Raw genomic sequence first — 55118 nt, forward strand, 5'->3', positions numbered from 1 at the left:
CTCCCTTCTGTCCGCTCGACTTGCATGTATTAGGCACGCCGCCAGCGTTCGTCCTGAGCCAGGATCAAACTCTCCGAGGTATGCAGGATGCATATCACACATGCGTTGCTACTACACGATGTAGTGAACTTAGCATGTGATCATTTCCTGCCTCGTCAGCGTTTGACTGACTACCTATGAAGTATCATAGGATTTTTTTATAAAAACTCGAATTAACAGGTACGTTTTGTCTTGTTTAGTTTTCAAAGATCATCTCCGCCGTCTCTCAGAGGCGACTTTATTAATATAACATTCTATCAAGATAAAGTCAACAACTTTTTTCTTAATGTTATTTATCAACCGCGCTGTTTCAGCGGCGAATACAAATATAACACCTTTTGAAAGAAGAAACAAGTATTTTTTCTAAATAATTTATTTTTCCTTATCTCTTCCTATATATCGATACAAATGCTGCTCATCTCGGGAATTGTCTATTGTTGATCCTGCAGGTCTTTAGTATATTTATATTAGATTGAAACTAAATAACCGCAGGGGGAGCTTTGTGCTGAGAGTGAACATTCGTTGTTCTGACCCTTTGAACCTGTCAGTTAATACTGAAGTAGGAATGTGGAATCACTTGGATACATATGGTGTATTCAAATCGATATGTTTTTCTATGAATAACATACTCATCCTTACACGGTCTCTCCTTGCTCAATTCATGAAAAAGGAGATTTTTTTATGCAGCAATCAAATCAATTGGTACGACTGATGGAAATCGCGATTATGACTTCACTTGCACTTGTATTAGATTACTTATCAGGTCTCTTTTTAAGAATGCCGAATGGCGGATCTCTTGCTCTGATTATGATTCCCGTTATTCTCATGTCTATTAGATGGGGGATATCTACCGGATTTATCATCGGTGTGTTAATCGCAGGTCTTCAGCTGATGAATAGCCCGATCATCGCTACACCTGTTCAAGGATTCCTCGATTACTTCGTTGCATCTGTTGTTATTTCTTTAAGCGGCTTGTTTTCTGGATTGATCAAAAAAGCCATTCAGGATCAAAAGCGAAAGCAGCAATTTTTCTATATTACCTTAGCTGTTTTTGTTGCTAGTTTCTTCAGGCTGCTGACGTTCTTTATTTCTGGCGTCGTTTTCTTTTCTCAATATGCACCGAAAGGAACACCAGGATGGGTCTACTCTTTAATTTATAACAGCACATATATGGTTCCTTCATTTATTATTTGCAGTATTGTTCTTTGTATACTCATTCCAAGTGCATCCCGTTTGGTTTTTCCTCATCAAAAATAACCGGCTGATGACAGCTGGTTATTTTTTTATGCATAATTTGCTGCTCTATGGAATCTATTAATAATAGAAGATTTCATGCTGGAGGTACGACAATGAGCCCTTACTCCATTATGCTTTGCTGTTATATTCTCAGTCTGGCTTATTTCTTGGCAGGTTTCTATGAAGCTTTAAAAATAGCAGGTGTGAAAGGAAAAGTAGAAGCTTCACCGTTTATTTCTTACATGTTGCTTGCTGTACTTTTCACTTTTTTCTCTCATTATTACTGGAAGCTGACGATTTAATTCGTTTTACATGGTTATTCAATCTAGACAACTCCCATCCATACCCTATTTCATTATGGTTCTCGCCAGCCAGCTCGAACTGGCTGGTAACGACAAAACTAGGTTGAAGTTTTTGATAAAATTGTTTCGCCGAATTTTGTTCAAACACCCATAGCAGCATATTCTGATAACCCTTTTCTATTAAATATTCCACTCCTTTTTCCATTAGAGCAATACCCGCCCCTGATTTCTGTTTCTGTTGGAATAAATAGATGGCATATAGCTCTCCATCATATGTAGAATAGCGTTCGTCACGTTGTTTTCCGAAAGTGGCAAAACCAAATACGCCATCCTCATCTTCTGCGACAAACGTGCCTTCAAGCGATCTTTTTCTCCAGCTCTCTTCCCGATCTTCAATGGTTAAACCATCTAAATACTCCTGCGAAATAATCCCTTGATAGGTAGTCTGCCAGCTTTTCACATGAATCTCGGCGATTTTTGGAATATCTTGATGTACAGCATGTCTCACCTTCATCCGCTCCACTCCTTTTAGCTTTTTCCACCTTATCTTCATTATGATAAATTTCTATTACATAGAATTCAATGACTAGCGTTTTGTCAGCACATCTTTCAATGGTTAAACCTTCTTCTATAAAAAAGTGACACCTTCTGGTGGAAGGTGTCATTTGATTTTATTGTTCTATTTGATGATCAGCTTTTTCGATTTTTCTTGGTTGTTTGATTTCATTTGTTAGTTCTTGAATGCTTTGCTTCACATTGCCTTTGCCAGAAAAATTCTCAATAATTTCTTTCACATCAATTCCAGAGGATGCTTTCAGACTCTCTTGAAGACTAGACATGAGATTTGTGGCATAGCCTGTAACTTTATTGGCACCGCTGCCTTCACCGTTACCGCCTGTATCCACAACAGTAATTTTATCAATGTTAGAAAGTGGTGCAGATACTTGCTTCGCATATTCAGGAAGCATCTTGACAATCATATCAAGGATCGCTGCCTGACCATACTGTTCGAATGCTTCCGCAATTTTCTCTTTCGCTTCGGCTTCTGCAAGTCCTTTTAGTCTAATGACGTCTGCTTCTGTTTCCCCTTTCGCACGATCCGCTTCCGCTTTGGCAAGCCCGTCTATACGAACTTTCTCAGCTTCTGCTTTGGCCATTGCTTCAATGCTATATTTCTTCGCATCTGCTTCTGCGAGACGTTTCGCTTTTTCTGCCGCAGCCGACTGCTCAACAGCATAACGGTCCGCATCTGCTTTCTTTTTCACTTCAGAATCGTATTGACGTTCACGACGCTGAATCTCTTTTTCTTCTAATTCAATTTGTTTCTGACGCTCAATGATTTTGACTTGCATTTCTTGTTCAGTTACGTGCTGGCGGTTACGAGCGGTTTCTAAATCGTACGCTTGGTCAGCACTTGCTTTCGCTGTATCCTGTTCACGTCTGAATTCTGCTCTTTTCAGTTCATTAATCTTTTCTGCTTCAGCGATTTCAGTAGCACGCTCAAGCTCAGATTTCTTCGCATCTTTATCTGCTTCGGCACGTTTGATCCGTGTTTCTTTATCTGCTTCAGCTGTTGCAATATCTGCATCGCGTTTTACTTGGGCAATTCTTGGTTTACCTAGAGATTCTAAGTAGCCATTTTTATCACGAACATCTTTGATCGTAAACGAGACAATGACTAGACCCATTTTCGCTAAATCTTGAGAAGCAACGCGTTGTACTTCTTGTGAAAATTTTTCTCTGTTTTTATAAATCTCTTCAACTGTCATTGACCCTAAGATGGAACGGAGGTGACCTTCTAATACTTCTCTCGCTTCGTTTTCACGATCTTCTTTTGTTTTACCTAAAAATTGCTCTGCAGCAGTAGCAATTTCTTCAATCGATCCACCAATTTTTATGATGGCCGTTCCATCCGCCATGACCGGTACACCTTGTTCGGTATAGACTTCAGGGGTTGAAACATCTAGCTTGCTAGATAGTAAGCTGAGCGGCTCTGCTTGTTGAAAGACTGGAAGAACAAAGGTACCGCCGCCTCTTACAATCTTAATCTTGTTTCCACCTTCGTCCACGTGGACATTTTTACTTCCTAGATAACTTCCTGTCACGATTAATGCTTCATCTGGACCTGCTGTCCGATATTTAGAAACAAATACACCAATAAGTGCAATAAGAATGACAAGCACAATTCCAATGATCACTAAAATAGTTGTTCCTGGCATAGCATTCCCTCCTAGATTTCTTCATTTGGTATAACAGATAAGACGCCTTTGTTCACTTCGACAACTAGCACACGGGTTCCATATGGAATCTCCTCTTGGTCGAAGCTGACAGCTGGCTTTGAGATTTTCCCGCTGTTACTGATTAACAGCACTTCTCCAAACCCGTCTTTTGGAACAGATACAATGATCTCCCCAGTTCTTCCTTTTAAATCGGCCTCCGTATAAGAGAGAGATTCTTCAGCAGAGGAAAGCGGGACTAATACAAATACATTCAAACAGGTCACAAGGATCACTGCGAGGATGGCAGATAATAGTGCGCCAAGTCCACTTCCTACAATTGCTGTTTTTTCAGAGATAAACCCTCCAGCCGAGAAAAAGGTAAGAAATGCGAGGATCAATGTTGGTTGAAGGAATGGAACAGGGATCGCTTCAAACCATCCATCAAATACATCGCCGAAAAAGACGAAAACAAGTGTCAGGATTCCTGATATCATCAATATGTATAAATACAGCGTCTGAAGAGGCAGCCCAAACACATCCATCTTCCTCACCCTTTCTTCATGAAATGAACATCTGTTGTTTCATTTAGATCATACTCACCTCCAATGTATTCCTTGTAACAGGTAATACGAACCACTTTTGTAAAGGTTTCATATTTCATCACAATTCTTCAAAGGGATTTTCGGATAGCTCAAGAATGATTGTCATGTACCCTTATGTTAAAATTTGATCTTGAGGTGATGAAGAAAATGAGTTTATTACATGAAGCAAGACAAGAATTGTGGCACGAGCTGCAAGGTTTGAGCGAAGAACAATTGAACCAAAAATTATCTGATGATACTTGGAGTATTCAAGAGGTAGCAGATCATTTAAAGAAAATGGACCTAGTTGCAGCAAAACATCTAGCTGCTGAGGGGAAAAAAGCACCGATCAAAGAATATGAACCAAAGCCGGTGGAAATGGCAGAGGATCGTTCGAAAAAAGCCACTGCGCCTAGTATTGTTGCGCCTGAGCACAAGCATGTGACACCTACACATTTAAAGGATGAGCTCGATACAGCTCGTGAGCAGCTCAATCAAATTTTATCAACATTTACTGAGGAAGATTTCAAACGCGTCATTGCACACCCTGTGTTTAAAGAGCTATCCCTTAAGCAATATCTTGATTTTATCGGCGCACATGAAAAACGCCATATTCATCAAATCAAAGAAATTAAAGAACAACTATAAAACATAAAAAGGACTCCCTTTAGGGAGCCTTTTTTCATTGTTACACTGTTTTAGGTGTTAACTCAAAGCAGCGCGCATAAATCCATTTGTACGCTTTTTCGTTTAGATCTCTTGGGTTTCCAACTGTTTGCGGATCTTTCATCGCTTCTTTAGATAAACGGTCAATCATATCTTTTGATACACCTTGTTCTTCTAATGAAGGAATTTCTAAATCTTCTACTAAATCATACATCCAGTTCACGGCTGCTTTGGCTGCTTCCTCTGTTGTCATTCTGCTTGTATCAACCCCAAACGCTTGCGCAATTCGTGCGAATTTTTCCGGATACCCTTTCCAGTTATATTCCATCACTGGTCCCATCATCGCTGCAACACACTGACCGTGTGCGACAGGAATAATGCCTCCGAGTGTTTGGCTCATCGCATGTGCAGCGCCAGCTGATTCACTTCCATAAGAAAGCCCGGCAAGCATCGCAGCTTGTGCCATTCCATATCTGGCTTCCAAGTCCTCACCATCAGCAAAGGCACGGCGAATATAATGAGCTGCATATTCAATGGCCATGAGTGCTACCGCATCTGTAATCGGCTGAGCAAATTTCATCGTATAGCATTCAATCGCGTGAGCAAGCGCGTCAATTCCAGTCATTGCTGTCACATGAGGCGGCATGGATACATGAAGCTCTGGGTCAATCACTGTAAGATGAGCTGCAATAAGAGGACCACCTGTATTGAATTTGAATTCTCTTTCTTCATCAGTAATGACTGCCCATTGCGTCACTTCTGAACCTGTACCAGCTGTTGTCGGAATAGTGGTTAAAGGCGGGATTCTGTTTTCAAGCGGTTTTTTCCCCTCTGCCGCTTCGTAATTAAGAACTGAGCCTTCATGAGTCGCCTCTACTCCAATTGCCTTGGCTGTATCCATTGAGCTGCCGCCACCTACTGCGACTAATCCATTACAGCCTTCTTTTTCATATAAAGCAGATCCTTCGTTCACTAGACGGACTGGCGGATTTGGCTCTACTTTATTAAATAGAACAACATCAATTTGCGCTTCTTTTAATGAAGCAATTACGGGGTCCACCACGCCCGCTTGATAAATGCCGGGGTCTGTTACAAGCAATACCTTTGAAACGCCGTATGCTTTTACTTCTTCCCCGACATGTTTCACTGCACCAATGCCGTGTTTGATGACAGTCGGAATTTCAAATGTATGGAATTTCTGCATGCTTTCAATTTTCATATTTAGTGTCATATAGAATCTCCTCCAAATGCGTAATTTTTATTTAAACCAATGAACTGCTTCAGGTTTTGTATTTCGATATAAATGCTTCAGCTCGGTATATTCCTCAAGTCCCGTGCGTCCTAATTCACGCCCAATGCCTGATTGCTTATAGCCACCCCAAGGTGCTTGAGCAAAATAAGGATGGAAATCATTGATCCAAGCCGTGCCTAATCTTAATTGCCGAGCCACTCTTTCGGCTTTGCTGATATCAGAAGACCACACAGCTCCTGCTAATCCATAAATCGTATCATTTGCCAGCTTGATGACTTCTTCCTCTGTACGGAAGGATTCGACTGTCAGGACAGGTCCAAAGACTTCTTCCTGCACAATCCGCATATCTGACGTGCAGCCTGAGAAAATGGTCGGCAAGTAGAAGAACCCATTTTGCAGCTCCTCTGCATCAGGTCTTTTTCCACCTGTCTCTAACCTAGCGCCTTCTTCTAAACCGATGCTGACGTATTTTTCTACTTTTTCTCGATGCTCAGCTGAGATGAGCGGCCCGCTCTGGGTGTCTTCATCAAAGCCGTTGCCTAGCTTGATTTTTTTCGTACGCTTCACCAGTTCTTCTAAAAATTCATCATGAATGGATTCTTCCACCAGCAAACGTGCCCCCGCTGAACACACTTGCCCTGCATGGAAAAACACAGCATTCATTGCCTGGTCAACCGCTACGTCTAAATCAGCATCTTGAAACACAATATTTGGATTCTTTCCGCCAAGCTCAAGGGCTATTTTTTTCACATTACCGCTGGCTCCCTGCATAATTTTCTTACCTGTTTCAATACCGCCTGTAAATGAAATCAGATCTACTTGATCATTCACAGCAAGCTCATCTCCAACTGTTGCCCCAGGTCCAAGCACTAGATTTGCAACGCCTGCCGGAACGCCCGCTTCTTCCATGAGTTTAAATACTTTTATCGTGGTGAGTGGTGTGATTTCACTTGGCTTTAGAACGATTGTATTTCCCGCCGCAAGAGCCGGAGCGATTTTCCAGCTTGCTTGAAGCAATGGATAGTTCCAAGGAGTGATTTGTCCGCATACACCGACAGGCTCTCTGATTAATTCACTTTTCGAGTTTGGAATTGGCGATGCAATGATTTCCCCGCCATCTTTATCAGCCAATCCTGCGTAATATTGGAACACGTTCGCAATATCATCCATATCTGCCTTGCTTTCCTCTAAAGTTTTGCCTGTATCAAGTGATTCCAATGTGGCTAGTTCATCAAGATCACGTCTAATCAATTCAGCTATCTTAAACACAATATTTCCTCTTTCAAGTCCAGGCATGTTTGCCCATTCCCCTTGATCGAAGGCTTTTCTCGCTGCTTTAATGGCTAGCTGCGCGTCATTTCTAGATCCTTCGCTGACTGTCGCGATCACTTCTTGATTGAACGGATTGATGATATCCCGCGTGTCGGTACTTTTAGCGCCAACCCATTGTCCGTCTATAAATAGTGTTTGACTCATAGAAGGAACCTCCTCTGATTCTCTTTGGTAAGTTTGTTAAATAAAAATTTAACGTTTTGAACATAATTAACTTATCATGTTCAAATTTTTCTGTCAAAGGGGAGATATGCTTCATTTATTTTGACTTTTTGTATTCTTTCGTTAACATATAGTCCATAAAGATTTTTTTGAACGGATTGAATTCTCTTAATAGAAAGCAGGGACAAAATGAAAAAGCAGGAACAACAGCCGCAAGCAGAAGATCGTATTTTAGCTGCTAAAGATCTAGTCATTGATTCCATAGCTGAAACGATGGATCTCTATGGTATTACGCGAAGTGCAGGTATTCTATATGGGACGATGTATTTAAATGAGGAAATGACACTGGATGAAATGCGTGAAGAGCTGCAAATGAGTAAGCCGAGTATGAGTACGGGTGTGAAAAAGCTGCAAGACATGAATATTGTCAAAAAAACGTTTCACCGAGGCCGAAGAAAACACAGTTTTGTTGCGGAAAAAGACTTTTTTAAGTTTTTCACGAACTTCTTTCCTCAAAAATGGGAACGTGAGGTCGAGGTCAATTTAGCAGCAATTGAAGAAGCGCAGGAGCGGCTTCAAGAGGTGGCGCATGATGATCAGCTGGAGGAACATGTAAGAGTGGAAGCGCAGCAGCTCATTGAGCAGCTTGAAAGCTCAAAAGCCTATTATGACTGGTTGAGACGATTAGCCCATTCTGTTCATTCTGGCGAAATCTTTGACTATATTCCAATTGAGCAGAAGGAAAAATAGGCGATGTGTTTACGTTTTACAGCTTGAATTTCACAGGAGGATTGATTATAATAAATTATGTCGTCATACCTCGGGGCATTAGCTCAGCTGGGAGAGCGCTACGCTGGCAGCGTAGAGGTCAGCGGTTCGATCCCGCTATGCTCCATACGAAAAACCATTCTTGAGAAATCAAGGATGGTTTTTTTATGTACATATCTCTTATGCTTGTTCTTTGTTTTTTCGTATTCTTAATCAATTTATGATGCGGTATGTAATCACAGAAAGATAAGTTAGGATGAGAATGATTGTATAGGACACAGGAAAATCGCTCGTCATTCCGTGATAAATGAAATAGATGAGTAACGCTGACAGCATGATGATTTGGAACAGTTCTTTTTTCATTTTTCTCTCCTCTCATGATAGTGATTTGGTTGATTATATCACACATGATGTCATTTTTTGTTAGCTATCAGCAAGGAAGCATTTCCTCACTTGCTGATAGCACTTTTTATAGATCGTCACTTCTTCAGCAATTGTTCGATTTTGTTCTTCGTCTTCGGTCCGTAAATTCCGTCTGCCGCTAAGCCGTTCATGAGCTGAAACCGCTTGACTGCATTCGCTGTTTTCGGTCCATAATAACCGTCAATCCCGTTGTTTTTTGCCCCTTTGTCTGGGTAAAAATAGAGGGATGATAAGGCTTTTTGCACAGCAGTGACTTGAGGGCCTTTTGTTAAGGGCTTGGTTACTTTTAAAATGCCAGATGGCAGGTTTGACGATTTCTGTTTGGAAACGGGTGCTTTGTGGCTCAAGCTTTCTGCCTGAACTGGTTTTCTTGTGCTTTTGCTGCCGGTATGCGCTGTGGCTATGCCAGCTTTAAACTGATCCCATCGTCCGAGAAGTTTCCTTGGACACTCTTTCCCGCTCCAATGTTTATGAGGCACTACATTTGATAAAGGAATCCCCAAATCTCCTATCAGCTTGCGAATGAGCCATTGGGCATTTTCGACTGCTTGTTCAAAGTTACCGTCTGCATTTTCACAAATTTCAATTCCAATTGACTTCATATTGCCGGTGCCTCTGCCATCCCCTGCGTGCCAGCCGTTTTCGTTTAACGGTAAATGCTGATAAATCACCTGATCATCTACAGTGTAATGCCAGCTGACACCGGTACTTGAACGTGCAACAAACGCTGCATGACTGGCCGCATTAGCACCTTTTGCACTGTTTGACGTATTATGCACCGTAATATAGAGCGGCTTCATCGTGTTTCCTGGTCTGTTGCGATGTTGTTTTGGGATCAATGCTTGAATGATTTTCACCATGTCGTTTCTCCTTCAAGTATTATTTTGTTAGCCCTCTTTGTTTCAGAGCATCTTTTTGTAATTGGCCTTTGTAGGTCACATAATTGTTTTTAAACCAAGCGATAACGGCTGTGACCATAGTAAAAATCGTAGAACCTGCCACATAAAGTGCTTCACCTGCGGTTTGTACTTGCTCCTCACTAATCGGCAGCACCGTCTGTCCAAACATGACAAGCGTTTGATTGATCAGAGCAATAAAAAGAAGCACTGTGCGAATCACAGTGCCTTTGTCGAATGTTTTCATGATCTTTCCTCCTATTTTAAATTTCGTTCTATTTTGTCGAGTTTGTCGATCACGACGTCATACTTTTCACTAAACTTGGCTAACACTTCATTTTGTGCCTCGATTTGTGCATTGAGCTTATTTTCTCGTTCCTTCGTTGTGTTGAGAACATAAAACAGAATCCAGCAAAAGAGAACGGCAAATGGGCCTTGTGTCATTAAGTTTTGTACGACATCTACTTCCATTGGAATCACCTTCTTTCCGGCAAAAAAATAAAGCCATTAGGCTTCGTATTTGTCTCCTGTTATCTCTTGATAGTCTTCTGCCGAGATCCAGCCGATGCTTACATAAAATGCAATGTCCTCTGGGCCGTAACACTGCCAATCCCAAAATTGTTTGATATCTGCTACAGTTGGAAACATCATTCTGATTCAGCTCCTTTAAAAATAGCAAATAGCTGCGTTAATTGTTTTGATAATAAAGCGTTTTGTTTCTTTAAAAGTTCTATATCACTTGGCGGGAGTGGGGCTGGTTTTAGGCTATCTATATACTCCTGTGTCGCTGATTCATACCATTGTTGTTTTTCTACATCAAATGCAGCTTTATAAAAAGAAGGATTATTGGGTGGTGCAATTGTTGTACATTGATCTGGAATGATATAATTTCCTGCATCATCCCTCTCAAACACTTCTATAGGTCTGACCAATTCATATTGATGATTGTATTCATAGACTTGTATCATACTATCACTTCCTTAATTTAATGGGACGACCGTGTCTAAATAGTAGCCAGTTACCGCACTTTCATTCGCTGCGAGTAAACCAGTTAGCTTTAGCTCTCCTGTATTATATATAAGTAATTTACTATGACCGGTTGTACCTGATACGGGAACTGACACCACAAGACCTTTCTCTGGTAAACCTTCGGCTGGAATCCGTCCACAGATGATTTCTCTATTTGCTTTTAGATGACCTCTAAGCAACAACAAATTTCCCCATTTCACATATTCAACCGGTCTATCCCCTATAGATGAACTTTTGTCTAAGGTAACACTAAGCCACGTGACATTTTCAAACTCAGCATTTGTCACTAGCTGTTTCCAGCCCCTGAAGATTCCATCTGTATGAGTAGTTCCATACCAATGGCTGTTATCATAGCTTCGACTCACATGAAATGTTTTGCGGTTATTTCCCGTTTCTAAAATATCTACATTAAACCAAGAAGCATCGGTCGTTGATGGCATATTTACTGCATTCGTTCCAGAGACATAATAAAAACCAGAGGGCAGAGTGAGTATATCTGTACCAGTAGATATCAGCATTCTATTTCCATTTGCTCTCAATAATGGGTGCTCGTTCAACCTCTTCCAGCCGCTCCATTCTTGCTGAGTACCGGTAACATCTGTCGTCGATCGATTGATGTATACATCGCCTGTATTATTCGTCCCAATGATCCAGCCATAGGTATTTTCACTAAAGACTGATAAAGCCCTCATAGAACTTTTTGTAGGCAGATCGGGGTGTGCTTCATGAATATACCAAGAATGCACGCCCGGTAATTTGATAAGTTTATCTAAAATACTAGGATCGTTTGCATTAATTCTTTCATAAGCTTTTCCATCGTCAGCAGTGATTTTAGATAGTTGTCCTGCGTCCCATTTGTTTTTTTCATTTTGTGACGGCAATTGGAGCCAGTTAATTCCGACGTCATTCACATGATAGGAAAAACAAAATGCATTGCCTGATGTGTCAATCGCGATTCCTACGCCAATATTATTTTGACCTACAAGCTGAAAGCCTCTTAATGCAGCATTACCTATAGCAGGAGAATCGACTACTCCAGAACCTCCCGGAGCATAGAACGAGCAGGCACCTAACGATTTAATCCCGTTATAAATGCTGCCACCAGCAGGGATATTCACCAACTGGGCCCCATTATCATTTGTCATTTTATATAACTGAGATTGATTCCATTTCTGCTTTTCTGTTACAGATGCATGAGATGCAGCATCATTTTTGTGTTGATTGATTTCATCCAATAGTCCAACATCATTTTCAAGAATAACCTTGATCATGTCATTAAACAGATCTGCATGGGCTTTGTCACTGACTTTAAAAGAGCGAGGTGTCTTTATTTCCATGATCATTCTCCTTTTATATTTCAGCTATAAATATTGGTTTTGTTAGCTTCATCTTGTGCTGAACTTAAAACCAAATGTAATAAACTCAGTAGGATTGGCGTTATTTGAAGATGATTGCACACATACATTACCCTCTTTATCTATTAGGGTACGATGGAATTGCGGGACTCCTGGAGTCCCTATACTTGAAGCGACTCCTACAAAATGCATTGCCTGTTTCGGCCGATATTCTTCAGGCAAATTAAACACTGCATTATTTCCTAATGTCCCACCTTTTACAGCTCCTACTATCTCAACTTCACCTAGAAGATTCTTGCGATATTTTACTGGCAAATTAATAGGGTCATATTCCTTCCAATTGCTTTTAATCTCTTTAGGCGTTTCCCACGAACCTTCCAATAAATCTGATAGTGTGATTTGCTTCTCCCATGGTGTCCATGATTCTGCATTGTGTTTAAGAACTCTAAAGTATGTGTTCTTCCCATATACAGATTCATATGCTATTTGCACTAATGTAGTGCCATAACTCATGACCAACAAAAACACTCGATTAAAGGATGATGGACCGTTTATACCTTGGTTATAAATGAGGTACATTCCTGTCTGAGTGAGGGTGTTATAGTCTGTTTCGCTAGCAAATCCATGATAAATGGGCTTTCCATTATCTTGTGTGATTTTTACTAATTGACCGTTATCCCATCTGGCCCTATCGCTATCTGTAGGCAGCTTTGTCCATGTAATCGACGTATCACCGGTATGATAATAGAAAGAATATGCATTACCTGAACGATCAATCGCAAAGCCAGTTCCACTACCCTCCTCCCCTACCGTCTGCATGCCTCTTATCGAGACATTCGATAGGGAAGGAGAATCTTCCACACCCGCAGCTGCATAAAATGTACATGTTCCTTTTCCTTTAATTGCGTCAAAAATTCTAGCATTGGCTGGAATATTGATTAGCTGACTTCCATTATCGGCTGTAATCTTATAACTCTGTGATTCATTCCATTTCTCCTTTTCTATTTCAGATGCATGTATTCTCACATCATTTGTATGTTTTAAGAGTTGTTCTACTAGTCCAGTATCATTTTCAAGTAGTACGTTGACCATGTCATTAAACAGATCTGCATGCGCTTTATCATTCACTTCAAAAGGTTTTGGTTCTTTGATATCCAATCGCTCTTCACTCCCTTGCCTTAACATTTGGTTCAATCTCTTTCAGCTGCTCTAAAGTGAGCATCCTTTGCTCATATCCTTCATTTAGATCTTCCATTGAACAATCCCCCAGTTCAATTGCTTGTTTGACTAGCTCAGGTGTCGCCCATTGAAAATATAATGCCATGACCCAATAATTCATGATTCACTCTCTCCTTTAATGAAAAGGATCTCATTTTTTAGCGCTTTTAGTTCGTTTGATAGAAGATCACATTGATGTTCTATCTGTTTTCTCATCAGTTTTTCTTTTGCTACTTCTTGCGCTAGATAATCTAGTGGAAGAGGTGGTTGATACCTCGGGTTGGCTTGTGATTCTTCCCACCATTTTTTTAATTCTTCTACCATTGGCTTTGGCACGTCTAGATACCACTCACTTATATATGAACCGTCGCCGTCATTTCTCAGTTCAAAATCCTTTTGCGGATCCGCATCAGGGTATTTATACTTAATAGCTTCATATAAAATCATCAGAACCCTCCTATACTCTCGGGAAATTTCGGCCGCCTACTTCTGTAATGTCAAAATAGTTGTACCAGCCTGAGTTATCTGATATATAACGACTAACGTCTCCGTCATATCCTGCATACATATAAATTTCTAAATAATCCCCTTTATTAGCCGGTACATTGGCAGAACCATAAAGTCCCATACTAAAACTCAACGTATCAGATGGGCTTGTCGGACTTTGTCTTTGATGTGAAATATTTTTATATCTTTTTCCATTTAAATAGATCGATAATTCAAAGTTGGCATACCGTTGAAAGCTTTCAATATACACACCTGCATTCACTGAATACATTCCGTTTTCAGGACAGATAAAGCGATTATTTTTGATATCAAAATTGTTATGACTGTCTTTTATTTTTCGATTAAAAAGAACTTTTTGATACTCTCCTTTGGTTAATAACTGCTTCCCAGTTGTACCTATATTGGCATGACAGAACCCAGAGAGCTTATGCCAGTCGGTCCAACCCGATCCTGTCCACCAGTGACGACACCACGTACCTGTGCTATCAAAATAACTTCCTGCTTCGTTTCCTGTCCCATAGTAATATTGAACAAATCGAAAGTTACTATATTTTTCATTTTTCACAAAGCCGAATCTTGTAGGGTATCCCGTATCATTGGCTTGACCAATATCCATGAATGTAATCCCTATTGGATATTCCTCGCCGCTGATTGTCGCATCTTGAATGGCTTGATCCCCTGTTAGCTTGAAAAAGCTTTCATTTGTGATACCTGCAATTTGTTTACTAAGCGCATTGTCATTCTCTACAAGTGTGTCGACCATCTGATTAAACAAGTTGGCATGGGCTTTGTCAGTGGTTTCAAACGGTAAAGGTGATTTTATGTCCACTTCATTTCCCCCCCATTAATAAATATCATCAATCTCAAAAACAAATTCGATGTCGCCGTCTTTTTGTTTGTCTGTCATGGTGCGGATGGCGGTGAATTTGCCGTCTTCGTCGACAAGTGCTAGTTCGTTGATCACTTCTCCTGCCAGTTCTCCTTCGGCAATCGTGCAGGTGTAGCGGATTTTTGCTGGTTCCATGAAAGTAAATGAATCAATATTTTTTTGGACTAGTTCTTTTTTGAGTTTTTGTTCAGTGCCGTCTAGTGAGATCGGTTTTCCATCCTTCGTTCCCCCATTTCCAAATGCCATTTTGACGACTTTTGTGAGTTTTGTTCCTTCTGCTCTTGCCTTTGCCATTTGTTGACGTGCATACAGTGTTGTTACGGTTAATTGATCAGCCATTGTGATCCTCCTTATAAATCTATTTTTTTAGAAGTTGCTGCGAGCATTTTTGATCCGTCCAGCGGAACAGATCCATCAAGAATCCAGTAATGGTCCTTGATTAGTAAGCTTCCACCCTGCTCAGTTTGGACATGTACTGGCAGACGGAATGTCATCTTCTTTTTGGTTTGATGCTGAAGATGATTTTTTGTGCGTAAAGTCAATGCCGCTCCTTGCTTCGTTTCATGTACCGCTCCAGTCATGACATAGTTCATGCGCTGTGCTGTTTCTGACTGATGTTGAAGCCGCAGTCTCATGTTTAATGAATGCCGAAAACGAGCAGGCACATCCGTTGTACCTCGTGTTCCACTGAGATAAAACGTACCATTTAAGACAAATTCACCATTGAGTAAAATCGGGATATGATCGAAAAAACCCACCCTGCTTCGCAGTGTGAGCCTCACGTGATGATCATTTTTTTCATGTACGTCGGTATGATGAAAAGCCGTGAACGTATAAGCCAAGTGAGCAGGCTTTAACGTTTCAAGAATTTCTACAATATATCTCGTGTTTTGCAGATCATCAAGGTTCACACGTAAGGCGAAGTGATAACGATTGGTTGTGAGACGGATGACAGCACTTGGATTTTTAAGAAAGCGATTAACTGATTTCTCTAATGAAAGATACGTGATTGGCGGAATATTTGACATCATATTGAGTAAGCGTGCCCTGCGCAGTTCAATTGAATCATCTGATTCCCGCTGCACCTTCAGCATTCTTTCCCATCTATTCAATCCCCATGTCGCTGTTAAAGGAAAGAACTGATCCGTTAAGTCGAAAATGGATTCGTCCAATTGCTCAAATTCCGGTGCCTCTGTCTTGAGCAGGTGATCCACTTCATAAATTTCTGTAAAATATGGCGGCAAATAGTTTTTCATTTCATCCTGTTTGCTCAATAACCTTCACCTGCCTAAGACGCGGAATCTCAATGTCCTGTAATACTAAGTTTTTCGACTCGCCATTCAATAACACATCTGCATAATCTGACACACTTTCTGAATGATACAGAATATCATTTAAGGCGGACATTCGAATGGTACTCTTTTCAAATGCGATTGATTTCAACAACGTCTTGACCTTTTCTTCTATTTCTTTCTGAGCTCCTTCAAGGGTCCAGTCCATTTGAAGTTCGACAGCCACTTCTATGTCGATATCCAGCCATTTGGCGCTTTCAACGGTTGCTTTTGAACCGATAGGCGCTTGTCCTTCTCCTTCACCTGGCACTGGGTCGATATATTCCTGTACCCTTTTGACAAGAAGGTCTGATGCAACATCTAGATTGCCATCTGTGATGACGATTTTGACCGTCCCTTCTCCGTTCCAAAGCGGGAACACTTTCGCTCTGCCAACACCAGCTACTTCCTCAGCCCATTTTTTATAATGCGCCCTGTTGGCACTGACAGCCTCTCGCCTCGCACGTATTAAATATCGATCGTATAATGAAGCGTCATCTTCCTCCTCTTGACCAGGTATGACCAGTTCTTTCATCGTAATCGATTCAAGTCCTGGAATTGTATCAAGTGACAGCAGCGGCTGATCTGTTAATTGAACATTGCCTGCTTTACCAGGTGTCTCGCATTCTAGCGTGCCATCCTTCGAATATTGGAAATAAACGTCTTCAATAAAAAAACGTGAGCCAGCTGGAATATTGATATTTTCTGGCTGAATGGCCGCTGACCAAACCGCTTTAGTGGCTGGTTTTCTTTCAATTCCTACTTCAGCAGCCCGCCGATCTAGAAACTCTCCTTGTGCTGTATCTGCAAAGACCAGCTCAAACACTTGATCAAGCCAAATATAGGATTGGGCCAGTTCAGCGGCAGCAGGTGCCAAGGCATTCCAAATCACGCTGTTTTCTCTTTTATCTATATCATCTGGCAGTCTGTCCAGCATTCTTTCCATTAATGCTTCGTACGTCTGTTCCTCAAACATCGCCCTCCATCACCTCCTCTATTTCTAATGTTCCCTCATCTGTGACAATAGCTAATTTGACATGAAACGAGTCATTTTGCTTTGTGACCTCTAACTCTTCAATATGATCAATCCGCTCGTCAACGAGCAGTGCCTCCTCTAGCAGCCTTGGAATCTCCATTTCTTTGTATTCATCCGTGGCTTCTGTATCCGTCAACAGCTCCTGAATTTCAGTGCCAATGTCGTGACTGTAGATAGGATGTGCATACCGCTCTGTCCTAAGTGTCATATAAATAAATTGCCGGATTGCTTCAATACCTGAGATGGTTTCGCCTGTCAGTCTGCCAGTTTCAAAATCTATTCGATACGTCGTCGAGGTTTCAACCTCTTCGTCTTCTTCTACTTCCTCGATTTCTTCCTCTGGTGAAAGTGCCACGTTCATCACCTCCCTTACAATTTGTCGATGATGTAAAAGGACTGTCCTCCTGCCATTGCAAGCACCATAATACTGTCTCCTCTTTTCAGCTCATCATCCTCACCCTTATTTAAGCGCTTCGGCCAAATCAGTAATTCTTCTGGAATGGTCAGCTTATGATTCTCATTTAATCGGATGCTCAGCGGGGAAACCGCCGTGACTTCTCCAATGACAAGATCGATTGGAGATTCTGCGTCTACTGCATTCACTGCCAATCGTTTAATCGCTTCACTTAATCTCACGCTTGATCACCCTTTGGCATTGAATTTTTCTCAACAACATCAATTGTCATGGTGTGTTTCACCCCACTGAATTCATGTTTGTCTTGATCGATCCAGTAAGTTTTTTTTACGTTGATTTCAGGAATTTTCAAATAGATTGGGAGACCGCTTTGCAGCTCAGGAATTCCTAGCGCTTGGATGCTTTTGACTTCTTGTTTGACGCCTTTTTTCTCTGCCAGCCGTACTTTTGCTCTCTTTTGCAGCTGCGGCTGGTTAATTTGCCCCGTGACTGTCTCAACATGCTGTAAAATACCGTATTTATTCTGACCGGCTTTATCCTGTTCGACCACAACAATCTCGGATTTACTCCCTTTTTTCTTATTCTTCCCCTGTTCATCAGCAGACGTACGCATCTTAACACGAGTGGCTGTCTCTTCAATCGAGGTGCTGTATTGATAGCTGATGAGATTGACGCCTGATTCAATGACCCATACGTCCTCTGGATCAGGCCAGGCTCTCAGCCCCATCTTGCCTTTAGCAGAATAGATTTGATAGTTTCTTCCCGTCTGCCGCTTCGTTTCTTTCAATGCTTTCAATATCATGTCATACAGGCTCGTATCATTTTTAAAGACTAGTGATTTGATGACATGTCCTGTATTGGCGATTGAGGTCATTGGAATTTGAAAGTCAGCTCCAATCCGCCTTAAGATTTGATCTGCTCTTTGATTTGAAAAAACATAGACATCTTGGTTTTTCACCAAATATTGAAGCATATCGTATGCGGTAAAAGTCATCTTCCCTTCAACAGGTGTCCGGGAAAAAACGATGCCTCTAAAAAGCTCTTTTCCTTTCCATTTAAAAAGAACCGTGTCCCCTTCCGAGACACGGTAATAAGTTTGACTGCCTTGCTTTGTGATAATATTTGCCTGAATTGAGCGAGGGGCTTGATACCTTTGCCCCTGAAGTGTCACACTCTCTGTGACAAGCTCATACATGGTGCCGCTTCTGATGGCAAAAAGCTCGATCAATGCCAGCCCCCCTATTGTGGTATTTTTAACCTTTGTCCAGGGAAAATCCAATGCCCCGGCTGCTTAATATTACGTCTGCTACGTTTAATCATCGCTAACTTATTGGCATTCCAAATACGCCGCCATTTTGTACTGTCGCCATAAAACCTGCCAGAAATGGCCCATAGCGTATCCCCTTTTTTGACGGTGTACATTTTTGGTGGTGTTTTTGAAGGCCGTTTCTTTTTCGTTTGTTTTGCTTTTTTCTTCCGTTTGATTTTCCTAGGAGATGCGGTTTTATATTCTTTTAACTCGATCGTAAATTCACGATCTCCAATATCATATGACCCTTCCTTGTGGGTGAAGCTTTCAATGCTGCACGTCATATTGATTTTTGTCCCAGTTACAATCAACCGCACGGATTTCTTAGAACGCATCATTCGTTCAATTTTCGCGATTGCATTCTCTGGTGATGGAATACTTTTATATTCAGCAATCGGCGAATATTTCTTAGGAAATAATGAGGTGAATGATACTTGTTTAGCCGATGGTACGTCAATAAAAGTCAGTTCTCCAAAAGAAGCGACCTTTACCGTTTCATTTTGTACGTTATTTGTGATTTCGAGTTCGGATGGAAGGACAGGGAATCGCAACTTGTCCTTTCCTTGGGAAATCCACAATTGATACACTGATTTACCCATCAATCACGACCCCCTTCGTTCCTGTATGAAGCTCTACTTCAAGTTCATCTACAAGCATTTGTTTAATTTTTTCGACTAGCGATTGTTGATCTTGTCCATTATGGAAATGCTGATCTCCATTGAATTGAATCGTGATTTGTTTATTACCTGACGATGATGTTGTACTGCCTGTTGACTGAGCTGAGGTGACTTGCTGCATCTGTGCTTCTGGTAAAGGAGCAGATGCATTTGATGGATCATATACTTGCATCCCAAGTGCCTTAGCTGCCTGCGTCAATAAATACCTTCCGCGAATGCCTCTTTCCTCGGGAATAATCCATTCACGTTTGTTTCCTTCACCGACTCTAGCCACCTGCTCTTGAGTAATCAATCCGCCATTTGCGTAGCCTTTATAAGGGCCGCCTCTTCTCATACTTCGTAATCCCGGCGTGTTGAAGACTGTTCCATATCTGCCCTTAATGTAGTTAATGGCTGCTACGGCATTATGAATTGGGTTCCAAATGTCATTCATGCCCTTGCCTTTATTGGCGTTAAACGTCGTTCCAATGGTTTGCATTAAACCTTTAGAAGGTGTTCCCTTTTTGGCATTGGAATCCCATAAGTTGATCGCTCTCGGATTTCCACGTGACTCATGCTGCGCGATGGTCATCAGACCTGGAAGCCAGCTCATAGATGTGCCAGTTGCCATGATGGCCGCCATGAGCCATTGTTTAATATTAAGCCCTGAAGCTCCCATACCGCTGAAGGCACCGATTAATGAACCAGCTTGATTTTCAGCAAACTTTTTCACATCAACTGAGTCGAGCCCTTTGACGACACCAATTGATGCAAATTTCCCAAGACTCATCATGACGCGTGAAGGGGAATGAATGTCTAATTCCTCTCTAAACGCCTGTTCTACTTTCTTCGCCATTTCTTTGGCCGCTTGCGTGACTTCGCTTCCTTTGGAACGCATGCCGTTATTAAAGGCGTCAATCATTCCTGAACCCCAGCTTGGTGATTCTTGTTTTGCTTGCAGGAATGGTTGTTTGATGTGTTGATCTACGTATTGGCTCGTGCCAATTGATGTGGCATTTTGGCCTGCTGCAAAACCACTAACCGTTCCAGAACCCCAAGTTGGTGATGCGGTCATGACTTGTTGGTATGGTGTTTTTACACGACTTTGCAAGAAGCTGGCTGTACCTGTTGGTGTCATCTGCTGACCATTTGCAAAAGCTGAAACCGTTTGTTGACCATACTTTCCTGAGTCTGATGTCAATTGACCAAACGGCTGCTGAATATTCTTTTGTTTCCATTGATCAAGGGAGATTACTTTACGATTTAACCCCTGTTCAAAATCGTTATTAAATTGCTCGCCAATGCTGGAGGCTTGAATGTCCCCCGTCACCGAGACCGATCCGTCTATTGAACCGACAGAAGATGATGCAGCTACTGCTGTAGGAGCTGGAGAGCTTGACACTGAATTTCCTGCCGCTCCGCTTGGTACAACAGACATTCCAAGTTGAGAAGCTGCCTGTGCCAGCAGCATCTTTCCGCGTCCTCGGTTATTTTGAGTTGGAATGACAAATTCGTTACCTGCTTCACCGACCCATGATAAGGTTGGCTGAGTGATATAGCCGCCTGTGGCATTATTATCAGGTTTTTTCTTCCCAACGACCCAATTTATTACTACATCTACAATACCGCCTGCTTTGTCAAAAATCTTTTTTACCCAGCCAAATGCTGCAGAAAATCCATCACTTATGGCACCTGCCACTTTTACGATCGGTGTCTGAATATTATCTTTAAACCATTTGGATAATCCATCCCATATATCTGTCACGACTTTATACGCTTCTTCAAACTTTTCCCCGAAACTGTCTTTAATGGTTCCTACCGTATCTACAAGTGGATTCCACACATTCTCCATAAACCATGTCGATACAACTCCAAAGATTGATTGTATTTTTTTCCATGCATTTGATAATGCCGTCCAAATTCCTGTAGCGACTGTAACGACTGTGCTGCTTAGTGGCGTCCAGACGTTTTCGATAAACCACCCTGCGACTGTACTGAATGTTTCTTGAATCCATGTCCAGGCATTGACTAGGCTTGACCAGATGGTCGTTGCTACCGTAACGACTGTGCTGCTTAACGGTGTCCAGACGTTTTCAATAAACCACCCTGCGACTGTACTGAATGTTTCTTGAATCCACGTCCAGGCATTGACTAGGCTTGACCAGATGGTCGCTGCTACCGTAACGACTGTACCGCTTAACGGTGTCCAGACGTTTTCAATAAACCACCCTGCAACTGTACTGAATGTTTCTTGGATCCACGTCCAGGCATTGACTAGGCTTGACCAGATGGTCGTTGCTACTGTGACAACCGTGCTGCTTAATGGTGTCCAGACATTTTCTGAGAACCAAGTCGCAACTGTTGACCAAACTTCAACAATTTGGTCTTTGATTTCAATGGCTTTTTGGCGAATCTTTTCAAATCCGCCGCCATCAAACCATTTTCCGATCGTTTCACCGATAGATTCGCCGCCCATACTTCCAGCGATGCCGCCTACTAGACCACCGATAGCTGTACCTACTCCTGGAACTACGCTTCCAATGGCTGCACCTGCTGCTGCACCTGCCATCCCGCCGGCGATACCGCCTCCAGTCGTACCGATCTTTTCACCAGCATTCTCTTTTTTCATACCGATTAAATTTGTTGCACTAAGTAAACCACCTAGAATAGGTACTTTCTTTAATAATTTGCCGCTCCCTTTACCGATATTTTTCACCGCATCCCCTAGTCCACTTAACCCCTTGCCACCTTTCATTAGACCCGTAAGGCCACCAACTGAAGCTGCGATACCCGCACCTTTCTTTAGTCCACTAGGGATTTTTCCAAATAACTTACCTGCATTTGTTTTCAGTTTCCCTAATTTACTTGGAGACCTTCTATTCATTTCGGTTCTTGATGTGGCATTTGGATTTGTTGGTCGTCTCGGTGAACGGCCATTTCTCGCTTTAGTCGATCCTCGGCTGCTTATACCTCTTGCACAACAAGGGCAACAACTACTGCGAAACAAACCTTTTCCACCTCTCGGCTTAGGCTGCGTTTTAGGTGCCGAATTAGATGGTGTTGATGTTGGTGCAGTTGTCGGAGCTGTTGTTGGCGCTGTTGTTGGCGCTGTTGTTGGTGCCGGAGTGGTACTGCTATTTTCGCTTGATTGATCACTTGTACCAAAGAGGCGATCTAATCCAGTCTTCACCCATTGATCTAGTTTTTCTTCAGGATTAAATTTAATCTTCTCTTTAATTCTTCCGATCACATCTTGTTTGTACTCTTCTATTTTATTTTCAACCCAAGGAAGTGCTTTTTCATCCCAAAACTTTCTAGGACTCAATTTTTCCTTCACTTTGTCTGCAACGTCACCTGCATATTTTTGAATTTCATTTAATCCTTTATTGGCAAAGTTCTGTAGCAAACTCTGTTTAGGTTCATCCGTTTTAGCTGACGGACTAGCAGCCTCAGGCTCTTTTTTTATGGTTTTTTCTTTCACAACAGACTCTGCCTGATCTCGTTTTTTCAGCTTACTTTTTGCATTGTCTTGAACAGACACTCTGATTTCGTGTTTGGACATCGTCAAGCTTTTGAGTGTCTTTTTGATTCGTTGAATTGCTGCGGTGGCTTGGTCAACCATGTTTAATCTCATATAGTACGTTCTGTTGATGAGCTGAAGGATTGATTTTTTGATTGATGATATTTTACCTGATAATTGATCGTTCAATTTAAACGTCATCATCATGGGACTTGTCCCCACTTGTTTCAAACGATCTATGCTGGATTTAATGACATCCAGTCCCTTTGCTTGAATGGATATGACCATATGATTCGGTAACATATTTAACTGATTTTTTAATGATTTTAGATCACGATAGATTCCCTGATCCAGCGTCATGGAAACAGCTGAAATTTTCCGGAGCGATAAGGTGAGATTTCTCAGCTTCTTTTCATCCATTTCTAGGCTTATTTTCACCGGTTTTCTAAATGGTTTGAGCTGCTTCTCAAACGTTTGAAACCGTTTTTGAATGCGTAATAGCTTTTTCGACACCCGGTCTTCTAATTCAAATCGTGCTGTAAGTTTCGCCATTTACTTACCTCCTTTCTTTGCTTCTTTTTCTAGCATGTCTAGTTTGTAGCTGATCAGTCCGAAAAGGAATGCTTTGAATGGTCTTGGTGATTCGTATAAATCAAGGAGTTCAGATGGGGAGTAGTGAAGTTCGTGCATCGCGTAATATAAAAACACGGCTTCTTTATCCCCATCTTTTATTAGTTTTTTGCTGCTTCTTCTAAATCTTCAATTTCATCTTCGAATCCGTTGATTTCGATTGCTTTGTTTAACCAGTTCGCATATTCACCGCCAACTGACAGGACACGTTTTGCTACTTCAACTGGATCTTGTGTGCTGTAGGCTTCTCTTAATTCCTTTGAACGGAAATCTGGGTAAATCGTCGATTCAATTGCAATACGTGCGTAGAAGCGCTGGCTGTCTAAGTCTTTCACACGTCCTCTGCCTTTGACATTTTTGAAGGTTGTGTTTTCTTTTTCCAGTTCATCAATACGTTCAGTTGTAATAGCTTTAAAGACAAAAGGAATGACATTCCCTTTTTTATCAACAAAACGCTTAGAAATCGGTACTTTGACTTCTTCCGCTTCTACTGTTTGTCCTGGCATAAAAAATGAAAGATCAAATGTTTGTTTTTCACTCATGTTTAAAAACTCCCTTTGTTATGTTTTTTTGAATGCAAAAAAGCACATCCATTTTTTGAATGTGCTTTCCAATCTTTTCATGTATAATTTTAATTGTACAATTGAATGGCTTGCTCAAGGGCGTCTGGCTCATCCCCGATAGGAAGGGGGTGATGCATATGTCAACATTTGAAGCGATTTCCCTCATGTTTTTATTCGGGATGTTTATCCTTACTTTGTTGACGTATATAAACAAAAAATAGACTCCCCTTGAGCTTTGGACGGTTGAAGGGGAAGTCTATCCTAAAAACTATCTAAATTGATTAGCCAGCCCCTTTGAGGGCCTCATTGTACATTGCCGGGATGTTAGAGCATCCTGGCTTTTTTTATTGTATGCAAATAGCTTTGCATGTAAACATATTTTAATGAATCGAATACAAGACGTTGCCAGACGAAATTTAGACGGCTTCAAGACGGCTGTATTACAACTGCATTATAGCATATTCAGTTTTTAATTTGCTAATTAATTAGCTGATTTCCTCCACTTTTCTTAGAAAGTATTCTTCAGCTTCTCAGGAAGATCAAAGTCTTCAAACGTGAAAGGAACTTCTTCTTCAAGCGCCTCTGAATCAACATCCAATCCAGCGATTTTAGCTGAATCAAAGTTGACATCAAATAATGTCACACGCTCAGTGCCACGGCCTGATGATTTATCGTCAATGACAGCTTGAAGAGTGAAATATGGATCTTCTCCTTTTTTCACGTAATTGAGCATCAATTGAACGAAACGAGATGTAACTTTATAAAAGGTTGCCGTTCCTGTTCCGTTTGCTCCCGTTGTTTTATGGCCAGTCATTCGGCGGCCCATGACGTTCACTTCTGATTTGTTTTTCTCCACGTTTGCTTCGAAGGTTTTGATAAATGCAAGCTCCTCACCTTCTAAGAAAAGACGACCTTCTTTACCTGAAATTGTATTTTGCGCTTTAAAAGCCATCTTACTTCACCTCCACATTGAAATAGAATTTTTCTGCTGCATCTACTGGTTGAACCGCTAAATCGATGATAAATCCATCACGATCTTCATTGAGGCCGATCACGATATCTGTTTCTGAGTTAAAGCCTGTAATGCCGCTGCCATCTTGAAGCTGTGTGAGATACTGGGTAATCAGTGTTTTCACAAGCTGCACACCATCATCTGATGCTGGAATGTCATTGCCATTGGCTTTGCGTAATTTAATCAGATTTTTTAATTCGAAAGTTAAATCATTGTTGATCGCATCAAGCACACGAATGATTTTGTTTTTCGCCATTTGCTGGTTCTTTTCAGCTGTGAAGCTTGTCAAGGAGTTAATATCTTTTTCAACACTCACCGTGCGATCTCTCGCATCAAAGGTGAAAATGAACTCCCCTTGTGATAATCGGTATTCTACTTGATCATTGTCAAGGCGTTCTAATGTATCGACTGCTCCTTCGTATTCAACAAAGGTGAGTGACTGATTGAAGTTTGCTCCGGCACTTGCACCTGCGACCCATGCTGTTGTTTGAGCAGGTGTTAGTTCTGTTCCATCTTCGAGTACAACACCGCTTGTCACATTGATGATTCCTTCTTGATCAGCTGCGTAATTAGCCACAACCCCTTGCACCTTACGTCCTTGCTTATCACGTAAACGATCGATAAATGAAGCGAAGGTTGCTTTTAATTGCTCACTATTATCGACTGGAAGGGCAATGACATCGAAGTATTCTGTTTCTGCTGCTTCTAGGAAAGCTGTATAATCTGCAACACTTGCCACGCCGTTTTTCCCGCCGCTTAGTGCCACACCAGCTGTGATGACTGCTTCACCTTCACCAGAAAATTGAACGTACTTGTTTTTCACAAGATCTTTGACATCAGTGACAACCTGTTTGTCCACAATATCTGTTCCCAGATAAGTGATAACATCGCGCTTTGTGCTATCAAGTACATTTTCTGCCACTTGTACTGTGATCTCATTTCCTTTTAGGCCGCCATAATTTGCTGTGACCACAAAGTTTTCAGCAATTTCGGCTTTAGCCGGCTCCCCTTCATTTAAGCGGTAAAGCAAGACCGTTTGCGCTTTTTTCTTTGCTTCACGGAAAAGAAGAAGTGACTTATCATCAATGTTAAGTCCAACCTTCTTATTTAAGTCTTCCATATTTGAAACGGAAATAAAGGTTTTTGGTTCTCCCCAGCTCATCACAAGAGGAAGTGCCACCGTACCTCGGTCACCTAAAGTAATTCGTTGCTCTGCTGTTGTTTTAAAATTAAAGTAAATGCCAGGACGCTTTTTCTCTGTACCTGGTGTAAAAGTGCCTCCGTTCATCCTTTAAACCTCCTTGGACAAAAAAGCATCAATGTGCTTTTTTGCTTCTGTTTTTGTAATTGGTTGATCTTTTATATAAAAAAGAGCGCCTTCAAGGATTTCTGGTTTGACCCCAAAAAGATCCTTGCTGTGCTCCTTTAAGGCTTCAAATGAAAAGCCAAATTCTTTTTCTTCGCCGGCTGTTTGAGCGGGCTGTGCATTTTTAGTCTTGCTCACGTTTGATCACCCCATCTGAAAAGTTGATATCTTCAAGGCTTGCCTGTTTGTCCCGGTTGTACCAATAGCTGCTATCCCATGTCAGGACAATCGCTGCTACGCCTTGATCTATCATTCTTGTTTCCACTCTTTTTATGCGGACATAATCATCAAGCACCTCTCCGTCTTCACTCATCATCTGAATGATTTGACGATCAGCAAGCAATGCATCAACGATTGTTTCTGCCGCATCATGTGCTTTTTCTGTATCAATATGAAAGACTTTCACTTGTAGCGAATAAGATTTCATAAAGGTAGAAACCGTATCTGGACCACTGATCACTGTCACAGGCGGCACATAAACAGATGGCACTTGAAAGCGTTCTGGCAAAAGACGATCATACATTGTCACAGGAAAGTGTGTGTAGATATAATGCATGATTGCCCCGACTTCTTGATTCATTCCATCACCTCCCAAAATGTCGATCGAACCAGCTTTGCAGCTTTCGATCCAGCGACTGTTCAAACATTTTCTCATAGAGCATGACAGCATGATCCCAGTAGCCATTGCCTTCAATCCATTGAGAGGCAAGCATCATTCCTGTACTTGCATTCGGATCATATTCAAAGCGGCTGCCAGTCCATCTGCCAGGCACCCATCTTCGCTCTCCACTTGAAGAAGTGGCATGTCCGTCATTGACATAGGAGGCATATTCAAGCTGCGTTCCCACTTCAAGTGTGAGACCGCCTTTTGAAAGGAAAAAAAGATTCTCCTTGTCGCCTTGTGTAAAGGATCTTAGAAGCCGTCCTGTATCAACAGCATTCTCCTTGATTAATTCATCCTGAATGATGTCTAAAAACTGCAGGCCCATGTCCTCCAACCAATCTTGATATTCTGCCTTTAAACCGCCACCACACGCTGTCTGCAGTTGTGAAATCAGCCGGTCAAGTCCATCAATTTTCATAGATTTTCCTTCCTGACTGCCATCACTTCGATGTGATGATTTTTCACTTTTTTAGGCTGCTGTAATTTGAGTGACACGCCATTCCACACCATTTTGTCATGCAAGCGAATATCACTTCCTAAAGGAAAATGGACAAGATAGGATTGATAAATGACTGTATTCGGCTCTTCTTGCACAAGTGACTGGTTCTTTTCTATGACATAACAAGCTAGATCGGTCAGGCTGGGAGCGTCGGGATAGGAAAGTGTCATTTGTAAATCATCAGCTGGAATTCCAAATTTCCCGCGGGCAGACTCCTTATGTTCAAGGTGAAAAAGATCACAGCGATCTGTTAATAGAGATTGATAGCTCATAATGATCTCACCTTTAGTTTGGCACTGCCGGCAGTTAATGTTGGTTCAATGTAATCTACTAGCAAGGCATATACATAGGGTCTGCCTTTCACTTGATCAGCTGCCTTTGCATATGAATAATCGCCCATTTTCTCTGACGTAAAGCCTTTCATCATAGATTCGTCATCATTCAGCATGGCAAAATATTGGGCCATTTTTAATAATGCGATTCTTGCTTTTTCAGGGAGAGGCTGATATTTTTCGCTTGAGAAATCGTGACCTACGATCTGAAATACCGCAGCTTCTGCTTCGATAATATCTGCTGTCAGTCTTTCTACAGATCGATTTTTCACACGATCAAATACAGAATAGGCCTGCAGTTCTTCAGCAGAAATGATCATGGTCTGCCGTCACCTACTCTTTCACTTTCATCACTTTTGCTACAGCATCCTCTTCCTCAAATTTGCTGTCTAGCTTCGCTGTGAGGACAATAATAAATTTACGGCTGCGAATATCTTTTTCTACTTCAATTCGAATATTTCGAGAGAAACCTACGATAATATTTTTAGGATGTGTCAGCAAAATATCTGATACATCTGTTCCCGCTTCGTCATATGGCTGCATATTGGCAAGACCTTTGACCGGCACACCGAATGCAGAAGAAAGTCCGCCTTGAATGGCCGCATCTCCAAGGCCCGTCTGACGGTTTGCTACTTGATCCTTCCATTCAACTTCTAAGCTTGGGGATGTGTAGAAACGGAAATCCTGAGGAACGCGTAAATATTTTGACGGCATCGCTTTATAAGCTTGCTTAAACATTTGGCGGCTGATTTCCGCTCCATTTGCATCTACGATATGAGATACTGCTTGTTTTCTCACGCCATCCATTTGAGCTAGAAATGGATCTGCTGAAGTCGTATCGCCATTGACGATGAGCTCTTCAATGTCAACGGCTGCTCGTTCAGCGAGCATTTGCATAATCGTCTGCTGAATGCCGTCTTTCTCAATATTGTTTTCAATGCTGTCGTAGGTCATGTGGATCTCTGCGATGACCTCTTTCGCATTTAGCTGGACAGTGCTTGTCGCTGGGACAACACGGTCTTTCGCATCAAGCGCTTTGCCTTCTTCTGCTGGGCGCAAAATACGCTGGCCAAAGCCGATTTTTTCGATTTTTTGTGAATCACTTTCCATTGGAATGATACGTGCATCATTTAAAACGGTTGGTGTATTTTGCATCATTCTAATGAATGTGTTGGATTGGGTTGCGTTCATGAGACCGCCGGTTTTTAAGCTGGCAAGTGTCATTTCGGCCTTGCGAATCAACTCTTGATTTCTCACACTATTTCCTCCTTATTTAGGCTTATAGTAAGCCATCCCATATGGGCTTTGTACTGTCGTTTTGTGTATCGTGGATTGTTTGTTTTGACATGCCGCGCGCTTTTTCAAGCATGTGAATCCGCTCTGAAATAGGCAAAAGCTGCTGCTGAAGCACTTGCTCAAGCGCAGCTTTTTCTCTGCTGGCTGATTTCTCTAAAGAAGAAAGCTGATGACGAATTGGTGCTACGGCTTGCTCAAGCACCTTTTGGACAGGTTCTTCTCCAGTTTGATCTGTTTCCTGCTGTTCAGCATGCTGTAAGACGTTTTCGATGGCCATTTTTGCTTTTTCAAGCTCTCGTACTTGCTCCGTCGTCAAAGCGGCGTCTTGTTTTTGTACGGAGGCTGGCCTTTCACCAATCGTTTGAAGCACATCTTCTGTCTTCAAAATCTCCTGCACGATTGGCAGCAATTGCTCAAGCGCTGATCTTACACCCGCCTCATCACCATCACTTGACTGTAAGGTTTCCAGCAGGTGGTCTAAAACGCTCCAAAATTGTTGTGACATGTTTGCACCTTCCTCTTTCAAAAAGAAATTTTTCAGCAAAGAAAAAAGCCCTCTCTCATTCGTGCTTTGAGATAGGAGCTGATCTTGTTCTTCTATTGCTACGATGTCCGCCGTTCCTGCCATTGAATATCCTGTAATGTGACCTTTCTGAATTTGATCCCAAATCTCTTGAGAAGCCTTTGTTACAAGCACCCAAGATCCTTTTCGAATCAGCTCACCGCCTACTTCAAAATCAGCTGGTGCAATGTATGATTCAACCACTTCTCCAACACCATGTTGAAAATCATGCTGCTTGTCAATGTGGCGGGCATCTTGCATAAAACCATGTGCTGCTCTTTCAATTTCTTTGGCAGACATAAAGTCTTGGTGTGCATCAGGTGTATTCGGTTCATACACGACACCATACACAAGGCGATGAGCATCTTCTGCCTTTGTCAGCACACTCACCTCTTTTTGAAAGTCAGGCTGGCTTTTCTTTGCCTTCATCAAAAAGAATTTCTTTTTGTTTGCGGCTCTGTCCACGTAGGAAACATGCGTAATTTTTGCGTTTTTTAATTCTCTTGGCATATGTTCACCCCCTTTCAAAAAAGCGCACGCGCTTCGGTTTATTCTTTCAACTGATCTGGCTCTCGTTGAGGCTGTTGTTCAGCTGATGTCATGCGGCTTTCTAAAGGTCTGTGATAGAGATCCTCCGGCCATTCCTCTAACGTTTTCCCAAGGATACGTCCCGCCAGATCTCGCAAATCGTTTGGTGACACTGCCCCAGCCTGAATAAATGGTGTCAGAACCTTGGCAATCTCTAATGGGTCTCTAAAGTCAGGACCATTTAATAGGAAACGGACATGCCAAATATCAAGATCCGGCAGGAAAAGGGTATTGAGTTTCCCTGTGATGAGATGCCGTTCAGGCTGAAATACCTGTTCTTCTGTTGTTTTCCGCGCCGTATCGGCTGTCGCTTTGTTATAGTCTTGAGACTCACCTGTATAAATAGGCGGCAGTCGAAAAGCAGAGCGGATTTTGTTTCTTGTTTTTTCATCGTATTCTAAAAAGAGTGCATCTTCTTGCAAGATCTCTGCTAAGGATTTGAAGTTCACTTTGACATTTGAAACATCTTCTTCTCCAGTTAACCCTTTTTCCGTCGGGAGACCTTCGACTTCAAGCAATAGAAACTTATGTGCATGATCAGAGCCTTCAATATCGTCCATATAATCTTGAAGCTGCTGATAGGATGACTCAGACAGCATTCCATTTTCGACAATGATGGCACCAGGTACGTGCCGCCCTTGTTTAAAATAAAGGTAGTTCAGTTCTTCTGCCTTGCGTGCCCCATACATATTGACGATGTTGCCAATCCAGCGGGGAATCCCATACGTTCCACTGCCGATTTTAAAATGAATCACTTCTGTTGCACGCAGCGGCTCTGGGGTGGTGTCATCGTATTTGCCTGTTTCACAATGTAAAATGCGGGGATCACCATACTCCTTGAAGAAGACTTTCTTTTCATTGATCACCTGCACATATTTACGGAATCGCTTCTTTCGATTCATTGTTTTCAATTCGCCGTTTTCTGTATACCGAAACTCGACGTCGACTGGCTCACTCAGCTTGCAAATGCGGATATGGAGCGCATCTAAATACTCGATTCCTGCCGGCTTTCCCTGGCCATCTCGGAGAACTTCTAAAAAACCATTCCCTGTTTTCTCCCGGTCTTCGATGACATAGCCAAGCACCACATCAGCAGACTCATCATAGTTCATGTATTTCGTAAACTCTTCAAGTCTTGTCCATTCCTTCTCTGCTGCCTTCTTTTTTGCCGGTTTCACGCCTTCTGCATTAAAGTCAAAGGCATATTCTACACCAAAACCAAAGCCTAAAATATTGGTCTTATACGCATCAATACATTGCTGAAGAATGGTTGAATATTCTGCCATACTTTTTAATTCATTAATATTGTAAGGCGGGGGAACAATGTCATCCTTTTCGTAGGAAAATTCATCTGCATACATTTGTTTTGTATGATCAGACATGTTTGCCTTCATAATGGTTGCTTTCAATTGTTTCATTGTATGGACCTCCTCTCTCTGTTTGGACGGACACGCTCCGAGGCAGTCTGTTTCAAATCTGTCACTTCATAATCATCCAGCGCATACCAGATGGCTGATAATGTGTGTGGATCGATTTGAAATTCATCTTCCTCTAGACGTCCATCCTTATCTGCCTTATAGGTTAGTGATTGAAGTTCATAGATGGTATATGGACATGCATCAGAACAAATAATTTTCTTAAACCGTTTGATCTTTTTTGTATACTGTAAACGTGAGCCTTGGAACTTATGTGCCGCCACCATTTGAAAGCCGCGCTGCCGAAAATAGTGAATGGTTTTAGGTTCGGCTGCATCGGCTTTAATCAGTTCTTTTGATTCAATGAACTCTTTCAAGTCAAGGGCTGTTTCATCATCTGTTTTCCCGCGGTCGTAATATTCCCAATAAATATATAAGTACTTTTTTTCATGATCGACAGCTAGCCGAATGAGCGCATTGTATGATTCAACAAATCCAAAATCCATGCCTGCTCGTTTCAGCGGTCTGTCAATCTGCTGAATGGCTTCTAATACATCAGAATGGCTTCTCACCTCAAACTGAGGAAAAACCTTTGTGCCATTAATGCCGAAATATCCCTTCCTCGCAATGCGATAGAGGTCTGGATCATACTCTTTCAGCTCATCCAGCTGCTTCACGTAGCTTTTAGGAAGGAATAGATTATCTTCTGCCGTGGAGTGATGGTAATACGTATCCTTGATAACAACGGTTCGCTTTTTGTATAAGGTTTCATCATCTAAAACAAAACGCTTCAGCTGTTCATCTCGAAAAAAATGTCTATACGTCCAATTATCCTGACCAACAGGATTGGTCGATAACATCATATAAAGCGGTAAGGATGGATGCCTTAGCCTTCCAAGCAGCTCTTTAAATCCTTCATAAGAAACCTCTGAACATTCCTCAATCCAAATGATCGAGATGTTGTTGATTGATTTCAATTTTTCAGGTTTGTCCAGCCCTTTAAATAAGATGCTGCTGCCGTTTCGAAACGTCAGTGCAAGCGGCGAACTTCGGCACTTCACCACATGGTCGATGCCGAGGTCGCTGACGATCTCTTGTAATAAAGAAAAGGTTGATTCGCGGTGCGTATCATACACGTCTCGAATGACAAGTGCTGTCCGCTTTTCTTCCAGCAGCTTTAAGACGAGCTTTAAAGCAATGTGATAGCTTTTAGAGGAGCCATAGCCTCCAACTAAAAATTGAAACTTTTGATTCCAATCGAATAGAAAGTGTTCAAAGTGAGGATTGACTTCTTTTTCAATCAATGGCGTCATGAGTCGTCCTCTTTTCGCTTGATCATGATTTGAAGATCTTCCTCTTTTTCTTCACGCACTGCTTTTTTTGTTTTTTCGATCGTCAGTTCAATTTGTTTCAGCCTTAATCTTCGTTCATCCTTCGCATGTGCGAGCTCTTCAAACTGTTTTATTAAACGCCTGAGTTCACCCATTGCACGGGATTGTGCATTTAGAAACGTCGCATGCCGATCCCATGAAAATTGAAACGAATATTCTTCTGAGGTGATGTCTAGTTCTGGCTGAATGCCTTCTCCTGTTTCTTCTAATGAAGAAGGCATGTATGCCGCCTTTTTCAACTCTTTGATCATGTCCTCTTGATCTGCTACATACATGATTCGCTGCGCCCGAATAATGGCTGCATATTGAATTTGAATTTGATCCCAGATTAAATCAAGCGATGTGCGTCCATCCATTTTCTCCATGATTTCAATCGTTTCATCTGAAAGAAATTGATTGAAGATTGAGTGTGCTTGCTTTGACGAAGTTTTTTGTCTTTGCCATCCGTATCGCCTTTTCCACGATTTGACGGTATGGATCGAGACATTGTAATGATCAGCAATTTGCTGGTACGTCATCCCCTTCATATAATCCTGCTTGGCCTCTATCCGTTTATCTTTCATTTACATTCACCTGCCGCCTCCTTTTAATTCGAATGATTCCCTTTGAAGGAATCATTTGTGTAGGGCTAGCAAACATTCGTTTGGTCTTTCTAACTATAGGTGGCAACTGTAAGACAAGCTTTAGCTGATTTATTTTGGATAGAAAAAACGCCTATTCAGCAGCTCTGAATAGGCGTTCTTGTACTTTTTTGGACATCTTCGTCCGCGCTCTTTCCATATGTTTTTGCACAGTTCCTTTTTTGACATCCAGCATGACCGCAATCTCGCTAAACGATAATCCTTGTGTTGTGTGCATAAAGAATACATCCTTTTCTCGATCTGTTAAAACAGACAAAGCTTCATCAATTCGTTTTTTGTCTCTCTCACTGACTTCTCTTTCTTTCTCTTGAATAAGGGTATATTCATGTGATAAAGCCTCTAACACTTCTGGATTTGCAAGAATGGTTCGCTGATAGACTGAACGTCTGTCTAACCCTCTGCGCGCACCTGGCTCTCTTCCGATTTGTAGCCATTCTACTACGTATTCTAGATCGCTCACCATACTGGCGATCATTTTTTTATCATGCTTGTCTTGAACGGACAGCTGATGTTCTTCTTTTTCTTTAAATGGTTCATATTGTTTTCTAGCATTCTTTAAGGCTCTTTTATATTCAATGAGTAAATCTTGCATATTCGCTCTCTCCCTTTTTTAAGAAAATAAAAAACGGACACCAATCAGGTCCCCTTTTAACAGGGTCTTGATCAGTGTCCGCAGGCTTTCCGTCTTGGACGTATTATGATTTGATGTGTTTAGTCAGTTAGCTGATTTTAAAACCAATCTCGTGATCTACTCTTGCAAAATGACCTTTTGCCGTTTGAATAATGGTTTTTCCATGTTCAGGTACATCCATTTGATAAGCCGTTCCTACATTTCCATCTAACACGATGACTTGAATTTTTCCTTTTTCCATCTCACCGACAAATGTTTGGTTATCTTGAATGAATAGTTGTTTTGGCTCGTTCATATGCTTGTCTCCTTTTTTGGTGATGGCCTCGTGCCACTACCTACCGTATTGATAATGATTTCAACTCTTTCACACATACTATAAAACTGGGAAACTCTTAAATCGACAATCTGCAGAGGGACTTGATCAGCTATAGAATGAAGTGCTTCTTGAATATGCTGTAGACTTGGCTGTAAGATGCTGACATGTATCGGGCGTATCAACCCTTTTTCTGCGTATGTACGCTTTTTTTGGCAGTCAGCAATGTTAAGCGGCATGTGATCAAATAAACGAATTTCAAGTGATAGTGCGCCTTCTAATTTTTGCGGGCATTGTACTTTTGCAGCCGATCGTATTCTTTTCATCAATGTCTCTTTTGTTAACAAATGTTCATGTTCAATGATTAAATGGATGACCATGTTATGATCTCCCGTCATCCTCTGCCCACTGGCGGATGTCTTGTTCGTTTTTACTCGCTTTGAGCAAGCATTTCAAAAATGTCATGATTTGCTTCCATCGTTTCACGTCGCCCTGATTCCTCCTTTATTGTCATCGATTTAGCTTTCAGGAGGGTCATATATGTCTCTTTCTCTTCTGCTGTGGCAAAAACAAACATCGGTTTCTGTTGAAAAAAGGCGATCCAGCCGCCAGCTTGGTCTAAACAAAGCTGCGCTTCTTTTCTAGCATCAAACATCAGCTGATGTCTCATCTTCTTCAGATCCCTCCAAACTGTCATCAATTTCTGTTTGGTATCCATATCGTTTCATGTCATATGACCAGTAGCTTTTTGGATAACCAAAGTTACTCATCTGTGTCACCATTGGATGTTCAATATTCATTCTGCTCGTCTCTCCTTTTCTAAGAACTGATCTTCTTCTAGATAATTACTCTTATTGTGTAACTTCTGACCAAAAAAAAGCTCTTGAACACCGGTATTTAGCAGATCTGCAATATGCTTTGCTATTTCTAAGCTTGGCTTCGTTCTGCCCATCTCTATATTCGCATAGCCGCTTGTGTACTTATAACCTAATTTTTTCGCCATATAGGTTTGTGTTTTTCCTTGCAATATGCGCTCTTCTCGTAAATTTTCAAGTTTCATCTTTCCACCTCTTACTCAATATGTGTAAGTTATATTCATTATGATAATATACACAAAACGAGTAAGTCAACCATATTTTTATTCTTTTTGTGTATTTATTTATCTTTTCCGTGTAATTCATGATAAAATTTACTCATAACATGAAAAAAGGTGTTTCTGATGGATAATTTGACTGGGAAGATTTTAACTGAATTAAGAGAGAAGCATGGATGGAGCAAGTCAACAGTTGCTAAAAAACTCGGATTAAAGGCGATGTCCACTTATGCAAACTGGGAATATGGCTTGAGAAAGCCCGACGGTGAAATGATTGTGAAAATTGCTGAGTTATATGGGGTCTCAACCGATTATCTTCTCACAGGTAAGGACAAAGGCAGACACGATGACGATCTTGCAGACGATCCTGATTTGCAAATTGCGTTTAAAGCCGCCTCAGATTTTTCCGAAGAAGCACGAAGACAAACCATCGATTTTATTAACTACATTAGAGAGAAAGAGAAGCAAAAAGGCCGTCAGCCAAAACAGCGAGACGACCAGTAATCACTCTTTCATCTGCTTTACGTTGCTGGGATGAACCCAGCTTTTTTTATACCTCTTTTTTCCCTTAAAAAAGAAAGAGCATATGAATAAAAAATCATGTGTTTTTTTAAATATATGTCTTTCCCGACATAATATGTGACAATTTTCACCATAATTACTCTTTTTTCACACATTTCAATTGACATATAATTCTATTAATATTAATATATGTATATACCAAAAAAAGGAGTGTTACCGATGAAAAAAATCATGAAAGTCTGTACATTGTCTTTAGCTGCTTTAGGTGCTCTTACGTTCTCCCAAACTGAAGGTGCTCATGCAGCTGCACAGCCAAAAGAACCAGTCATAGCAAAAGCTCCTATTATGAATAAAGTAATTACAGTGAACCGTACGCTTTCTGTAGGTTCTTCAATCGCCGTCTCTCTTCCAGCAAGCCAAATTTCTGTGTCGGGTGCAACGTATGCGATTCAATTAGATCAAACGGCTCCAAACTTCACTTGGATTCGTGCCGTACAACGCGGTTCAGTAACCGTTTCTTACTATAATTCACAAGGCGAGCTTGTCATTAACTATATTACGGTTCGATAAGCAATCTAGCTTTACATATCTGAAGGCGATGACATGGAGTCATCGCCTTTTGATGTTTAAAGTTGGTTTCATTTGATTCGTGATTGCCAACACCTCTCCATTATGTTAACTTTCAATAAAAATAAGTTAACATAATAAGGGAGGCATTAATGATGAAAGAGCAACTGTCTTTATCTTGGGAAGCGATAGCGGAGAAGGCCATGAAAAATGAACCGATTACGGTGCAAGAGGCTTTAGACATTCTTGAAGCTGACGATAGTGAATTGTTACCTATTATGCATGCAGCCTATCAAGTACGATTTCATTTTTTTCAAAAAAAGGTGAAATTAAATATGATTTTCAACGCAAAAAGTGGATATTGCCCTGAGAACTGTGGATATTGTTCACAGTCGATGATTTCAAAAGCACCGGTTGAAAGATATACAATGCTTGATCAAAAAACCATTGTGGCAGGGGCGCGTGAGGCTCTCAAAAGAAAAGCCGGGACTTATTGTATTGTGGCAAGCGGGAGAGCGCCTTCTCATAGGGAATTAGATGAAGTTACAGCAGCAGTAAAGGAAATCACTGAAACGATGCCTTTGAAGGTGTGTGCCTGTCTTGGGTTATTAAATGAAGACAAAGCGAAGCGGCTGAAGGAAGCGGGTGTTCATCGGTATAATCACAATATCAATACACATCACGATCATCATGATCACATTACGACAACTCATACATACGATGACCGCGTGTCGACCATTGAGCAGGTCAAACAGTCTGGCATGTCACCTTGCTCAGGGGTCATTATTGGAATGGGTGAAACCAATCAGCAAATCGTTGAAATGGCTTTTGCGCTTAGAGCACTTGATGCGGATTCAATTCCAGTCAACTTTCTTCATGCCATTGAAGGAACACCGCTTGAGCATCAAGAACGGACACATCCGATCAAAGCATTGAAAGTGCTGGCAATGATGAGATTTGTCAATCCAACAAAGGAAATTCGGGTATCCGGAGGCAGAGAGTTTAATTTACGGACACTCCAGCCACTCGCACTTTATGCGGCAAATTCGATTTTCGTTGGTGATTATTTAACAACAAAAGGCCAGCAAGTTCAAACGGATCATCACATCATTGAAGATTTAGGGTTTGAAATAGAAGAATGTGCGTTATAAAAAAGTCTGCCGATTCACCGGCAGACTTCTAAGATTAGAATCTTTTATGAAAATCGACAGTTCCGCTTCCATCTTCTCGGTCAAAGCTGCCAACAAACGTCCAGTTAATATATCCACCGTCACCATTGTTGACAAACGTACCATCTTCAAATACCCAAATACCAAACGTAATACCGTCATATTCAACACTATCATAGTAGACAACATTGTTCAGACCGCTAAAGTCGTGATCTTGGCTTAAATTTTGGACAACTACGTTGTAGTTTTGACCTGCTTCATAGAACGCACTGTATGCCGCGTTTTTTACGAATCCATCACGATTTTGAGATGATTTTACTGCTTGTTCAATTTTATCGGCAATGGCTACTGGATCAATTGAGACACTTCCATCAACACCTGTTGTTGTAGCAGCTTCAGCCGTTTGACCAAAAGTCGTAAGAGATAGAGGGGCAGCAATCATTGACGTGGCGATGACAGAACCAACAAACATTTTACTTGTTTTTCTCATATTTTCTAACTCCTCCTTTAATTGGTATGTTTATGTACTACCCCTTTCTCTGTCTCTTAAACACTAATTTATGAAAAAAATTCTTATTCTACCAATTAAGAGGGTGTTTTTACTGTTTAATTAGGCGAAATAACAAAAAAACTACTCTTTTATAAAGAGTAGTTTACATATTACATGAACAGGATAAATAAAATCACACCTAGGATAATTCGGTATATCGCAAAAGGCACCAGTTTGATTTTATTGATCAGTTTTAGGAAGAATCGAACAACAAAGAGAGCCACAACAAACGCACTCACAAAGCCGACGATAAAGAATGGCAGCATGTCTGTTGTTAAATATTCAGCATTTTTCACAAGGGTTAACAAGCTTGCTCCCGCCATAATTGGCATCGCCATGATAAATGTAAAGTCTGCCGCAGCACGGTGATTCAAACCAAGAATAACCCCGCCTGCGATCGTCGAACCTGAGCGCGAGAAGCCTGGCCATAATGCCAAACATTGAAACAGTCCAATATAAAGCGCCTGTCTGTACGTCATGTTATCGACAGAGCTTGTTTCTGTTTTCCGTTTATTGATCCAGTCAGCGACAAGCATCAGCACTGCCCCTAAAATCAAACCGACAGCGACCGTTCTGACGTCAAATAAGTATTTATCAATATAATCTTCAAATAAGAATCCTAAAATGACGGCTGGAACAAGTCCAACAGCAATTTGGGCGATGGTCAGCTTATGCCCGCTGCGCTTTTGTTCTTCGGTGATATTTTTCTTTAAGCCCAATAAGTTTAAAATACGATCTTTAAACACGATCATGACAGCTAAAATAGAGCCTAACTGAATCACGACTTTAAATGTATTAGCCGCTTCTGGCGTAATAATTTCCTTTGATTTTAGCCAAAGATCATCGACAATGATCATGTGACCTGTAGATGAAACAGGTGCGTACTCTGTTAATCCTTCGACAATTCCTAAAACCAGTGCCACGAATAAATCCCATAGATTCATGATTTTCTTTCCTTTCAATTCTGATCTTTTGAACACGCCAAACATCTATGTCCACATAAAGACAAGCTTCCTTTATCGAAAGCTCGTCTTTATGATACTATATTTTTTTCAAAAAAAGATTATGACATCAAACCTTTTCTTCTTTATACAAATTGGACCGCATTTTAAACCAATCAAACAGGTGGGTTGTGATAACCTTCAGAACGGCATACGTCGGAATAGCGACAATGATGCCGATGACGCTGAACAATTTACCAGCTGTTAATAGAACAAAAATAATCGTAATTGGGTGAATATGAAGGTTTTTCCCCATCACCTGAGGCGAAATAAATTTACCTTCAATGAGCTGAACCACTGTCCAGACAATAATGAGTTTTAAAAGCATCACTGGTGACGTCACAAGTGCAATCACAATCGCTGGTGTAATCGCAATTGTTGGCCCAAGGTAAGGTACTACGCTTGTACATGCCGCAATGATAGCAAGCAGCAACGCATAGTCAAGTCCAATGATCATATAACCGATTAACAGAAGAACACCGATACAGAAGCTGACAATAATCTGTCCGCGAATATACGAGCTCAGCCGGTGGTTCATTTCGTGAAGCACGATATGTGTATGTTCTCTCATTTTATTTGGAATGAATTTCAAGAAATAGTCAGGCAGCTTTTTGCCGTCTTTTAATAGATAAAACAGAATGAACGGCACCGTCACGATCGAGATGATAACTTCTGTGAGCGCCCCTAAGAATGTTCCTACACCGGTAAAGGTGCTTTCCAAAATCTTCGTCGCTTGACTAGATGCTTTACTTACCAATTCAGACACATTAAAGTTCATCGTTTTTTGCACTTGATTAATAAAGTTACTTCCCGTTAATTGTCTAATTTGTTCTTCTACTGTATCGACGTATTTCGGAAGATTATGAAATAGACTCATGGTTTGAGCTTGTAAAAAAGGAATAATAGACACGATGGTCACTGTAATAATCCCAATAATGACAAGATATAAAAGCAAAATGGAATAGATCCGCTTGATTCTTGCTTTCTCTAACAAGTTGACAATTGGATTTAATAAATAATACACGACCCCCGTTAAAATAATCGGTAAGGCAATGGTTTTGACGAGTACAATGAGCGGTGTGAAAATAAATGATGTTTTCATGAAAACAAGGATATTCAATCCGATTAATAGCAGGACGAGTAAAAAGAGAACAAACTTGTTATCAAGAAAAAATTTTCTAAATCGACTGCTCCACATTTGCATAGAATTCATATCGTTCCTCCAAACACGGGCTATTTTATGAGTAAATTGTACACTACTTGATCATGATATGGTGATCATTGTTTCAGCTTTTTTTCCCATTTTGCAATAGACATCGCCCATATAATGAGAATCGGCTGTCCAATAAGTCTTATCCATAGCAAAGCTTGTTCTGTATTTTCTTGACCTGGAAATGGTATTCCCTCACGTGCAGCAAATAAGTTTGCCGGGAAAATGAGTACAAGATAGACAGCAATGAATTTTGCCGCTGCAAATCTAGGATTCGGCAAAAGCAGCAGCACGGCCAGCAGCCATTCAAGACATGCAGTCACATAGACCATTACATATGGAAATGGCCAGCCTGGCATCATGCGAGCAAAGCCGCCCGGCTCTATTACATGAAAAATACCAGCAACTATGAATAAAAGCGCAAAGGTGTATGTACTTCCTATATGCAGGACGCGCTTCATGTTTCCTCCTCTCCCTTCTATCCTGAGTATTACCCGAAGAAGGAAGAAACTACCCACTTTTCGTACATTTATATCCTTTATGTAAGACGCATCAGCCTATATAAAGGTTTCATCCGCTTTTCAATAAAAAGAATATTCTTTCATACAAACGCTTTCAAAGCATGTATAATCAGAGGAAAGCAGAAGGAGGGAATCACATGATTCGATTTGCTGTCATCGGAACGAACTGGATTACAGATCGGTTCTTACAAGCTGGTGAAGGAATCGCTGACTTTACATGTACAGCCGTCTATTCACGATCCGCTGAAAAAGGACAGGCCTTTGCCGAAAAATACGGGATTGAGACGGTTTTTACGAACTTACAACAAATGGCGGAAAGTGATACGTTCGATGCCGTGTATATTGCGAGTCCAAATGCCCTTCATAAAGAGCAAGCCATGTTGATGATGGAGCATCAAAAGCATGTTTTATGCGAAAAACCATTCGCCTCTCATCGAAAAGAAGTGGAAGAAATGATTGCCGCAGCAAAAAAACATCAAGTGTGTTTGATGGAAGCGATGAAAACGACATTTCTGCCAAACTTTCTGCAAATCAAACAGCACCTTGATCAGCTTGGACCTATCAGGCAAGTGGTCGCGCATTACTGTAAATATTCCTCAAGATACGATGCCTATCGAAACGGCGAGCTTCCAAATGCCTTTAAACCGGAGTTATCCAATGGTTCGTTAATGGATATCGGGGTATACCTCGTTTACCCAGTCATATCCTTATTTGGTCTGCCGAATCAAATCACCGCGAGAGGCTATAAGCTTTCTTCTGGTGTGGATGGAAATGGTTCAGTCCTTTTACAGTATGACGGGCATCAAGCACTTCTTTTTCATTCTAAAATTTCAACGTCTCATTTATCCGCTGAAATTCAAGGCGAGGATGCCACGATGGTGATTGATCAATTCCACCGGCCTTCACGAATCACGATACATGACCGTGATGGACATCAAACTGACATCTCGCTCAAAGATGATCAGCCAGCTATGTCTTATGAAATCAAACATTTTATTGAGTGTATTCAGCAGGGAATGGGGCAGTCTCCGGTCAATACATTTGCGTTATCTGTTCAAACCATGTCCGTCATGGACGAAGCAAGAAGACAAATGGGCGTGATGTATCCTGCCGACAGACAAAATGTATAGGTCATGAAATGATGAACAAGGGCGAATTATTTTTGAATTCGCCCTTTGTTTTTTACGTTTCATGTCAGTCGCTTATTTTGCCGCTAACACATCCGCAAATGCTTTTACATACGGCGGAAGGTCCGGCGGACGTCTGCTGGAGATGAGGTGGCCATCTGTGACGACCGCCTCATCGAACCAGTCCGCACCGGCATTTGTCATATCATCTTTAATACCAGGTGTACTTGTCACTTGTCTGCCTTTCAGGATTCCTGCTGAAATCAGCACCCAGCCGGCATGGCAAATCTGCCCGATTGGTTTTGCCTTCGCATCAAATGTACGGACGATGTCTAATACTTCTGGATAGCGGCGCAGTTTATCAGGCGCCCATCCGCCAGGGACAAGCACAGCATCATAATCATCAGCTTGAATGGAATAAAAATCTGCATCAGATACCGCCGGCACACCATACTTCCCGATGTACTCATGATTTGCTTTTTCACCTACAAGATGGACAGTCGCCCCTTCTTCTCTTAAACGCAGAACCGGATACCACAGCTCTAAATCTTCAAAATCATCACTGACAAACGCAATGACCTTCTTATCTAATAAACGCATACTATCTCTCCTCTTTTTTCAATTTCCTCTATTGTACGAGATGAACTCTTAAAAAGAAAAGCGGTTCCCCTCGAGGAGAACCACTTGACCTTATTCGCTGATCTTGAATTTTTTAATTAAATCGCGTAATTCTTCCGCCATTTGGGAAAGAGTCGTGGATGAAGAACTAATCTCTTCCATTGAAGCAAGCTGTTCTTCTGCTGAAGCTGCGATATCTTGGATGCTTGCTGAACTCTCTCTTGATACATCTGCAATTTCATTCACTGCTTTAGAAATTTGCTCAGAACCTTTCGACAGCTCGCGCACTGTTGTATTCATTTCATTCATTCTCGCTGCAATTTCCGCTGTTTGCTCATTTATTTGTGAGAAGCTTTCTTTCGTTTGATCTGTAATAGTAAGACCGTTCTTTACTTCTTCATTCACTGCTTTGAACATATTTTGAGATGTTTCAATTTCCGAAACGATTTCATTCACAAGCTTTTCAATCTCTTTTGCTGAATCTGATGATTGAACCGCTAGTTTACGCACTTCTTCCGCAACAACAGAGAAGCCTCTGCCTGACTCGCCTGCGCGTGCTGCTTCAATAGCGGCATTTAGTGCAAGTAAATTCGTTTGATCCGCTATGCCGTTAATCACGCCTAGGATGTTTGTGATATCTTTTGATTTATGCTCGAGTCCGTTGATCACGCCTTCAGCTTCTTTCACTGAATGGTCAATCGTCTTCATTTGGCCGACAGTTTGCTCCACAAGTTGACCGCCTGTTTCTGCAACTGTTTTTGATTGAACAGATGACGCTGTGATGACATCAGACGTTTCGGCAACTTCGTTCAGTCCTTCATTCATTTGTTTTAAATGAACTGCGCTTTGCTCCACCATTTCACTTTGATTTTCATTGCCGTTTGAGAATGTTTCAATAGACGATGTAATATGTTCAGTTGCTTTTGTTGTTTGACCTGCACTTGCCGTCAGTTCTTCAGATGATGAAGCGACATTCTCAACAGATGTTTGTACAGCTTGAATGACATCTCTTAGAGACTCACTCATTTCATTAAAGCTTGTGCCAAGCTGTCCAATTTCATCTTGTGATCGGACATCAATTTTTTCTGTCAAATCTCCCTGACTGATCTTCTTCGAAGAAGAGACAAGAGTGGAAAGTGGTTTTGTAATGGAACGGATGATAAAGAAGATCAGAATCCCGCCAATGATAAGCGCGCCGGCTAAAATGATGGCGGCCATATTAAAAACTGGCTGTGCAGCTTCTTCTACTTCACTGACAAACATCGTCCCGACAATCTTCCAGCCAGTCGCCTTGTTTGTCGTGAACTCCATTTGCTTTTCTTTCCCTTCAAACATATAACTCATAGATCCGTCATCTTGTGAGTACATTTTTTCTAACCATTCACCAGATAATTTCGTTCCTGCTTTTTTCTTTGGATGTGCCACATATGTGCGGTCCGGACTTCCAATAAAAGCATAGCCTTGTTTCCCAATGTTAATGCTATTGGACTCTTTTACTAGATTCGCAATGTCTAGGTTCATCGCGATGACGCCTGATCCATCCTCTAGTTTTTTAGAAATCGTCACCACCAGCGTACCGGTTGATGCCGTTGCATATGGAGCTGAAATAGACAGCTCGCCGTTTTTCGCCCAGCCGTCTTTATACCAATCCCGCTCAGTTGCGACATAATCGGCAGGCATTTTTTGATTAGGATATCTTGAAAACACTTTGCCGTCACTTGAAGCGACAAAAATACCTTCTGTGTCATCATTCATACTCATGAACTGCTCAAAGCGTCCTTGAATATCGGTCGTGCCTTTTTGCTTGAGCTTTTTCTCCGTGATCCATTTGCTAAAGAAATCGGCTGCGTCTGTTTTCACTTTTACAACCTTCGTAATATTTTTATCTAGCTGCTCTACATTTTCCTTTGCGCTTTGCATAATTTGATCATTTAAGGAGGTGCTTGCCGTATGATATGAAGAGAATGCCAATACGATGATTGGGCATAAAAGAATAAATAAGAAAGAGAATACGAGCTTTTTTGATATAGATGGCTTTCTGAAATACTGTATGAATTTCATAAAAAAGAAAACTCCTTTTAGTAAGATAGTATATATATCGGAAGTACTACTAGGTTCTTTACTTTTTTAACTTATTAAAGTCTAAATAAGTCCAAATTACCCAATTTATATGCATTGAATGGAAAAACACCTGACGTTTTGGCGTCAGGTGTTTAAGATTGTTGACAAAGGGCTAAAATGTTCTTGATTTTAGCCCTTTGTCTTCTTTTCAGTGTGATAGAAAACCTTTGCAGTCCTAGGAAGGACGAGCACAGGAGCGGAGCGAATTTGACATTCGTGAGCACCGGAGCGCAGACCTGACACCGAATGCGAGGGTTTGTCTACACGCTGAAACACCTGACGTTTTGGCGTCAGGTGTTTCGCTACTCTCTTACATTTTAAATTGTTTAATGAGCTCTCTTAGTTCTTCTGCCATCTGAGATAAAGTGGCAGAGGAAGAACTGATCTCTTCCATAGATGCAAGCTGCTCTTCTGCTGAAGCTGCAATATCTTGGAAGCCTGCTGAGCTTTCTCTTGAGAGCTCTTTGATTTGATTCACCGCATGAGAAATATCATTTGAGCCATGTGATAGCTCTTTGGCTGATCCGTTCATTTGTTTCATTTGTTCTGTCATTTCTGATGTTTTATCAGTGATTTTCTCAAAGCTCACTTTTGTTTCATCTGTAATGTTTAATCCAGACTGTACTTCCCCTGCTACTTGTTTAAACATTTTCTGCGATTTTTCTATTTCCTCCACAATTTCGTTCGTCAGGCTTTCAATTTCTTTTGAAGAGCTTCCTGACTGCTCTGCCAGCTTGCGAACTTCTTCTGCGACAACAGAGAAGCCTCTGCCTGCTTCACCTGCTCGTGCAGCTTCGATGGCAGCATTTAAAGCAAGGAGATTCGTTTGATCCGCAATACCGTTGATGACTCCCAGAATATTTGTAATATCCTTTGATTTCTGCTCTAAGCCTGCAATGACAAGCTCTGCTTCTTTTACTGCCTGCTCAATGGTTTGCATTTGACCTGCTGTTTTTTGAACGAGTTCTCCTCCAGCCTGAGCGGTTTTGCTCGATTCGATCGACGATTCCATCATATGAGAGGTCGTGTCGACCATATGCGATAGGCTGCGATCCATTTCGTTTAACTGGACTGAGCTTTTTTCGATCATATCATTTTGATGTTCAGTGCTGTTTGAGAACTGTTCAATAGAGGATGTGATATGCTCGGTCGCTTGAGTTGTCTGTCCTGCACTTGCCGTTAACTCTTCAGACGAAGCAGCCACATTTTCAATCGAATTTTGAACAGCTTGAATGACTTGTTTCAGCTTTGCTGACATGTCGTTAAAGCTTTGTGCAAGTTTACCAATTTCATCGTGCGTACGAACTTCAATATGCTGGGTCAAATCACCTTGACTGATTTTCTCAGCCGATTCAGAGAGCTCTATCAGTGGCTTTCGAATCGATTTAATAATAAAATAAACCGCGATTCCGCCAATGACAATCGCAGCCGCAAGGATGATCATTGTTAAGTCGAGCACTGGCTGTGCGGCTTCTTTTACTTCATTCACATACATCGTTCCAGCAACCTTCCAGCCTGTTGCTTCATTTGTGTCAAAAAACATTTGCTTCGGCTGGCCATTGTATTCATATTCAAAGCTGCCTTCTTTTTTATCATACAGTTTCGAGATGAAGTCACCAGTCAGCTTTGTTCCAGCCTTATCGGTTTTATGGGCAACATAACGCTGATCTGAGGTGGCGACAAACGCATAGCCTTCTTGACCAATTTTGATGCTGTTTGTATCTTTCACAACCGTATTTAATCGTACATTCACCCCAATCACACCAGATCCATCCGCTAATTGTTCTGATATTGTGATGAGCAGGTCATCAGATGACTTACTTGTAAAAGGGTCTGAAATAATGAGTTTCTTATCTCCCATCGATTGCTGAAACCATGGTTCATTTTTTGCGCTCTTTGCATTATCTTTGTGTATCTCGGAATATTCAGTTAGTTTACCATTTTGATCTGCAACAAATACTTCTACTACATCGTCATCTGTTTCCGATAATTGCTCTAATTTCACTTTGAGTAAATCTTTGTTTTTAGCAGTCAATTCATCCTTTTTAACCGATTTTGATAAGTATGAAACAATGTCAATTTTAGGCTGTATATCTTTATTAATGAGTTCGTTTAATTGTTGAACACCATTTGCAGCACTAGACATAATCTCATCATTAAGAGACTTTGATGCCACTTCATAAGAAAATGCAGCCAATACGAGAATTGGCACTAGGAGAATCGCTAAAAATGCAGTAATTAATTTCTTCGACATCGTAAAGTGCTTAAAAAAGTTGATTTTTTTCATGACTCTACTCCTTTTGATTTATGATTTGTGGTCTTTCTCTTCTATTCTTAGGTAATATGAATTATTTTTCAAGGAATAATGTTCAAAAAACCCAAAAAATAAGCACAATTACCCATTTCTTTTTATTCAATAAATAAAAAGAGCCTCTAGTTGGAGGCTCTTTTCTTCATGTCTATTCAACTTTAAACTTGCTAATTAAATCGCGTAATTCTTCTGCCATCGAAGAGAGTGTGGCAGAGGACGAGCTGATCTCTTCCATTGATGCCAGCTGTTCTTCTGCTGAAGCAGCAATGTCTTGAATATTTGCTGAGCTTTCACGTGATACGTCTGCGATCTCACGAACAGCCTCTGACACATGTGCAGAGCCTTTTGAAAGCTGGACAACGGTTTGATTCATTGTTTGAAGCTGGTTAGAAATTTCTTTTGTCATGTCGAAAATATTGTGGAAGCTTCCTTTCGTTTGTTCAGTGAAGCTTAGGCCTGATTGAACTTCTCGATTCACCGCAGTGAATACTTCCTGGGATACGTCGATGTCTTGCACAATTTCATTGATCAAATTCTCAATTTCTTTTGCCGAGTTAGCAGATTGAACCGCAAGTTTTCTTACTTCTTCTGCTACAACAGAGAATCCTCTGCCAGATTCACCAGCTCTTGCTGCCTCAATTGCTGCATTTAGTGCAAGTAAATTCGTTTGATCGGCAATTCCATTGATGACACCGAGAATTTGGGTAATGTTTTTAGATTTATTTTCAAGCGCCCTGATGACGTTCTCTGCTTTTTTCACGGACTGATCAATGACATTCATTTGAGAAGCCGTTTTTTCAACAAGCTGTCCGCCTTCTCCTGCGATATCTGTTGATTTGATCGATGAAGCCGTAATAGATTCAGCCGATTCATTCATATTTTGAAGACCACGGTTCATTTCCTCTAACTCGACTGAGCTCAATTCGACTTTATCATTTTGGCTTTCATTTCCGCTGGAGAATTGTTCAATGGCTAGTGTAATATGCTCAGTTGCTTTACTTGTCTGTCCTGCACTGGCAGTCAGTTCTTCTGATGAAGATGCGACATTTTCAACTGAAGTTTGGACGGCTCCAATGAGGGATCTCAATGAATCAATCATCGTATTAAAGCCTTTACCAACTTGTCCAATTTCGTCATCTGACTGGATCTGCAGCTTATCGCGCAAATCACCATCGCTGACTTTTTTCGAGAAACGGGCAAGATTGGATAATCTTTTTGAAATAGAGCGGACGATAAAGAAAATAAGGGTTCCTGCTACAATGAGTGTGACACTGAATACGATAATGGCAGTATTGAAAACGGGCTTTGCCGCTTCTTCTACTTCAGATACGAGCATCGTTCCACCAATTTTCCAGCCGGTTAATTCATTGGTGACATATGCAACCTTTTTATCTGTTCCTTTGAGGGTATAGCTGCCGCTTCCTTCTTTGTTTTTATAAATAATACTGGCCAGATTTTCATTGACCTGACTTCCTGACTTTTGGGTTGGATCTGCTAAAACCGTTTGATCTTTCTCCATCATGAAAGCATAGCCTTTTTGCCCAATTTTGATTTCTTTTAGTTTTTGGAGCAGGCTGTCAATTTCCATATCAAGACCAATGACTCCTGAACCATCTTTCATCTTTTGGGCAATTGTGATCACCATTTTGCCTGTGGATGCTGCTACATATGGTTTTGTGATGACTTGTTTGCCGTTTTCTGCTTTCAATGCCTCTTGATACCAAGGACGTTCTCTTGGATCGTAGCCATCTGGCATCTTTTGAACTGGGTATTGCATAAACAATCCCTTTTCAGAGCCTGCATAGATCGCAGAAACATCTTTTTCATTAATTTTTCCAAATTGCTGTAATTCTTTAATGGTCGCATTTCTATTTTTTTCTTGAAGATTAGACGCTTTGAGTGAATCTGAGAACAGTGTCACAGCATCTGATTTGTTTCCAATATTCTCATTGATTAAGGTATCAAATGCATTGACCTGACTCATCGCACTGCCCATAATCTGTTTGTCTAGCTCTGTCTTTGATGTAAAAAACGCACTAATTGTCAGTGCCACGGTCGGCAGGATAAGAACTACCAAGAAGGCAATGATTAATTTTTTTGAAATGGATGGTTTTTTGAACCATTGGATCATTTTTCCCATTTTAACTTTCCCCCTTTACTTCTCTAAAGTTAATATCGGATGAAAGGTGTATTTTTAGAGACTGGAAATGACGTTTAAAAATAAAAAAAATACCCAGACAATTCTGGATATTTTTTCATCATTATTTAATTAATTTTAAATTGACTTGTGAGCTCTTTTAGCTCCTCTGCCATGTTGGCAAGTGTTACAGAAGAAGACGTGATTTCTTCCATAGATGCTAGCTGCTCTTCTGCTGAAGCCGCAATGTCCTGAATGTTTGCTGCGCTTTCTCTTGAGACTTGGCGCATCTCCTGCATCGCTTGTGAAACAAGCTTTGAACCGCTTGATAGGTCAATTGCTGTATCGTTTAATTGTGACAGTTTTTTCGACATTCCTTCTGCTGCCTCATAAATATGCTGGAAGCTTTCTTTAGCTTCTTCTGTCATACCAAGCCCTGCGTTTACTTCTCGATTGACTGCTTTGAACATATCTTGAGATTTAGCAATTTCTAACACAATTTCTTGGATAAGCTTCTCAATTTCTTTCGCTGAATCTGCGGATTGGACAGCTAGTTTTCGCACTTCTTCGGCAACGACGGAGAAGCCGCGTCCTGATTCACCTGCTCTTGCTGCTTCGATTGCTGCATTAAGCGCAAGTAAGTTTGTTTGATCCGCAATGCCGTTAATGACATTTAAAATACTCGTAATATCTTTAGACTTGTATTCTAATTCTTTCATGACCTGTTCTGCTTCTTGTACGGATGTATCAATATGTTTCATTTGGCTCGCTGTGCTTTCAACAATTCGCCCGCCTTGACCAGCCGCCTCTGTTGATTGAAGTGAGACAGCAGCTACTTCAGATGAGGTTTGTGACATATCTTGTAATCCTTCGTTCATTGCCACAAGCTGATTCGTACTAGATTCGACTTTCTCGTTTTGTGCTTCATTTCCATTTGAAAATTGTTCAATCGACATCGTGATATGCTCTGTTGCTTGACTCGTTTGACTGGCACTTGCCGTCAGCTCCTCTGAAGCCGAAGCCACATTGTCGACAGATTGCTGTACAGCGCGAATGACGTCACGAAGAGATTCACTCATCTTGCTGAAACTTCTTGTGAGATCTCCTATTTCATCCTTCGATTTCGTTTCGAGGGTTTCTGTTAAATCCCCTTCACTCACTTTTTCTGAGAAATCAACAAGCCTTCTCAGTCCAATTGTGATCGAGCGAACGATGAAGAAGATAGCGACACCACCAAGGATAAATGAAGAAATTAAAAGAATAATGGCAGAATTCCAAACTGGCTGTGCTGCTTCTTCTGTTTCTGATACAAACATCGTTCCAGCAATTTTCCAACCTGTTAAATCATTTGTTACAAAAACGATACGTTTTTGTTCTCCTTTATTCTCATAAGTTGATGTTCCTTCTTTGCCGCTGTAAAGGATAGATGAAATATTTTCTGTGACCTTAGATCCTGATTTTTCTTCTGGATGGGCTACAATTTGTTTATTTTTATTTGCAATAATTGGATATCCTTCTCGTCCAATTTTAATATCTTTTATTTTATCTACAATGTCTTGCACATCAATGTCAATTCCGATCGCTCCCGACCCGTCCTTCAGGCGCTGGGCAATCGTGACTACCATGCCGTTTGTTGTAGCAGAAATGTATGGATTGGTGACAACTGGCTCTCCTTTTTCATTCTGCATTGCTTGCTGATACCAATCGCGTGTTGTTGGATCATAGCCTTTTGGCATGTCTACTTTAGGAAACTGAATGAAATCACGATTTTTACTTGCTGCATAAAAACCAACCACATCTTCTTCATTGATTTTGCTGTATATCTCAAGATGCTCATACAGTTCGTCCTGGTTTTTCTTTTTAAAGTCTGCAGCAGTAGATGTTTCAGTAAAAAGTTTCACCGCATTTTCCTTATTCGAAAGCTTTTGCTCGATCATGTCATTCAGTTCATTGACTCTTGCATTTGCTCCGTACATGATTTCATGATCTAGTTCTTCTTTGGCAATCTGATATGAAATCGTACTGAGTGTAATAATGGGCAAGACGAGAACAAGTGTGAATGAAATAATCAATCTTTTAGAAATCGATGGTTTTTTCAACCATTTTATGACACTTTTCATGTTTTTCCTCCTTTTAAACGTTATTTTATATATCGGACGGCTTGATATTATTTTCATGTTTTTCAAATAAAAAGGATGACTTTTTGTTTATTTTCACAAATTGATTCCTTGCCCAAGCACCCTGCATACGCTAATACTAAAGGGGGCGCTTTTCATATGATTATCCTTTCAGGACAGCCAGTGACTAATGAGCAGCTGGCATCGTTTCAGCTAGAAGGACAAAAGCGGATCATTTTGATGCAGTTACAGGCCTCGAATGGTACGTTCCGCTATAGGCAAGCATCTGATTTGTTATTTGAGGTCACTTTAAGATCGAACATTATGAATGCTGCAAGAGATTTGAATAAAAGCGGTGCCTCATTTGCCATCTTTCAAAGATCGCGTGCAAATGATGCGTTTTGGCGTGTATCGGAAGCAGGAGCACTAGAGCTGCGCTATCAAGTGGAGCCATCTAGAGGCATTAAAGACATTTTTGAAAATGGTTCAAAATATGCATTTGAATGCGCAACCGCGATTGTCATTGTGTTTTATATGGGGGTCTTGCAAACAGTAGGAGAGGAGAAGTTTAACCGAAGACTTCGCAGTTTAACACTGTATGACTGGCACTATGATACTTTGTCAATTTATACAGAGCGCGGAAATGATTTTATCTATGGGGATTGCTTATATTTCGAAAATCCAGAGTTTAGCTATCAGCAGTCGCAATGGCGCGGGGAAAATGTGATTTACTTAGGAGAAGATCAATATTACGGTCATGGGCTTGGAATTTTAACAGCGGCAGAAATTATCGACAAACTGAATAAGCGAAGACGGCCAGGTGCAGTTCAATCCGCTTATTTATTACCGCAGACTACCCGGATGGATGTGATTTATCTCAGGCAAATGTTTGGCAGCTAAAAAAAGCCTCTTGTCTATTGGTTATGACAAGGGGCTTTTGTATGCCATGCGTTTACGATAATTTGGGAGTGTGCCAAGCATCGTGTTCGCAAGGATCTCCATTTCTTCTAAATCTTTTCTTGTGACCGGTGGATCGTGCCTGCTCCACTTCACGTATCGAACAAAATAGTAGTGACGAATGGGCGTAAGGACGGCAGGAGAATGAGGAAAATCATCAAACCAGAATTCAATCTGACCTTTTTTTCGGTAGGAATGTTTTAAGATGTCCATCCTGTCACACCACCCGTCATGATTTTATATCTGCGTCAGTTCGTGCATGATGTCTTCAACGGTTAAAATCGAGTGAATACGTCCAACGCCCTGTCCTGCCCACAGAGCCATTTGTTCAGGTTTACCGCCGGCAGCGGCTGCTTTTCGCATCGGTGTTGTCCATACATGCTGAACTGGATAAGGAAGAACCCTATCTTCATGCAGCCTTTCATCCTCCATCCACTGATTCACAATACCTCTCGCTCTTTTCCCAGAAAAAAGCCTTGTCACCCTTGTTTCACTGCCTTCTGCCTGTAAAATGGCCTTCTTGTATACCTCTGCCGCAGCACTTTCCTGGCTGGCTAAAAACCTTGTGCCGATTTGAACCGCATCTGCTCCAAGCGCCAGCACTGCTTTCACACCTGCTCGGTCCGTGATGCCTCCGGCGGCAATCAATGGCACGCGGCAGAGCGGTTTGACATCAGAGATCAGACTGATCAGTCCCATCAGTGCGTCTCCTTTTGCCCGTAAAAATGTGCCGCGATGCCCCCCTGCTTCACTTCCTTGCAGAACAATGGCATCCATTCCTTTTTCCTCTAAAAGAAGTGCTTCCTCTTTTGTTGTGGCCGTTCCGATTAAAAAGGTTCCCTTTTGTTTTAAGCGGTGAATCGTTTGTTCTTTTGGACAGGCGAATGTAAAGGAAACAATCGGAACGTCTTCTTCCAGAAGAATGTTGATTTTTTGTTCAAAATCATCCCACAATTCTTCTTCGCTTGGCATCCTATCTGCTGACGGACGTGCAGGCAGTCTCTTTTCCCAAAATGCCACATCCTCTTTTTTCACTTCTGGAATTGGCTCTGGTACAAACACATTGACCTGGAACAGGCGAGATGTCAGTTGTTTGACTTCCCTAATCTGCTGTCTTAAATGGTCAGGCTGCACATATCCACTTGCCAGGCTGCCAAGCCCTCCGTATTCCGAAACAGCGGATGCCAGCTGCGGTGTCACAGCTCCTCCTGCCATTGGCGCTTGGATGATTCCATGTTCAATCTGCAGTAATTTTTTGATATCCCCCATTTATTTCCCCCATTTCTTATTCGTTTGACGACACTTGTACATAAAAATGACGATGTCTCGGCCCGTCAAACTCACAGAAATAGATTCCCTGCCACGTGCCAAGTACAAGATCTCCATCATGAATGAGAACATGCTGAGACGCCCCCATATAACTCGCTTTCATATGTGCTGCCGTATTTCCTTCCATATGGCGGTCCTTTGGATGTTCCCACGGGAAGACTTCATCAAGCCGGCGAAGCATATCCCGTTTCACATCTGGATCCGCATTTTCATTAATGGTGATCCCTGCTGTCGTATGTGGACAATAGACGATGACAGTTCCGTTTTGTATGCCTGTTTCCCTGACATATTGGAGAACCTCGTGTGTGACGTCGATCATGTCATCGCGTCTGTCTGTTTGTACGTTGATTTTTTTCATATGAACTGCCCCTTTTTGACGTTTCTATAAATTCATACCCTTTTTATGTGAAACAAATCTTCTTACCTAAAGTTTACCAAGCAAAAAAACCTCGTCAAGCAGTACGAGGTTTTTAAGAAAAGTGAACCTTTTTGACTTCAATGGTTCGAATATGGTGGTCTTCAGCATCAATGATCGTAAATTCACAGCCTTCTGCTTCAATCGTATCTCCAATGTCAAAATCAAATTTATGCGTCATCATCCAGCCTGCAATTGTATCAACATCATCATTCTCAATGGCTAAATCCAATAAATCATTTACTTCGTCAATTAACGCTTTCCCATCCATCACATAATGGAAATCCCCTTTTTTCACGATGTGAGGTG

Annotated in this window: 66 protein-coding genes, 1 tRNA gene, 1 rRNA gene, 3 pseudogenes and 1 riboswitch (1 of these 72 running past the window's edge); of the genes and pseudogenes, 10 read left to right on the top strand and 61 right to left on the bottom strand. The window is 41.2% G+C overall.

The annotated features are described in order from the left end of the window. A 16S ribosomal RNA gene (locus AC3WTB_RS05370) occupies positions 1–80 on the bottom strand; the annotation flags it as partial. A 440-nt stretch (positions 81–520) separates the two neighbouring features. Further along, positions 521–622, top strand: a riboswitch (TPP riboswitch). A 98-nt stretch (positions 623–720) separates the two neighbouring features. On the opposite strand from AC3WTB_RS05370, the gene thiT reads away from it, so the two are divergent. Next, positions 721–1296, top strand: a complete 576-nt coding sequence (gene thiT / locus AC3WTB_RS05375; RefSeq protein ID WP_039180928.1) for an energy-coupled thiamine transporter ThiT — start codon at positions 721–723, stop codon at positions 1294–1296. Positions 1297–1536: 240 nt separating this feature from the next. Here the strand turns inward: thiT and AC3WTB_RS05380 are convergent, their stop codons facing one another. The 3 genes from AC3WTB_RS05380 to AC3WTB_RS05390 all read right to left on the bottom strand — a co-directional run bounded on the left by AC3WTB_RS05380 (position 1537) and on the right by AC3WTB_RS05390 (position 4338). After that, the gene (locus AC3WTB_RS05380) at positions 1537–2091 is read right to left on the bottom strand and encodes a GNAT family N-acetyltransferase (protein WP_047204081.1); all 555 of its coding nucleotides are present in this window, start codon (positions 2089–2091) and stop codon (positions 1537–1539) included. A gap of 157 nt (positions 2092–2248) precedes the next feature. Then, positions 2249–3796, bottom strand: coding sequence for a flotillin lipid rafts scaffold protein FloT (gene floT, locus AC3WTB_RS05385; protein ID WP_492333441.1), 1548 nt, complete (start codon positions 3794–3796; stop codon positions 2249–2251). An 11-nt stretch (positions 3797–3807) separates the two neighbouring features. After that, positions 3808–4338: an NfeD family membrane protein gene (locus tag AC3WTB_RS05390; protein ID WP_047204079.1), complete on the bottom strand. Its 531-nt coding sequence runs from the start codon at positions 4336–4338 to the stop codon at positions 3808–3810. A gap of 207 nt (positions 4339–4545) precedes the next feature. Here AC3WTB_RS05390 and AC3WTB_RS05395 point away from each other — a divergent pair, with 207 nt between their 5' ends. Further along, entirely contained in the window at positions 4546–5025 is a 480-nt protein-coding gene (locus AC3WTB_RS05395) for a DinB family protein (protein WP_180272435.1), read from the top strand. Between the two features lie 40 nt (positions 5026–5065). Here AC3WTB_RS05395 and gbsB read toward each other — a convergent pair whose 3' ends face one another. After that, positions 5066–6274, bottom strand: a complete 1209-nt coding sequence (gene gbsB, locus AC3WTB_RS05400) for a choline dehydrogenase (RefSeq protein ID WP_492333442.1) — start codon at positions 6272–6274, stop codon at positions 5066–5068. 27 nt (positions 6275–6301) lie between these two features. Continuing rightward, positions 6302–7771 carry a betaine-aldehyde dehydrogenase gene (betB, locus tag AC3WTB_RS05405; protein WP_492333443.1) on the bottom strand — a complete coding sequence of 490 codons (1470 nt, stop codon included), beginning with the start codon at positions 7769–7771 and terminating at the stop codon, positions 6302–6304. A gap of 207 nt (positions 7772–7978) precedes the next feature. Between betB and gbsR the strand changes: the two genes are divergently transcribed. Further along, positions 7979–8539 carry a transcriptional regulator GbsR gene (gbsR, locus tag AC3WTB_RS05410; RefSeq protein ID WP_064498135.1) on the top strand — a complete coding sequence of 187 codons (561 nt, stop codon included), beginning with the start codon at positions 7979–7981 and terminating at the stop codon, positions 8537–8539. Between the two features lie 72 nt (positions 8540–8611). Beyond that, positions 8612–8684 (top strand) — tRNA-Ala (locus AC3WTB_RS05415). 86 nt (positions 8685–8770) lie between these two features. Here the strand turns inward: AC3WTB_RS05415 and AC3WTB_RS05420 are convergent. The 21 genes from AC3WTB_RS05420 to AC3WTB_RS05520 form a co-directional block, all read right to left on the bottom strand. Further along, positions 8771–8920, bottom strand: a complete 150-nt coding sequence (locus tag AC3WTB_RS05420; RefSeq protein WP_185847156.1) for a hypothetical protein — start codon at positions 8918–8920, stop codon at positions 8771–8773. Positions 8921–9036: 116 nt separating this feature from the next. Further along, positions 9037–9840: a peptidoglycan recognition protein family protein gene (locus AC3WTB_RS05425; protein ID WP_047204001.1), complete on the bottom strand. Its 804-nt coding sequence runs from the start codon at positions 9838–9840 to the stop codon at positions 9037–9039. Between the two features lie 19 nt (positions 9841–9859). Next, positions 9860–10123 carry a phage holin gene (locus AC3WTB_RS05430; RefSeq protein ID WP_019743388.1) on the bottom strand — a complete coding sequence of 88 codons (264 nt, stop codon included), beginning with the start codon at positions 10121–10123 and terminating at the stop codon, positions 9860–9862. An 11-nt stretch (positions 10124–10134) separates the two neighbouring features. After that, complete coding sequence (locus AC3WTB_RS05435; protein WP_012011023.1) at positions 10135–10347, bottom strand: BhlA/UviB family holin-like peptide; 213 nt, start codon at positions 10345–10347, stop codon at positions 10135–10137. 36 nt (positions 10348–10383) lie between these two features. Further along, positions 10384–10527, bottom strand: a complete 144-nt coding sequence (locus AC3WTB_RS05440) for an XkdX family protein (RefSeq protein WP_180272434.1) — start codon at positions 10525–10527, stop codon at positions 10384–10386. After that, a complete protein-coding gene (locus AC3WTB_RS05445; RefSeq protein ID WP_075611817.1) occupies positions 10524–10844 on the bottom strand; it encodes a YomQ N-terminal domain-containing protein in 321 nt (106 codons plus the stop codon). Before AC3WTB_RS05445 ends, AC3WTB_RS05440 begins: the two co-directional genes overlap by 4 nt. 12 nt (positions 10845–10856) lie before the next feature. Continuing rightward, a complete protein-coding gene (locus AC3WTB_RS05450) occupies positions 10857–12242 on the bottom strand; it encodes an XkdV family phage structural protein (protein ID WP_492333444.1) in 1386 nt (461 codons plus the stop codon). Positions 12243–12290: 48 nt separating this feature from the next. Then, entirely contained in the window at positions 12291–13418 is a 1128-nt protein-coding gene (locus AC3WTB_RS05455; RefSeq protein ID WP_492333445.1) for a pyocin knob domain-containing protein, read from the bottom strand. Positions 13419–13425: 7 nt separating this feature from the next. Then, a complete protein-coding gene (locus AC3WTB_RS05460) occupies positions 13426–13599 on the bottom strand; it encodes an XkdX family protein (RefSeq protein WP_492333446.1) in 174 nt (57 codons plus the stop codon). Next, positions 13596–13925, bottom strand: coding sequence for an XkdW family protein (locus AC3WTB_RS05465; protein ID WP_492333447.1), 330 nt, complete (start codon positions 13923–13925; stop codon positions 13596–13598). Before AC3WTB_RS05465 ends, AC3WTB_RS05460 begins: the two co-directional genes overlap by 4 nt. Positions 13926–13935: 10 nt before the next feature. Further along, positions 13936–14814, bottom strand: a complete 879-nt coding sequence (locus tag AC3WTB_RS05470) for a hypothetical protein (RefSeq protein WP_492333448.1) — start codon at positions 14812–14814, stop codon at positions 13936–13938. A 15-nt stretch (positions 14815–14829) separates the two neighbouring features. Beyond that, entirely contained in the window at positions 14830–15213 is a 384-nt protein-coding gene (locus AC3WTB_RS05475) for a phage tail-collar fiber domain-containing protein (RefSeq protein WP_024423249.1), read from the bottom strand. Positions 15214–15224: 11 nt separating this feature from the next. Further along, on the bottom strand, positions 15225–16148 hold the full coding sequence (locus tag AC3WTB_RS05480; RefSeq protein ID WP_492333449.1) for a YmfQ family protein: 924 nt from the start codon (positions 16146–16148) through the stop codon (positions 15225–15227). Next, positions 16132–17181, bottom strand: coding sequence for a baseplate J/gp47 family protein (locus tag AC3WTB_RS05485; protein ID WP_144490209.1), 1050 nt, complete (start codon positions 17179–17181; stop codon positions 16132–16134). The genes AC3WTB_RS05480 and AC3WTB_RS05485 overlap by 17 nt, the downstream gene beginning before the upstream one ends. Further along, positions 17174–17596, bottom strand: a complete 423-nt coding sequence (locus AC3WTB_RS05490) for a DUF2634 domain-containing protein (RefSeq protein WP_059375825.1) — start codon at positions 17594–17596, stop codon at positions 17174–17176. Before AC3WTB_RS05490 ends, AC3WTB_RS05485 begins: the two co-directional genes overlap by 8 nt. Before the next feature lie 14 nt (positions 17597–17610). Next, a complete protein-coding gene (locus tag AC3WTB_RS05495; protein WP_099663585.1) occupies positions 17611–17877 on the bottom strand; it encodes a DUF2577 family protein in 267 nt (88 codons plus the stop codon). Continuing rightward, the gene (locus AC3WTB_RS05500; RefSeq protein WP_099663584.1) at positions 17874–18884 is read right to left on the bottom strand and encodes an XkdQ/YqbQ family protein; all 1011 of its coding nucleotides are present in this window, start codon (positions 18882–18884) and stop codon (positions 17874–17876) included. Before AC3WTB_RS05500 ends, AC3WTB_RS05495 begins: the two co-directional genes overlap by 4 nt. An 11-nt stretch (positions 18885–18895) precedes the next feature. After that, complete coding sequence (locus AC3WTB_RS05505; RefSeq protein ID WP_034282467.1) at positions 18896–19564, bottom strand: LysM peptidoglycan-binding domain-containing protein; 669 nt, start codon at positions 19562–19564, stop codon at positions 18896–18898. Beyond that, positions 19557–23693 carry a transglycosylase SLT domain-containing protein gene (locus AC3WTB_RS05510; RefSeq protein WP_492333450.1) on the bottom strand — a complete coding sequence of 1379 codons (4137 nt, stop codon included), beginning with the start codon at positions 23691–23693 and terminating at the stop codon, positions 19557–19559. Before AC3WTB_RS05510 ends, AC3WTB_RS05505 begins: the two co-directional genes overlap by 8 nt. Continuing rightward, on the bottom strand, positions 23694–23831 hold the full coding sequence (locus AC3WTB_RS05515) for a hypothetical protein (RefSeq protein ID WP_095285871.1): 138 nt from the start codon (positions 23829–23831) through the stop codon (positions 23694–23696). Positions 23832–23872: 41 nt separating this feature from the next. After that, positions 23873–24313 carry a phage tail assembly chaperone gene (locus AC3WTB_RS05520; RefSeq protein ID WP_012011040.1) on the bottom strand — a complete coding sequence of 147 codons (441 nt, stop codon included), beginning with the start codon at positions 24311–24313 and terminating at the stop codon, positions 23873–23875. Positions 24314–24498: 185 nt separating this feature from the next. Here AC3WTB_RS05520 and AC3WTB_RS05525 point away from each other — a divergent pair, with 185 nt between their 5' ends. Next, positions 24499–24555, top strand: a complete 57-nt coding sequence (locus tag AC3WTB_RS05525; protein ID WP_231730857.1) for a putative holin-like toxin — start codon at positions 24499–24501, stop codon at positions 24553–24555. Positions 24556–24842: 287 nt separating this feature from the next. On the opposite strand, the gene AC3WTB_RS05530 is transcribed toward AC3WTB_RS05525, so the two are convergent. The 18 genes from AC3WTB_RS05530 to AC3WTB_RS05615 all read right to left on the bottom strand — a co-directional run bounded on the left by AC3WTB_RS05530 (position 24843) and on the right by AC3WTB_RS05615 (position 36104). Beyond that, positions 24843–25286, bottom strand: coding sequence for a phage tail tube protein (locus AC3WTB_RS05530; protein ID WP_024423257.1), 444 nt, complete (start codon positions 25284–25286; stop codon positions 24843–24845). Between the two features lies 1 nt (position 25287). Continuing rightward, positions 25288–26634: a phage tail sheath family protein gene (locus AC3WTB_RS05535; RefSeq protein ID WP_126682248.1), complete on the bottom strand. Its 1347-nt coding sequence runs from the start codon at positions 26632–26634 to the stop codon at positions 25288–25290. 3 nt (positions 26635–26637) lie between these two features. Next, entirely contained in the window at positions 26638–26850 is a 213-nt protein-coding gene (locus AC3WTB_RS05540) for a YqzN/YkzM domain-containing protein (RefSeq protein WP_039180988.1), read from the bottom strand. Beyond that, positions 26837–27292, bottom strand: a complete 456-nt coding sequence (locus tag AC3WTB_RS05545) for a phage tail terminator family protein (protein ID WP_039180991.1) — start codon at positions 27290–27292, stop codon at positions 26837–26839. The genes AC3WTB_RS05540 and AC3WTB_RS05545 overlap by 14 nt, the downstream gene beginning before the upstream one ends. Before the next feature lie 4 nt (positions 27293–27296). Next, positions 27297–27794: an HK97 gp10 family phage protein gene (locus tag AC3WTB_RS05550; protein ID WP_039180994.1), complete on the bottom strand. Its 498-nt coding sequence runs from the start codon at positions 27792–27794 to the stop codon at positions 27297–27299. Beyond that, positions 27791–28147 (bottom strand): YqbH/XkdH family protein, encoded by a 357-nt coding sequence (locus AC3WTB_RS05555; protein WP_039180997.1) that lies wholly within the window; start codon positions 28145–28147, stop codon positions 27791–27793. The genes AC3WTB_RS05550 and AC3WTB_RS05555 overlap by 4 nt, the downstream gene beginning before the upstream one ends. After that, positions 28144–28527: a protein YqbG gene (yqbG, locus tag AC3WTB_RS05560; protein WP_039181000.1), complete on the bottom strand. Its 384-nt coding sequence runs from the start codon at positions 28525–28527 to the stop codon at positions 28144–28146. The genes AC3WTB_RS05555 and yqbG overlap by 4 nt, the downstream gene beginning before the upstream one ends. Before the next feature lie 13 nt (positions 28528–28540). Beyond that, positions 28541–29464, bottom strand: a complete 924-nt coding sequence (locus AC3WTB_RS05565) for a phage major capsid protein (protein ID WP_024425904.1) — start codon at positions 29462–29464, stop codon at positions 28541–28543. A 22-nt stretch (positions 29465–29486) separates the two neighbouring features. Continuing rightward, complete coding sequence (locus AC3WTB_RS05570) at positions 29487–30575, bottom strand: XkdF-like putative serine protease domain-containing protein (protein ID WP_126682249.1); 1089 nt, start codon at positions 30573–30575, stop codon at positions 29487–29489. A 38-nt stretch (positions 30576–30613) separates the two neighbouring features. After that, positions 30614–32071, bottom strand: a complete 1458-nt coding sequence (locus AC3WTB_RS05575; protein WP_039181005.1) for a phage portal protein — start codon at positions 32069–32071, stop codon at positions 30614–30616. Next, complete coding sequence (locus AC3WTB_RS05580; RefSeq protein ID WP_180272438.1) at positions 32068–33369, bottom strand: PBSX family phage terminase large subunit; 1302 nt, start codon at positions 33367–33369, stop codon at positions 32068–32070. The genes AC3WTB_RS05575 and AC3WTB_RS05580 overlap by 4 nt, the downstream gene beginning before the upstream one ends. 8 nt (positions 33370–33377) lie before the next feature. Continuing rightward, positions 33378–34022 carry a phage terminase small subunit gene (gene terS, locus AC3WTB_RS05585; protein ID WP_024423266.1) on the bottom strand — a complete coding sequence of 215 codons (645 nt, stop codon included), beginning with the start codon at positions 34020–34022 and terminating at the stop codon, positions 33378–33380. Between the two features lie 151 nt (positions 34023–34173). Then, on the bottom strand, positions 34174–34692 hold the full coding sequence (locus tag AC3WTB_RS05590; protein ID WP_039181011.1) for a sigma-70 family RNA polymerase sigma factor: 519 nt from the start codon (positions 34690–34692) through the stop codon (positions 34174–34176). 127 nt (positions 34693–34819) lie between these two features. Then, the gene (locus AC3WTB_RS05595; RefSeq protein ID WP_371412189.1) at positions 34820–34972 is read right to left on the bottom strand and encodes an XtrA/YqaO family protein; all 153 of its coding nucleotides are present in this window, start codon (positions 34970–34972) and stop codon (positions 34820–34822) included. 50 nt (positions 34973–35022) lie between these two features. Beyond that, entirely contained in the window at positions 35023–35424 is a 402-nt protein-coding gene (locus AC3WTB_RS05600; protein ID WP_059375845.1) for a RusA family crossover junction endodeoxyribonuclease, read from the bottom strand. Between the two features lie 50 nt (positions 35425–35474). Next, complete coding sequence (locus AC3WTB_RS05605; RefSeq protein ID WP_099663602.1) at positions 35475–35714, bottom strand: YjzJ family protein; 240 nt, start codon at positions 35712–35714, stop codon at positions 35475–35477. Continuing rightward, complete coding sequence (locus AC3WTB_RS05610) at positions 35692–35844, bottom strand: hypothetical protein (protein WP_180272436.1); 153 nt, start codon at positions 35842–35844, stop codon at positions 35692–35694. Before AC3WTB_RS05610 ends, AC3WTB_RS05605 begins: the two co-directional genes overlap by 23 nt. Then, complete coding sequence (locus AC3WTB_RS05615; RefSeq protein WP_059375848.1) at positions 35841–36104, bottom strand: helix-turn-helix transcriptional regulator; 264 nt, start codon at positions 36102–36104, stop codon at positions 35841–35843. The genes AC3WTB_RS05610 and AC3WTB_RS05615 overlap by 4 nt, the downstream gene beginning before the upstream one ends. Before the next feature lie 159 nt (positions 36105–36263). On the opposite strand from AC3WTB_RS05615, the gene AC3WTB_RS05620 reads away from it, so the two are divergent. From AC3WTB_RS05620 to bioB, 3 genes are all read left to right on the top strand, one after another. Further along, positions 36264–36641 carry a helix-turn-helix domain-containing protein gene (locus tag AC3WTB_RS05620; RefSeq protein WP_059375849.1) on the top strand — a complete coding sequence of 126 codons (378 nt, stop codon included), beginning with the start codon at positions 36264–36266 and terminating at the stop codon, positions 36639–36641. 237 nt (positions 36642–36878) lie between these two features. Beyond that, positions 36879–37229, top strand: coding sequence for a hypothetical protein (locus AC3WTB_RS05625; protein ID WP_492333451.1), 351 nt, complete (start codon positions 36879–36881; stop codon positions 37227–37229). 152 nt (positions 37230–37381) lie between these two features. Then, positions 37382–38377: a biotin synthase BioB gene (bioB, locus tag AC3WTB_RS05630; protein ID WP_144490197.1), complete on the top strand. Its 996-nt coding sequence runs from the start codon at positions 37382–37384 to the stop codon at positions 38375–38377. Positions 38378–38411: 34 nt separating this feature from the next. Here bioB and AC3WTB_RS05635 read toward each other — a convergent pair whose 3' ends face one another. From AC3WTB_RS05635 to AC3WTB_RS05650, 4 genes are all read right to left on the bottom strand, one after another. Beyond that, entirely contained in the window at positions 38412–38885 is a 474-nt protein-coding gene (locus tag AC3WTB_RS05635; RefSeq protein WP_024423274.1) for a hypothetical protein, read from the bottom strand. 170 nt (positions 38886–39055) lie between these two features. Further along, positions 39056–39889 (bottom strand): undecaprenyl-diphosphate phosphatase, encoded by an 834-nt coding sequence (locus AC3WTB_RS05640; protein ID WP_039183288.1) that lies wholly within the window; start codon positions 39887–39889, stop codon positions 39056–39058. 127 nt (positions 39890–40016) lie between these two features. Continuing rightward, positions 40017–41159, bottom strand: a complete 1143-nt coding sequence (locus AC3WTB_RS05645; RefSeq protein WP_039181030.1) for an AI-2E family transporter — start codon at positions 41157–41159, stop codon at positions 40017–40019. 65 nt (positions 41160–41224) lie between these two features. After that, positions 41225–41617: a DoxX family protein gene (locus AC3WTB_RS05650; RefSeq protein ID WP_492333452.1), complete on the bottom strand. Its 393-nt coding sequence runs from the start codon at positions 41615–41617 to the stop codon at positions 41225–41227. Between the two features lie 197 nt (positions 41618–41814). Here AC3WTB_RS05650 and AC3WTB_RS05655 point away from each other — a divergent pair, with 197 nt between their 5' ends. Then, the gene (locus AC3WTB_RS05655) at positions 41815–42807 is read left to right on the top strand and encodes a Gfo/Idh/MocA family protein (protein WP_492333453.1); all 993 of its coding nucleotides are present in this window, start codon (positions 41815–41817) and stop codon (positions 42805–42807) included. Between the two features lie 72 nt (positions 42808–42879). Here AC3WTB_RS05655 and AC3WTB_RS05660 read toward each other — a convergent pair whose 3' ends face one another. The 8 genes and pseudogenes from AC3WTB_RS05660 to AC3WTB_RS05695 form a co-directional block, all read right to left on the bottom strand. Continuing rightward, positions 42880–43404 (bottom strand): type 1 glutamine amidotransferase domain-containing protein, encoded by a 525-nt coding sequence (locus AC3WTB_RS05660; RefSeq protein ID WP_039181039.1) that lies wholly within the window; start codon positions 43402–43404, stop codon positions 42880–42882. Positions 43405–43494: 90 nt separating this feature from the next. Beyond that, complete coding sequence (locus tag AC3WTB_RS05665) at positions 43495–45483, bottom strand: methyl-accepting chemotaxis protein (protein WP_492333454.1); 1989 nt, start codon at positions 45481–45483, stop codon at positions 43495–43497. 370 nt (positions 45484–45853) lie between these two features. Beyond that, positions 45854–46801 (bottom strand): methyl-accepting chemotaxis protein, encoded by a 948-nt coding sequence (locus AC3WTB_RS05670; RefSeq protein ID WP_376765050.1) that lies wholly within the window; start codon positions 46799–46801, stop codon positions 45854–45856. Next, positions 46793–47830 (bottom strand): annotated as a pseudogene (locus AC3WTB_RS05675) (HAMP domain-containing protein); the annotation flags it as partial. The pseudogene AC3WTB_RS05675 and the gene AC3WTB_RS05670, both read right to left, overlap by 9 nt. 172 nt (positions 47831–48002) lie before the next feature. Continuing rightward, entirely contained in the window at positions 48003–48953 is a 951-nt protein-coding gene (locus AC3WTB_RS05680) for a methyl-accepting chemotaxis protein (RefSeq protein WP_376765051.1), read from the bottom strand. After that, positions 48948–49994 (bottom strand): annotated as a pseudogene (locus AC3WTB_RS05685) (HAMP domain-containing protein); the annotation flags it as partial. The gene AC3WTB_RS05680 and the pseudogene AC3WTB_RS05685, both read right to left, overlap by 6 nt. Positions 49995–50119: 125 nt before the next feature. Next, a complete protein-coding gene (locus tag AC3WTB_RS05690) occupies positions 50120–51070 on the bottom strand; it encodes a methyl-accepting chemotaxis protein (protein ID WP_369880190.1) in 951 nt (316 codons plus the stop codon). Next, positions 51062–52168 (bottom strand): annotated as a pseudogene (locus AC3WTB_RS05695) (cache domain-containing protein); the annotation flags it as partial. The pseudogene AC3WTB_RS05695 and the gene AC3WTB_RS05690, both read right to left, overlap by 9 nt. Positions 52169–52267: 99 nt before the next feature. On the opposite strand from AC3WTB_RS05695, the gene AC3WTB_RS05700 reads away from it, so the two are divergent. Beyond that, entirely contained in the window at positions 52268–53008 is a 741-nt protein-coding gene (locus AC3WTB_RS05700) for a protein-glutamine gamma-glutamyltransferase (protein WP_039181052.1), read from the top strand. 21 nt (positions 53009–53029) lie between these two features. Here the strand turns inward: AC3WTB_RS05700 and AC3WTB_RS05705 are convergent, their stop codons facing one another. From AC3WTB_RS05705 to AC3WTB_RS05720, 4 genes are all read right to left on the bottom strand, one after another. Beyond that, positions 53030–53278: a protein YuzH gene (locus tag AC3WTB_RS05705; RefSeq protein ID WP_126682261.1), complete on the bottom strand. Its 249-nt coding sequence runs from the start codon at positions 53276–53278 to the stop codon at positions 53030–53032. A 24-nt stretch (positions 53279–53302) separates the two neighbouring features. After that, a complete protein-coding gene (locus AC3WTB_RS05710; RefSeq protein WP_126682262.1) occupies positions 53303–54334 on the bottom strand; it encodes an NAD(P)H-dependent flavin oxidoreductase in 1032 nt (343 codons plus the stop codon). A 16-nt stretch (positions 54335–54350) separates the two neighbouring features. Further along, on the bottom strand, positions 54351–54752 hold the full coding sequence (locus tag AC3WTB_RS05715; protein WP_039181060.1) for a secondary thiamine-phosphate synthase enzyme YjbQ: 402 nt from the start codon (positions 54750–54752) through the stop codon (positions 54351–54353). Positions 54753–54864: 112 nt separating this feature from the next. Next, positions 54865–55118, bottom strand: the 3' end of a protein-coding gene (locus tag AC3WTB_RS05720) for a hemolysin family protein (RefSeq protein ID WP_024423287.1). It continues 1039 nt past the right edge of the window; the window shows 254 of its 1293 coding nt (coding positions 1040–1293); its start codon lies beyond the right edge, outside the window; it ends in the stop codon at positions 54865–54867.

It is taken from the genome of Bacillus sp. EB106-04-04-XG123, from assembly GCF_058791855.1.

Bases quoted from the DNA above. Each gene is read 5' to 3' on its own strand.
- thiT (WP_039180928.1), top strand. From the start codon at position 721: ATGCAGCAATCAAATCAATTGGTACGACTGATGGAAATCGCGATTATG.
- AC3WTB_RS05380 (WP_047204081.1), bottom strand. From the start codon at position 2,091: ATGAAGGTGAGACATGCTGTACATCAAGATATTCCAAAAATCGCCGAG.
- floT (WP_492333441.1), bottom strand. From the start codon at position 3,796: ATGCCAGGAACAACTATTTTAGTGATCATTGGAATTGTGCTTGTCATT.
- AC3WTB_RS05390 (WP_047204079.1), bottom strand. From the start codon at position 4,338: ATGGATGTGTTTGGGCTGCCTCTTCAGACGCTGTATTTATACATATTG.
- AC3WTB_RS05395 (WP_180272435.1), top strand. From the start codon at position 4,546: ATGAGTTTATTACATGAAGCAAGACAAGAATTGTGGCACGAGCTGCAA.
- gbsB (WP_492333442.1), bottom strand. From the start codon at position 6,274: ATGACACTAAATATGAAAATTGAAAGCATGCAGAAATTCCATACATTT.
- betB (WP_492333443.1), bottom strand. From the start codon at position 7,771: ATGAGTCAAACACTATTTATAGACGGACAATGGGTTGGCGCTAAAAGT.
- gbsR (WP_064498135.1), top strand. From the start codon at position 7,979: ATGAAAAAGCAGGAACAACAGCCGCAAGCAGAAGATCGTATTTTAGCT.
- AC3WTB_RS05420 (WP_185847156.1), bottom strand. From the start codon at position 8,920: ATGAAAAAAGAACTGTTCCAAATCATCATGCTGTCAGCGTTACTCATC.
- AC3WTB_RS05425 (WP_047204001.1), bottom strand. From the start codon at position 9,840: ATGGTGAAAATCATTCAAGCATTGATCCCAAAACAACATCGCAACAGA.
- AC3WTB_RS05430 (WP_019743388.1), bottom strand. From the start codon at position 10,123: ATGAAAACATTCGACAAAGGCACTGTGATTCGCACAGTGCTTCTTTTT.
- AC3WTB_RS05435 (WP_012011023.1), bottom strand. From the start codon at position 10,347: ATGGAAGTAGATGTCGTACAAAACTTAATGACACAAGGCCCATTTGCC.
- AC3WTB_RS05440 (WP_180272434.1), bottom strand. From the start codon at position 10,527: ATGATGTTTCCAACTGTAGCAGATATCAAACAATTTTGGGATTGGCAG.
- AC3WTB_RS05445 (WP_075611817.1), bottom strand. From the start codon at position 10,844: ATGATACAAGTCTATGAATACAATCATCAATATGAATTGGTCAGACCT.
- AC3WTB_RS05450 (WP_492333444.1), bottom strand. From the start codon at position 12,242: ATGGAAATAAAGACACCTCGCTCTTTTAAAGTCAGTGACAAAGCCCAT.
- AC3WTB_RS05460 (WP_492333446.1), bottom strand. From the start codon at position 13,599: ATGAATTATTGGGTCATGGCATTATATTTTCAATGGGCGACACCTGAG.
- AC3WTB_RS05465 (WP_492333447.1), bottom strand. From the start codon at position 13,925: ATGATTTTATATGAAGCTATTAAGTATAAATACCCTGATGCGGATCCG.
- AC3WTB_RS05475 (WP_024423249.1), bottom strand. From the start codon at position 15,213: ATGGCTGATCAATTAACCGTAACAACACTGTATGCACGTCAACAAATG.
- AC3WTB_RS05485 (WP_144490209.1), bottom strand. From the start codon at position 17,181: ATGTTTGAGGAACAGACGTACGAAGCATTAATGGAAAGAATGCTGGAC.
- AC3WTB_RS05505 (WP_034282467.1), bottom strand. From the start codon at position 19,564: ATGGGTAAATCAGTGTATCAATTGTGGATTTCCCAAGGAAAGGACAAG.
- AC3WTB_RS05510 (WP_492333450.1), bottom strand. From the start codon at position 23,693: ATGGCGAAACTTACAGCACGATTTGAATTAGAAGACCGGGTGTCGAAA.
- AC3WTB_RS05515 (WP_095285871.1), bottom strand. From the start codon at position 23,831: ATGCACGAACTTCACTACTCCCCATCTGAACTCCTTGATTTATACGAA.
- AC3WTB_RS05520 (WP_012011040.1), bottom strand. From the start codon at position 24,313: ATGAGTGAAAAACAAACATTTGATCTTTCATTTTTTATGCCAGGACAA.
- AC3WTB_RS05530 (WP_024423257.1), bottom strand. From the start codon at position 25,286: ATGGCTTTTAAAGCGCAAAATACAATTTCAGGTAAAGAAGGTCGTCTT.
- AC3WTB_RS05535 (WP_126682248.1), bottom strand. From the start codon at position 26,634: ATGAACGGAGGCACTTTTACACCAGGTACAGAGAAAAAGCGTCCTGGC.
- AC3WTB_RS05545 (WP_039180991.1), bottom strand. From the start codon at position 27,292: ATGAATCAAGAAGTCGGGGCAATCATGCATTATATCTACACACACTTT.
- AC3WTB_RS05550 (WP_039180994.1), bottom strand. From the start codon at position 27,794: ATGAAAATTGATGGACTTGACCGGCTGATTTCACAACTGCAGACAGCG.
- AC3WTB_RS05555 (WP_039180997.1), bottom strand. From the start codon at position 28,147: ATGAGCTATCAATCTCTATTAACAGATCGCTGTGATCTTTTTCACCTT.
- yqbG (WP_039181000.1), bottom strand. From the start codon at position 28,527: ATGATCATTTCTGCTGAAGAACTGCAGGCCTATTCTGTATTTGATCGT.
- AC3WTB_RS05570 (WP_126682249.1), bottom strand. From the start codon at position 30,575: ATGCCAAGAGAATTAAAAAACGCAAAAATTACGCATGTTTCCTACGTG.
- AC3WTB_RS05575 (WP_039181005.1), bottom strand. From the start codon at position 32,071: ATGAAACAATTGAAAGCAACCATTATGAAGGCAAACATGTCTGATCAT.
- terS (WP_024423266.1), bottom strand. From the start codon at position 34,022: ATGAAAGATAAACGGATAGAGGCCAAGCAGGATTATATGAAGGGGATG.
- AC3WTB_RS05590 (WP_039181011.1), bottom strand. From the start codon at position 34,692: ATGCAAGATTTACTCATTGAATATAAAAGAGCCTTAAAGAATGCTAGA.
- AC3WTB_RS05595 (WP_371412189.1), bottom strand. From the start codon at position 34,972: ATGGAAAAAGGAAAAATTCAAGTCATCGTGTTAGATGGAAATGTAGGA.
- AC3WTB_RS05600 (WP_059375845.1), bottom strand. From the start codon at position 35,424: ATGGTCATCCATTTAATCATTGAACATGAACATTTGTTAACAAAAGAG.
- AC3WTB_RS05605 (WP_099663602.1), bottom strand. From the start codon at position 35,714: ATGAGACATCAGCTGATGTTTGATGCTAGAAAAGAAGCGCAGCTTTGT.
- AC3WTB_RS05610 (WP_180272436.1), bottom strand. From the start codon at position 35,844: ATGAATATTGAACATCCAATGGTGACACAGATGAGTAACTTTGGTTAT.
- AC3WTB_RS05615 (WP_059375848.1), bottom strand. From the start codon at position 36,104: ATGAAACTTGAAAATTTACGAGAAGAGCGCATATTGCAAGGAAAAACA.
- AC3WTB_RS05620 (WP_059375849.1), top strand. From the start codon at position 36,264: ATGGATAATTTGACTGGGAAGATTTTAACTGAATTAAGAGAGAAGCAT.
- AC3WTB_RS05625 (WP_492333451.1), top strand. From the start codon at position 36,879: ATGAAAAAAATCATGAAAGTCTGTACATTGTCTTTAGCTGCTTTAGGT.
- bioB (WP_144490197.1), top strand. From the start codon at position 37,382: ATGAAAGAGCAACTGTCTTTATCTTGGGAAGCGATAGCGGAGAAGGCC.
- AC3WTB_RS05635 (WP_024423274.1), bottom strand. From the start codon at position 38,885: ATGAGAAAAACAAGTAAAATGTTTGTTGGTTCTGTCATCGCCACGTCA.
- AC3WTB_RS05640 (WP_039183288.1), bottom strand. From the start codon at position 39,889: ATGAATCTATGGGATTTATTCGTGGCACTGGTTTTAGGAATTGTCGAA.
- AC3WTB_RS05645 (WP_039181030.1), bottom strand. From the start codon at position 41,159: ATGAATTCTATGCAAATGTGGAGCAGTCGATTTAGAAAATTTTTTCTT.
- AC3WTB_RS05650 (WP_492333452.1), bottom strand. From the start codon at position 41,617: ATGAAGCGCGTCCTGCATATAGGAAGTACATACACCTTTGCGCTTTTA.
- AC3WTB_RS05655 (WP_492333453.1), top strand. From the start codon at position 41,815: ATGATTCGATTTGCTGTCATCGGAACGAACTGGATTACAGATCGGTTC.
- AC3WTB_RS05660 (WP_039181039.1), bottom strand. From the start codon at position 43,404: ATGCGTTTATTAGATAAGAAGGTCATTGCGTTTGTCAGTGATGATTTT.
- AC3WTB_RS05665 (WP_492333454.1), bottom strand. From the start codon at position 45,483: ATGAAATTCATACAGTATTTCAGAAAGCCATCTATATCAAAAAAGCTC.
- AC3WTB_RS05670 (WP_376765050.1), bottom strand. From the start codon at position 46,801: ATGTCAGCAAAGCTGAAACAAGTCATTCAAGCTGTTCAAAATTCGATT.
- AC3WTB_RS05680 (WP_376765051.1), bottom strand. From the start codon at position 48,953: ATGATTGATTCATTGAGATCCCTCATTGGAGCCGTCCAAACTTCAGTT.
- AC3WTB_RS05690 (WP_369880190.1), bottom strand. From the start codon at position 51,070: ATGAGTGAATCTCTTCGTGACGTCATTCGCGCTGTACAGCAATCTGTC.
- AC3WTB_RS05700 (WP_039181052.1), top strand. From the start codon at position 52,268: ATGATTATCCTTTCAGGACAGCCAGTGACTAATGAGCAGCTGGCATCG.
- AC3WTB_RS05705 (WP_126682261.1), bottom strand. From the start codon at position 53,278: ATGGACATCTTAAAACATTCCTACCGAAAAAAAGGTCAGATTGAATTC.
- AC3WTB_RS05710 (WP_126682262.1), bottom strand. From the start codon at position 54,334: ATGGGGGATATCAAAAAATTACTGCAGATTGAACATGGAATCATCCAA.
- AC3WTB_RS05715 (WP_039181060.1), bottom strand. From the start codon at position 54,752: ATGAAAAAAATCAACGTACAAACAGACAGACGCGATGACATGATCGAC.